This is a genomic window from Indiicoccus explosivorum (genome assembly GCF_002167005.1).
Classification (GTDB): Bacteria; Bacillota; Bacilli; order Bacillales_A; family Planococcaceae; genus Indiicoccus; species Indiicoccus explosivorum.
Genome location: NZ_NHTN01000042.1, coordinates 1 through 56,511 on the forward strand (window position 1 = coordinate 1; position 56,511 = coordinate 56,511).

Sequence of the window (56,511 nt, forward strand, 5' to 3'; positions counted from 1 at the left end):
GTCGACTGGAAATTTGCCAAGCCGAAAGAAAATACGAACATGACGATCAGCAGGACGAAATAAGGCGTGGATGCAGAGCGCCGCATCTGCTGGAAAATGTTTTCCCGTTTTGTCAGTGAATTTTAATGGTCGGACGGACATGGCAAGGCGATGAGCGAGATGACAGGCCGCTATGAGGGCGACGGCCGTGGCGCCAGGATCAAACTCTCCGATAAGAGAGCAAGAGTGACTCTTGCTGGCGCGGCGCGCTCCACGGGGGTGGAACGCCGCCGCTTCCCGGTCACCCAAAAGGGGCCGGGGCCGTTCATTGTTTTCTCAGCGTTTTGCTGTTCAGTTTTCAAGGTTCACTGCTTGAAGCTGCCTCGTAAGGCGACTCCCCTATCTTATCATTGCCTCTGAAGATGAGTCAACCCTCATTTCCATTCAGCCGGCCGATTCGTTTCAGCTTGATTTCTTCCGTTCCGAAGCGACGCTATTTATCATATCGAATTGGCCAGCGAGTGTCAATATAAAAACTAAAAAACTTCCGCCCGGTAAGCGGAAGTTTTCAAATAGCCGGGTTCATTCCTTCGGAGCGGCGAAATAATAACGGTGGCAGATCGCTTCGCTTTTCGTCGGCATATTTTTCGTAGCGATCAGTTTCTTGCTGATCAGGAATTCGATGAACACTTCCAGATCAGAAGAATAATTTCGGAGCTCCTCTTCTTCGTGAAGTTCTTGTATCGTCCACAGTTCCTGCTCAGCCATCACCTCCCGGATATGCATCGCGCCATCCTCCGTACGCGAATGGATTAAATGCTCTCCGGCCAGGAACAAGAGCTCCAGCCGTTTGTCGATCGGCTCTTCGCTAGTGACCATTTCCTCGTATAACTTATAGACTTGCGGCTCCATCTGTTTTACTTGCGCCCAAATGGTCACTTCCGGCGGAAGCCCATTTTTTATGACCGCCATCCGTGCCAGATGATGAAGAGACTCTACGACATGGTGGTAAGCATCCAGGTGATTGCGTTCCTCGAAAAAAACTTTCCCTTCTAAGTATCGACGGATCAGCCGGGCAAACTCGATGCCCATCTTTATTTTCCGGCCGTAAAATGGAAAATCCCGAAGTTCCGTCCGGAGATCCGAGACGTATTCATTGCGATCATATATAATCCGGCCATGCATGAGCCAGTCGACTACTTTCCTGTTCGTGCCGAGCAACAGCCATTTTCTGAGCTGTCTGGCCGTGATGGTATGCAAGACCGCTTTTTTATCCTCATACGTATAGTGCTTTGTGTAAACAGAAGGCACTTGTTCTTTCGTGATAATCAGCAGAACGTTATCGAATGTATCAGTCAGAGGACTGAGTTCATCCTGTTTGCCGATCAGCAGAATCCCCAGTGTGCTTTCCTGGCTGGCACGCTCCTGATATATCGGCCGCAGCACTTGTTCCATACTCCTCACTCCTTCCGTGTAAAAGATTCGACACATCTTTTCCTGATTCCTGCTGAACTGGACATTCCCTCTTTTGAATCTTCTCCTGACTGTAGTATGATGTTTTGAGGGAGGCAGAAACATGAAACCTTACAAAAATAAAATCAACCGGATCCGATCCTTCGCTCTGGCGCTTGTCTTCATCGGTTTTATTGTAATGTACGCCGGAATTTTCTTTAAGGATCATCCGGCTGTCATGCTGATCTTCATGCTGCTGGGTGTACTGGCGATCCTTGGCAGTACAGGGGTGTACGCTTGGATCGGGATGGTTTCGATGAGAGCAGTGCCAGTCATCTGTCCGAACTGCGGAAAGCAGACGAAAGTGCTCGGGCGCGTGGATATGTGCATGCACTGCAATGAACCGCTGACGATGGACCGTTCGTTGGAAGGAAAAGAATTCGACGAGGATTTCAATAAAAATTCCAATGCGTGACAGAAGAGGGCCGAAATGGCTCTTTTTTTATTGTCCGAGGTAGAGGTATATGAAGCATCCGTTACGGCACTCGGCGCGTTTGCGGAAACACTTGGGATCCCGGGAGTCATCATTCTCCCGATTGCGTCAGGTGATACAGCTTCCCGGAGCGCCAGAATGATTATTGCAGATTACTTGAACATCGCACAGCGCAAGATCGGCGCACGCTTATGGATTGCGATTCCGATGTCTATAATCTCCAGTGTTCTGACACAGATCGATTCCAGCTTGCTTTGGTGATATTTTTATTGGGCAGACCAATCACTGCCATGATCGCACTCAGATCGGCGCTATGTACTTGACCATCCAAAGAAAAAATTCCTGGATCGCAGCAGTACCGGCTACCTTCATTACGATAGCTGCGCTCACCTATATCCTGAATGCCCAAATCGGCTTCGGTCTTTCTTTGGACACTGCTTACATCGGCGGCGCCATCATCACCGGATTGGCCATCATTTCTTTCTTTTGGGGCCTCAGTCGAAAATTTTCCGCAGATGAAAATGGGAAAAAACCGATTATTCTCGATGACGGACTCGGTAAGGCACCGGCTCAGCAATAAAACCGGTTCCCGACAGCGATCTGGAATATTCATGAATAGGTAGATTAAAATCCCATTAATGGTATACAAAAAACGAGCGTGATGACACGCTCGTTTTTATTGTGCTTTCGCTCGGTTGCCGCCTGATGAACAGGCTGAACACGTTCCATATACTTCCATCCGGTGGGATTCCACTTCGAAACCGGTGACATGGGAAGCGAGCTGTTCCACTTCATCAAGTCCGGGATAGTGGAAATCAACAATTTTCCCGCAGTCATTACAAATGATATGGTAATGGTCATGGGTAATGAAATCAAAACGGCTGGATGAATCACCGTATGTCAATTCTTTTACAAGCCCCGCTTCCCGGAAGACTCTCAAATTATTATAGACAGTCGCTACGCTCATATTCGGAAAGGTCTTTTCCAATGCGCGGTATATTTCATCGGCTGTCGGATGGGACATGGAATGGATCAAGTATTCCAATATTGCATGCCGCTGCGGTGTAATCCGCACGCCTGATGATTTCAGCGTATTCAGCGCATCCCGCAATTGCGTTTCAGACACCGCTCTGCACCTCACTTCACGAAAAATCTCTAGTTTATAATCGTTATAAACAGTTTAGCTGAGAAAAGCGAGCAGTGTCAAGAAATTAACAGGAAGGCGCTCAAGCATGCAGGCCTTGCTCCGGGTATTTTAGTCGGAGGTTTACAAATCGCGCCGCGACGAAAAGAAAATCAGAAAGACGATTCAAGTACGCGAGGACCTCCGGCTGGACATCTTCCCCGATTGCCGCTGCCGCTCTTTCTGCCCGGCGGACAACCGTCCGGGCAACATGAAGACCGGCACCGGCCGGATGACCTCCAGGAAGGATGAAATTCTTCAGCGGTTCAAGCTTCTCATCGTAAAGATCGATCCACTCCTCCAGCTTCTTCGTATCTTCTGCGGTCAGCTTCCATTTAACCTCTTTTCCTTTCGGAGTGGCAAGTTCAGCACCGACATGGAACAGGGCTGTCTGGATCTCATGGAAAGTCTTCAGAAGTTCGTCCTTTCCCTCGAATGGACTGTCCGTCAGCTGCGCCAATGCAGCCCCGATTACAGAATTCGCTTCATCGCAAGTTCCGTAAGCTTCCACCAGCGGGTCATTCTTTGGAACTCGAGATCCGTATACAAGGGACGTTGTTCCTCTGTCACCGGTTTTCGTATAAATTTTCATGATCAGTAACCCCTTTCAAGGTTAATAAGATTCGTGAAATCGGTTTGACCGTTAAGAAACTTTCGCAGATTCGGAATGAAAATATCGATGGACCGCTCTACATATTTGGATGAATGACTCGATACATGAGGGGAGACGACCACATTCTCCATCGTCCAGAACGCATGGTCCGCAGGCAACGGTTCAGTTTCGAAAACATCGAGGACAGCGGCGCCGATTTCCCCTTCCTTCAGAGCACGCACTAATATTTCATCGGAAACAAGATCTCCGCGGCCGAAATTCATGAAGACAGCCGTCTCTTTCATGGATTGGAAATGGCTGTCCGTCAGCATGTGCCGGGTCTCTTCAGTACTCGGCAAGACTGAAATGACCGCATCCGCCTCTGGAAGTACCGTTTTCAGCTCCGTGAAAGGCACCGTTTCATTCATATACGGTGCCGGGCGGCCGGACCGGTTACAGCCGATTGTTCTCACCCCGAACGCTTGGAGGAGCCGCCCGATTTCACTTCCGATCGCTCCCGGCCCCAGAATGACAGCCGTTGTGCCGGCAAGTTCCGATGACCTGACTTTCCGGTTCCATTCCTTATCACGCTGCTGGCTGTACAGCTGAGGAAGCGACCTCTTCAGCGCGAGAAGGTGCGCCAATACGGATTCACTCATTGGCGTTTTATGGATTCCGCGCACATTCGACACAATGATCCCTCTGCTCAGGATTTCTTGAGCAGGCAGTTTCTCGACACCCGCACTCGCCACCACGATCCACTTGAGCCGGTCTGCTATCCGGATATCCGCCGCTTCGATATCTTCCCCGTATGTAACAATGATATCTGCATCATTTATACGCGTTTTATCATGGTATGTAAAACTGAACGAAACTTCCGGAAACGCTTCTGTCAGCCTGTTCTGCTGCTTTTCTTTCGGCAGAAACGTAAACAGTACATTCACCATTCCGACCCTCTCATCCTGCCTGCACCGTCCGAAGTGTATCCAGCACTTCCCGGATATGATCCTGCACTTTTACTTTTCGCCACACCTTCTGCACTTTTCCTTCTTTATCAATCAAAAATGTGGAGCGTTCGATCCCCATGAATTTTTTGCCGTACATGTTCTTCTCCACCCAGACACCGTATTCCTCAGCCACTTCATGATCCTCGTCCGACAGAAGCGAAAAGGGCAATCCGTACTTTGCAATGAATTTTTGGTGGTCGCCGATTGCATCCGGGCTCACCCCTAAAATGACAGCATCCGACTCAGAGAATTCTGCTGCTGCATCACGGAAATCGCAAGCTTCCGTCGTACAGCCAGGGGTCATATCCTTCGGGTAAAAATAAAGAATGACATACTTTTTTCCAGTGAAATCCGAAAGCGCCACCTGCTCGCCCGATTCATTCTTCAGTGAAAATCCCGGTGCTTTTTGTCCTTCCGTCACCATCTTCCTCCACTCCCTTCTTGATAATCCAATCGTACCGGACTCCTGGAGTTCTTTCAATTTCTTTGGCGTCCTGCCTGCATTTTGTCTAAAATAGGACATGAACGCAAGTTAGGAGGAAAACAGATGGAACACAGCAAGTCCGAGCAACTACATAACAAAGCACTTGAACATATTGTCGGCGGTGTCAACAGCCCTTCCCGCTCTTACAAAGCTGTAGGGGGCGGAACTCCGATTGCGATGAAACGTGCAGAAGGGGCTTATTTCTACGACGTGGATGACAACCGCTATATCGATTACCTGGCGGCTTACGGACCGATCATTACCGGCCATGCCCATCCCCATATCACAAAAGCTATCGCCGAAGCGGCGGCGGACGGTATTCTGTACGGCACCCCCACTCCTTATGAAGTGACCTTCGCAGAAATGCTGAAGGATGCGATTCCGGGCATGGACAAAGTCAGATTCGTCAATAGCGGAACCGAAGCGGTCATGACCACCATCCGTGTCGCCCGCGCGTATACAGGCCGCTCAAAGATCCTCAAATTTGCCGGTTGCTACCATGGCCATTCAGACCTGGTGCTTGTTGCTGCAGGATCAGGCCCCGCTACGCTCGGCACTCCGGACTCCGCGGGTGTACCACCGTCGATTGCTGAAGAAGTGATCACCATACCGTTCAATGATCCTGGCGCATACGAGACTGCCTTGGAAAAATGGGGGGATGAGATCGCTTGTGTGCTCGTTGAACCGATTGTCGGCAACTTCGGTATTGTGGAACCGAAAGAGGGCTTCCTGGAAGCTGTGCATCGTGCGGCAGAAATTCAAGGTGCGCTTGTGATTTATGATGAAGTGATTACGGCTTTCCGCTTCCATTACGGCGGAGCCCAAGATCTGCTCGGCTTCACACCGGACTTGACGGCACTTGGCAAAATTATCGGCGGCGGGCTCCCGATCGGCGCATATGGCGGGAAGCGGGAGATCATGGACACAGTCGCACCTTTAGGCCCTGCCTATCAGGCGGGTACTATGGCGGGAAACCCGGCATCCATCCGTGCAGGCATTGCTTGCCTGGAAGTCCTTAAGCGGGAAGGCGTATATGAAGAAATGGACCGCCTTGGCGGCCTTCTTGAAAAAGGGATCGCTGAAGCGGCTGCTGAAGCCGGCGTGACTATCACCATCAATCGTCTGGGTGGCGCCTTGACCTTATACTTCACCGATGTGAAAGTGGAGAATTATGAACAAGCAGAAGCGACGGACGGCGAACAATTTGCCCGATTCTTCCGGCTTATGCTCAGCGAAGGCATCAATTTGGCCCCTTCAAAGTATGAGGCTTGGTTTTTGACGACCGCCCATACAGAAGAAGACATCCGAACAACCCTTCAGGCTGTAAGGCGATCTTTTCAGCGATTAACCGCGTGAATGATCGAAAGGAGGTATGGGAGCAATGAAATTCGGCGCACGGGTCATTAAAACAGGCATCGCGGTGACGCTTGCTTTATATGTGGCGGACTTACTGAATCTCCCAGCCCCTTTTTTCGCGGGCATCACCGCAATTTTCGCCCTGCAGCCATCCATTTACCGGTCATTCCAGACGGTGATCGAACAAATCTATTCCAATATTATCGGAGCCATCATCGCGGTCATTTTCGCACTCACTTTAGGCATCAACCACTTTACTGTCGGTCTTGCCATTGTGATTACAATCATCGTCATGCTTAAACTCAAAATCGACAAAACGATTCCGCTCGTTCTGGTGACCATCATTGCAGTTACAGGGGCGAGTGAAGATAATTTCCTGCAGCTCGCTTTTCTCCGCCTGATCACGGTGCTGGTCGGAGTTATGTCTTCTTTCATTATCAACCTTATCTTTTTGCCGCCGAAGTATGAAACGCGGCTCTTCAGTTCAATCAATGATGTGAGCCAGGACATCATCCGCTGGGTCCGGACATCCGTTCAGCACACTTCGACTCACACGGCGCTGAAGAAGGATATCGACCGCCTGTCTGATCAGCTGGTCAAAGTGGACCAGTGGTATTCATTCTACAAAGACGAACGGAGCTATACACAAAAACAGCGTTATGCAAAGGCGCGGAAGCTTGTGCTGTATCGGCAGATGATCACGGCCACAAAGAAAAGCCTCGAAATGTTGAAGCGGCTTCACTATTACGAGAATGAACTCATGCAGCTGCCTGAGCATTTCCATCTGATGATTGAAGACCGGCTGGAAAGCCTTGCTTCTTTTGAAGAACGTCTCCATATGAAATATGTAGGGAAAATACGGCCCGAAAGCGGCGATATGTCGGATAAGGACGCTCATTTAAGACGCCAGGAAGTGATGGATGTCTTCGTGAAAGAGATCGGCATCGCCCAGACGGAAGAAGAGCAGTTTTCTTCTTATCACCTGCTGCATGTCCTATCCGCCATCCTGGATTACGAGGAACAGCTTGAACACCTCGACCTGCTTATCGATTCCTATCACAACTACCACAGTGAGGAAATAGAGGACAATTTAGCAGAAACGTTATAAACGAGTAAAAAGCCCGGAAGCTCTCGCTTCCGGGCTTTTGTTGGTTTTAAGATTTCATCCGCGGATCCAATGCATCTCGCAGTCCGTCTCCCATAAGGTTAAACCCGAGGACAGTCAGCATGATTGCCAGACCCGGGAAAATCATCGTCCACGGGGCTGTCGTCAAGTACGTCCTGGCATCCGCGAGCATTTTCCCCCACTCCGGTGCTGGAGCCTGCGCGCCAAGACCCAAAAAGCCGAGCGCAGCCGCTTCAATGATGGCAGTGGCAACAGCTAGCGTCCCTTGCACAATGACCGGTGCCATGGAATTCGGTAGAATATGCGAAAACAGAATCCGCGCATTTTTCATACCGATCGCCCTGGCCGCTGTGATGTACTCATCTTCCTTAATACTGAGGACTTTTGACCGGATAAGCCGGCCGAAGTTCGGTACGTTGATGATCGCAATGGCGATCAAAGCATTCCGGAGAGACGGTCCAAGGACCGCTACTACAGCGATGGCAAGGAGAATGCTCGGGAATGCGAGCATGATATCGAAAATCCGTGAAATGATGGTATCCACCCAGCGGCCATAATAGCCGGCGAGAATGCCCAGTATACTTCCGATGACCGCGGAAGCGATTACAGCTAAAAACCCGACGGTCAATGAAATCCGCGCTCCATAGACAATACGGGATAAGATATCCCGACCGAAGTCATCTGTTCCGAACCAATACTCAGCAGAAGGAGGCAGGAGCCGTTCTCCAAGCTTCTGGTCATTGATGCCTTCCGGTACAAGGAATGGACCGACAATCGCCATGGCGATGAAAAACAGGACGATTCCCATTCCGACCAGCGCGATTTTACTTTTGCGGAATCCCCGCCACGCTTCCACCCATGGGCCAGGAACTTTTTCTGATTGTGCTTTCTTGTTGTCAATTGCTTCAGCCAACGTCTTCCCCTCCTTCTTAATCGTATTTGATCCGCGGGTCGACGAAGCTGTACAGCAAGTCGACGAACAGATTAATCATGACAAATATGAAAGCCACGACAAGTATGCCTGACTGGATGACCGGATAATCCCGGAATCCGATGGCATCATAAATATAGCGTCCGATGCCCGGCCAGCCGAAAATCGTCTCTGTCAGAATCGCTCCGCCCAGGAGCAATCCCATTTGAAGACCGATAATGGTCAGGACCGGAATGATGGCATTTTTAAGCGCATGTTTGTACACGACCAGGAACATTTTCATCCCTTTAGCGCGGGCTGTCCGGATATAGTCAGAACGCATGACTTCCAGCATGCTGGAACGTGTCATCCGGGCAATGATGGCCATCGGAATCGTCGCAAGTGCGGTACCCGGCAGGATCAAGTGCCTGAACACGACAGCGAGCTGATCAAAATTCCCTTGAATAATGGTATCAATCACATAGAAATGCGTAATCGGATCCACTGGATCCCGCACATTCTCACGCCCTGTTGTCGGAAGAACGCCCAGTTCGATTGAAAAAATCCATTGATTCATCAGACCGAGCCAGAAGATCGGCATGGAAACGCCGACAAGAGCCAGCACCATTGCAGTGTAGTCGAACCAGGAATTCTGGAACCAAGCCGAGATGATGCCGGCGTTGACTCCCACAATGATAGCAATGATAATAGCAAAAACAGACAGTTCGATTGTCGCTGCTAAATAAGGCCAGATTTCATCCGCGACCGGCGTGCTAGTCCGAAGCGATTCTCCAAGATCTCCTGTGAATAATCCTGTCAAATATTCAAAGTATTGGATATACCACGGATCATCCAGACCAAGCTGTTCCCGAAGAGCTCTGACCGCGTCCTCCGTCGCCTGCTGCCCTAGAATAACTTGTGCCGGATCACCGGGAATCGCCCGAATGATCAGGAAAACGATAAACGTCATCCCAAGCAGGACTGGAATCAGCTGCAGCAGGCGTCTCCCTGCATAATTCAGCATCGTCTTCACCTCTCAATTTTGTTGCGTTATGTAAATTGAATTCATAAAAAACAGGGGAGAAATCACACTGACTTCTCCCCCGAAAAATCATTCGAATGCTACATTTTCCAGCTTATCAGAGCCAGTTGGGTGCGGTGTGTATCCAGTGATATCCGCATCACCGGCGATAAGCGGTGTCGAGTGTGCAAGCGGGACAAGCGGCACGTCCTCGTGGATGATTTCCTGAGCCCGTTTGTAAAGTTCTGCACGCTTCGCTTCATCTGTTTCAGTCTGTGCTTCAATCAGGATGTCGTGCAGTTCATCATTCGAGTAGCGCGTGTAGTTATTCGAACCGATGTTATCCTTATCAAGAAGGACATACAGGAAGTTGTCAGCGTCTCCGTTATCACCGGTCCAGCCAAGGAGGAATGCGTCCGCTTCTCCATTTTGAGCTTTTTCGAGATACGTCGCCCACTCATAAGAAACGATTTCAGCTTCGACGCCTACATCAGCCAAATTGGCTTGGATCGCTTCAGCCACTTTCTGGCCGTCCGGCATGTATGGACGCGGTACAGGCATTGCCCAAAGCTCCATCTCGAAACCATCCGGGTAGCCGGCCTGTGCCAGCAGTTCACGTGCTTTTTCAGGGTTGTAGCTGTAATCTTCGATTTCATCATTATATCCTGCGATAACCGGTGGCAACGGATTCTTTGCAGTTTCCGCATACCCTTGGAAGAAAGCATCAACGATGGCTTGTTTGTCGATTGCATATGCCAGCGCCCGGCGGACAAGCGGATCATCGAATGGCTCACGTGTTGTGGTGAAGCCGAGGTAACCGACGTTCATGGACGGGCGTTCCCATAGCTGGAGATCCGGGTTGTCGGCAATCGTTTGGGCATCTGCCGGGTTGATACCATCAGCCAGATCGATTTCACCGGACAGCAAGGCATTCAGACGAGCCGAGTTATCCGGAATTGCGCGGAAAATGATGCTTTCCAGGTTCGGCAGTCCTTCCTGCCAATAATCTTCAAAACGTTCGATCGTCACGGTGTCATTGCGCTGCCATTCCACAAACTGGAACGGACCAGTGCCGACCGGATTGCTTCCGAATTCTTCACCGAATTCTTCAAAAGCTGCTGGTGAAGCGATGCCGAACGGGCTCATCGCCAAGTTTTTCAGGAATGGAGCGGATGGCCGCTTCAACTGGAACTCGACCGTGTAATCATCCACAGCGGTTACAGATTCGATGATATGACCTTCCTCATCACCAAATCCGCCGAACATGGACCCGTAATACGGGAATTCATCTGGACCGCCTGCCGCCCATCGTTCGAAGTTTGCAACGACTGCTTCTGCGTTGAATTCGGTTCCATCGTGGAACAATACGCCTTCACGAAGATCGAAGGTATAAGTCAAACCGTCTTCGGAAATTTCCCAAGACTCTGCAAGTCCCATGTTTTCAGGAACGACTTCCGTGTCCTGCTCTCCGAAATTAACCAATGTTTCAAAAATGTTCTTTGTGACTTTGAATGATTCACCGTCCGTCGCACCGATCGGGTCGAGCGTTACTGAATCTCCCCCACGGCCGAAGATCAATGTATCCTGTACTTCTTCTTCGCCGGCTTCGCCTTCCGCTTCACCTTCAGCAGCTTCTTCCGAAGAGCAGGCAGCCAGAACAGTCACCAGCGCGAGCAGCAGCATCAGCGCAAAGGACCACAGCTTCTTCTTACTCAAATTGACCCCTCCTGTTTTCTTCTTTTATTATCATTGCGGCCTGGACTCCTCATAGAGGTGGCAGGCAGCATAATGACCGTCTTCAATTTCCGCGAATTTCGGAATGACCTTTTCACAGATGTCCATCTTGTAAGGGCATCTTGTATGGAAACGGCAGCCCGATGGCGGATTTGCGGGGCTTGGAATATCCCCTTCAATCACGACCTGTTCCCTTTCAAAATCGGGATCAGGTACCGGTACCGCAGACAAAAGAGCCTGCGTATACGGGTGGAGCGGTTTTTCATACAGCTTTTCGCTGTTCGCCAGCTCAGCCATGTTGCCGAGATACATGACCCCAACCCGGTCGCTGATGTGGCGGACCACGCCAAGATCGTGTGCGATGAAAATGTACGTCAATTTCAGCGTCTTCTGGAGTTCCTGCATCAAATTCAGAACTTGCGCCTGAATGGATACATCAAGCGCCGATACCGGCTCATCCGCAATGATGAGCTTCGGATTCGTCATCAGTGCACGGGCGATTCCGATGCGCTGGCGCTGCCCGCCGGAGAACTGATGCGGATAGCGTTTGGCGTGATAACTGCTCAGCCCGACCGTCTCAAGGAGCTCGTACACTTTCTTTTTCCGGTCTTTCGGATCGCCGATGTTGTGGACATTGAGCGGCTCCATCAGGATTTTCTCCACTGTATGGCGCGGATTCAAAGAAGCATACGGATCCTGGAACACCATCTGGATGTCCCGGCGCATCTTCCTCATTTCCTCTTTTGTGATGCCGGTCAGCTCTTTGCCGTTGAAATACACTTTGCCTTCCGTCGGTTCGAGCAGCCGCATAAGCAGACGGCCTGTCGTCGACTTCCCGCAGCCCGATTCACCGACGATCCCAAGCGTTTCGCCCTCATTCACGAAAAAGGAGATATCATCGACCGCTTTAACATGTCCGCTGACCCGGCCGAATACGCCCGAGTGGACCGGGAAATATTTTTTTAACCCTTCAACTTTCAACAGTGGTTCTGTCACGCGAGTCTACCTCCTTCGGATCGTATAGGAAACAGCGAGTTTGGTGATCCGAAGCCGTTTCATACAGTGGCGGTGTTTCTTCCACGCAGCGGTCCCAGGCATGCTCACAGCGCGGCGCAAAAGGACAGCCGGTTTTAATGGAGCCCGGCTTCGGCACGTTGCCCGGAATCGAGTAGAGCGCATCCTTTTTGAAACGCATGTCCGGCACAGAAGCAAGAAGCCCCCGTGTGTATGGATGCTGCGGATCTTTAAAGATCGTATCGACCGGTCCTTCCTCCACGACTTTTCCTGAATACATGACAACAACCCGCTGACACGTTTCTGCTACAACACCCAAGTCGTGTGTAATCAGAATGACAGCGGTACCAAGCCGTTCGTTCAGCTCGCCCATCAGTTTTAAAATTTGCGCCTGTATGGTTACATCAAGCGCGGTTGTCGGCTCGTCAGCAATCAGAAGTTTCGGTTCACACAGAAGCGCCATGGCGATCATCACACGCTGGCGCATACCTCCCGAAAGCTGATGGGGATATTCATTCATCAGTTCTTCCGCCCGCGGAAGGCCGACCAGCTGCATCATTTCGACTGCTCTTGCATGTGCCTGTCTTTTCGACCAGTCTTTTCGGTGGACAAGAATCGCTTCTTTCAGCTGATTCCCGATTTTGAATAGCGGATTCAGCGAAGTCATCGGTTCCTGGAAAATCATCGCGATGTCATTCCCTCTTATATCCCGCATTTCCTTCTCCGAAAACTTCGTCAAGTCCCTATTCTGGAATAAAATCTCCCCCCCGGTAATCTTGCCGGGAGGACTGGGCACCAGCCCCATCACCGATAATGAAGTCACGCTTTTTCCGCAGCCGGATTCACCTACAATCCCGAGAACTTCGCCTTCCCTGACATGGAAATCTACGTTGTTCACCGCGGGAATTTCACCGTCATCCGTGAAAAAGGAAGTTTTAAGTCCTTTTACATCCAGCACTTTCGGCCGTTCTGTCATGCCGCTTCCCCCTTCCACTCTCTCTTCAAACAAAAATTTTATATGTGTCATATTATACAGAGAATTGATATTGTTTCAATAGTTTTCTCGAAATACCCAGAAGGAATGCAAAAACCAGAAAAAAAGACCCCCCGGCAATGGGGAGTCTTACTCATTCCGCGCTCAGCTGCTGCACTTGGAACAAATCGAAATAAGCGCCTTTTTTTGCCATCAGTTCGGCATGTGTCCCCTGTTCGGCGACATGACCGCGGCTGATGACGAATATTTGGTCGGCGTGCGTAATGGTAGACAGTCGGTGGGCGACGATCAGTGTGGTCCGATCACGGGCCAGCCGCTCCAGCGAATCCTGGATAAGGGCTTCGCTCTCGAGGTCGAGTGCCGACGTCGCTTCATCCAAAATCAGGATCGGCGGATTCTTCAGGAAAACGCGCGCAATCGCCACCCGCTGCTTCTGTCCTCCCGAAAGCTTCACTCCGCGCTCTCCGACTTTCGTCTCATAGCCTTCGGGCAGCTCTTCAATGAAATCGTGCGCGTTGGCCGCCTTTGCAGCTGCCATTACTTCTTCGTCGGTCGCATCCGGTTTACCCATCAGAATATTGGACTTGACAGATTCACTGAACAGGATCGAATCCTGGAGCACGATTCCGATCTGATCCCTGAGGGAAGATGTCGTCACGTTACGGATATCCTGTCCATCGAGCAGGATCTCCCCTTCGGTCACATCATAAAAACGGGGGATCAGGGAGATGATGGTCGATTTTCCGCCCCCGCTCATTCCCACGAATGCAATAGTCTGGCCTGGCCTTACTTCAAAATCAAGTTTTTCAAGTACATCCGTACCCTTTTCGTCGTACCGGAAAGAGACATCCCGGAACTGAAGACGCCCTTTTACCGGTCCCAGTGCTTGGGCATCGGGATGGTCTTTCACATCATACGGCTCATCAATCAGCTCGAAAACACGGTCCATTGAAGCAATCGATTGGACAAGAGTGGTAGAGGAATTGACAAGCCGGCGAAGGGGACTGTAAAGCCGCTCGATGTAGGCGACGAACGCCACCATCGTACCGATCGTCAGACCGCCGGTTATGACCTGATAACCGGCATATCCGATGACAAGCAGCGGCGCGACGTCCGTAATGGTATTGACAGCCGCGAAAGCTTTCGCATTCCATTTCGTATGATCGATCGCCCGTTCCAGGAATTTATCGTTCGCGCCGTCAAAAATCCGCTGTTCCGAGTCTTCCAGAGCGAAGCTTTTGATGATACTCATCCCCTGGACCCGTTCGTGCAAGTAGCTCTGAACTCCCGCCAGCGCTTCAGAACGCCGCCGGGTCAGCTCTCGAAGGCGCCCGAAAAAGTACTTTACACTGAAGGCGTAGAACGGGAAAGCCAGCAGTGTCACAATCGTCAGCCCCACATCCAGTGTCAGCATGATCCCTACAGCGATCAGGATCGTGGCCAGATCCAGCCAGACATTCATCAGACCGATCATGACAAAATTTTTCGTCTGTTCCACATCGTTGATGACCCGTGATATCACTTCTCCCGCCCGGGTGTTCGAGTAGTATTTGAGGCTCAGCCGCTGCAGGTGCCCATACATTTCCTGCCGGATATCATAAAGGATTTTATTGCTCACATACTGGGCATAGTACTGACGGAAATACTCGATTGGCGGACGGAACACGAAAAACAGGACGGACGTCCCGCCAAGCCACCAAAAAAGCTGTTCCAATTTTTCCCGATCCGACAGAGCTTCCGCGCCGATGATATCGTCGATGACGATTTTGATCAGCAGCGGGATAAAAAGCGGAATCGCGAATTTCAGGACTCCGATGATGAGTGTCAGGCCGATCTGCCAGTAATACGGTCTGACAAAACGCATATAGCGTTTCATCACATTCATTATTTACTTCTCCTTCCATACAAAACGAAAAACCTGTTGACAGTGCAACAGGTTTTCCGTCACTCACGAATCCGGTACCGCTTATGGAACTGATACCGGTTTGTCCAAACTTCGATAAAATCCGGTGCAAATGGCCCTTTTTTCTGCTGAATCCAGCCGATCAGCTTATCGACATTCCGGTACAGAATCTGATCGATCACTTCCGGATACCCCATCTGCCGCTTATGGTCCTCGAATTCGTCTTCATCAAGGAGCGTATAGGACATGTCCGGGAAAACCTTCACATCCAAATCGTAATCAATGTACTTCAGTACGTTATTGCTGTAGACGAAAGGGGAACTGATATTGCAATAGTAGTAAACACCGTCATCCCGCAGCATGCAGATGATGTTGAACCAGTGTTCTGCGTGGAAATAGACGATCGACGGTTCTCTCGTAAGCCAAGTCCTGCCATCGGACTCGGTCACAAGCGTTCGTTCATTTCCGCCGATGACGATATTCCGTGTCCCTTTCAGTACAGTTGTCTCCTGCCAGACGCGGTGGATTCGACCATTGTGCTTGTAGCTGTGGATTTGTATCGATTCTCCTTCTGAAGGTACTTCGATCATGTGACAGCCCACCTTTTCATCCACACACTATTCATTTGCCTGCTGGTCGTGCAGTTTACAAATATAGTATACGTCATACACAACTTATCATAATTCGTGTATGCCCTGCAACGGCCTCACATCAGCACAGATCGCCCGCCGTCGACAATGATGGTCTGCCCGCGGATCATATCCGCCTTGTCGGACACTAAAAACAGCGCAGCATTCACCATATCGCCGATTTCGACCATCCGGCCGGCCGGCGTTTGCTTCCGTGCATCTTCAAGGAGCTCTTCCCGGTTCGGAAAGTGCTTCAGTGCATCCGTATCCAGTGCTCCGCCGGAAACCGTATTGACAGCGATTCCTTTCGGCGCCAGTTCGACCGCCAAATACCGGGTGATTGATTCCACAGCGGCTTTCGATACGCCGATTGTGGTGTAATTCTCAAGATACCGGATAGAACCGAGCGATGAAATCCCGATGATTTTACCGCCTTTATCCATCAGTTTCGCCGCTTCCTGGGCACCGAACAGCATTGCTTTAGCGTTGATGTTCATTGTCCAGTCCCAATGGGATTCCTCCAGTTCCATGACAGGACGAAGGACGCCCGAAGCGGCATTCGAGATGAACACATCCAGACGCCCGAATTCTTCTCTCACCGTTTCGAACATTCCCCGGAGCTTTTCCACGTCACCGACGTTCGCGCGGACGAGCAGCGCTCTCCGTCCGAGCGCTTCGATCTCCTTCACCGTTTCCTGTGCGGCCGATTTGCTCCGCGCATAATTCACAGCTATATCGTACCCTTCCTCTGCGAGCGCAATGGCCAGCGCTTTTCCAAGCCCGCGGCTGCTCCCGGTCACGAGAGCCACTTTCTGTTCCGTCATTCGAGTACCCCTTTCGCTTTCATCGCTTCGATCATTTTTTTTACCGGATTTGCCATCGGAAGCCGATCCATCTCCTGCGCGCTGAACCAGTCCATGCCGGCTGGCGCCTGAATGGCCCTTCCCTTCATAACGAATCCTTCCACTTCCCATGTTATATGAGAAAAGACATGTTTGAAAGAAATTATACGCTCCGCCTGATCAGGTATCCCTCCTAATCGCTGCATGACTTCAGTTTCGGCATCTGCCGGAAGGATGCTTTTTTCTCTTTCGAACATCGGAAACTGCCACATCCCGCCCAGCAGGCCGCCGTTCGGGCGTTTCTCCAGCAAGAATTTCCCTTGCTGTTCAATCGCCATCATGGCGTACGGAGCAATCCGGTTTTTCTTCGCTTTCGTTTTAACAGGCAATTCATTCTGGACTCCTTCATGAAACCCGGCACAGTGATCCCTGACCGGACAGAGCAGGCACTTTGGTGAAGAAGGGGTGCAAATGATGGCTCCCAGTTCCATCAGTCCCTGATTGAATGAAGAAGGGTCTTCCTCGCTGATCAGCCGGGTCACGGCTTCTTCGAACCGTTTACGCGTCTTTGGCTTCGCGATGTCATCCTTGATTAAAAGAATCCGTGACAGCACCCGCATGACGTTGCCATCGACGGCATGTTCAGGGATTCCGTAAGCGATGCTGAGGACCGCCCCTGCGGTATAAGGACCGACACCTTTCAGCCTTGAAATCTCATTCCGGCTGTCCGGCACACGACCGTCATACTTTTCCGCAACTTCCCGAACCCCCGCCTGGAGGTTGCGCACCCGTGAATAGTAGCCCAGGCCTTCCCAGGCTTTCAGCAATTCCTGTTCTTCCGCTTCAGCCAGCGATTCAAGGGTCGGGAACCGCTCCAAAAAGCGTTCATAAAATGGTATGACCGTGTCGACGCGGGTCTGCTGGAGCATGATTTCCGAGACCCATATCCGGTATGGGTCTGCCGTCCGCCGCCACGGAAGATCCCGTTTCTCTTCTTTGTACCATCCAATCAAATCCTGCTGGAATTTCCGAATATCCATTTTGCTGCTGTTTCCTCCTGTCGGCCGGTTATCCGCTTCGGATTCCGGGTATAGTCTGATATAGTCTTTATTAAGTGAGGGGGCTGATGAATTGGATACAGGGACGCATATCGTCATGGGCATTGCGCTCGGCGGGCTTGCGATGGCTGATCCGGTCGTAGCGGCCCATCCTGCAACTTCGACAGCCGTTATGGCAGGAACGATCATCGGCTCACAAGCCCCTGACATCGATACCGTGCTTAAACTGCGCAACAATGCGATTTACATACGCCATCATCGCGGCGCGACCCATTCCATCCCGGCAGTGCTGGTATGGCCGCTGCTCATTTCTGGCGTCATTTACCTGTTCGCTCCGGAAGTGAATCTGTTTCACTTGTGGCTCTGGACTTTTCTGGCTGTTTTCATCCACGTATTCGTCGATATATTCAATTCGTATGGAACCCAGGCACTCAGGCCGTTTTCCGAGAAGTGGGTGGCGCTGGGCGTCATCAATACATTCGATCCGATTATTTTTGCGTTTCATGTGGTCGCGCTGGCTGTGTGGTTTTTCGGTGCCGATCCGGTCTGGACCATCTCGATTCTCTATATGGTGGTCGCCGCCTATTACATTCTCCGTTTCGCTGTCCAGCGTTCTGTGCGCCATGCAGTGAAAAATACGATACCGGCAGCCAATGAGATCATCATCGCTCCGACGATGCGCTTTTTCCAGTGGCGGGTGGCGGCCGTGTCAAAAGATCATTACTATGTCGCCCGCGCGTATGGACGGTCGATCACGATCTATGATAAGTTCCATAAAAAACCGATTCCGCAGTCACCTCTGGTAGAGGCGGCCATTGAAGACCACAACTTAGCCGCATTCCTCTCCTTCTCTCCGATTTATCGCTGGGAGATCAGGAAATTCGAAGATCAATATGAGGTGCGCCTGATCGACTTACGGTACCGGAGCAAGGATTACTACCCATTTGTCGCTGTGGCGACATTGAATGATGAATACGAAGTGATCAGTTCGTATACAGGCTGGATTTTCAGTGAAGACAAGCTGAAAAAGAAACTGGATCCGCTGACCGACTGATTCTTAAAACATTCCTGTACCGAATTGAATAAGGTTGAATAAGCCAGTGAAAAACGCACACAGGACCGTGTGCGTTTTTCTTATCCCTTTTTAATGCCGATCGTTCAGCAGGTGGGCATATTTCGGATTCGTCGCCGCGAATTCATGGAGCCGGCTGCCGTAGCTGGCAATCCACTGACGGACGATTTTCTCTGCGGCATGGAATCCTCTGTAATCATAACCGGCTTTCGCATAGGAGGATTCGAAATCCGACACGAGCAGCTCAATCCAGATGCGCGCTTTTTCAGGCGGCAAGTCCGGATTGACCGCCATCAGTTCCTTCGTCAGTTCATTGATCTTCGTTTCCACTGCGGATCACTTCCCTTCCTTCAGCGGGCGGAGCATCGAAATCGGCAGCGCTTCAGTGTGCTTTTCACCGCCAAGGCGGTACCCCCACGCAAAACGGCCTTTCAAGTAATCAACTTGGAAATACGTATCCGGATCCCCTTCGATCCGGTACATCTCCCCTTTTTTGATATCTTCCGGATCCACCAGATAAGAGGCAGCCAAGATCGCTTTCCGCTCATACACCGCAAACTCATTCAATATACCGAGCTGTTCAGCTTTTCTTGCTTTTTCCCGAAGCCGCGCAATTTCGCTTTGAAGCTCATATTCGTTCATGTCCCGGTAGTTCTTTTCCTGTTCAGTCATTTTCGTTCTCCTTTTTATCCAAGTACTGGCTGATGACATCACCCGGGAAACCTTTTTGATAAAGCCCTTGCCTCACTTTGAGTTTCAAGTCGCTTCCCGTAAGTTTCCGGCTGTGTTTATCCCATAATTTATCCCCTTGTTTCATCGCAAGTTCCATCCATTCGTCATCTTCTTTCTCGAGGTCAAGTGCTTCGATGACGGGACTGATGATCGAATAGGAAAAACCCTTCCTCAAAAGGGCATCGTTTATTTTCTGCCGGATCTGAGCCGGCGTCTTGCCGGATTCGCGCTTGGCGATTTTTCCCGCGAGAGCCCCTGCCGTCTTCAGCTGTTCTTCCTCTGTGTACTCCCCGAGCACTTCCTGTGTGACCGCTTTGTCGACGCCTTTCTGTCTGAGATCTTGCTGAATGGCTCTCGGACCTTTTTTAGCGGTCCGCACTTGGGTGTTCAAAAGGGCTTCCGAGAATGCTTTATCGTCAAGAAAATTCAGCTTGTACAGCTTTTTAACAGCTTCGTCGACAACTGCATCGCCGTATTCGGCATCCCTCAGTTTTTTCCGGACTTCCCCTTCCGACCGCATCCGGAAGCTTAAGTATGTCAGTGCTTTATTGAAAGCTTTCGAGACTTGATCATCGAACACCATTTCTTCGATCGTCCACTGATCCAGTTCTTTGCCTTTCGTCAGCCCATAGCGGACAAGGATCGCTTCATCGACGCCAAACGCGAATTTTTCATCCAAAAAAATGTTAAACCGTTCTTTATTGTTTTTTTGCTGAGAAATTTTCGTGATGATCGGCACGCCCTGCACCCCGTTTCTTTCATATTATAACACCTTGGTCCGGCAAGCCTGTCCTTTCATGATGCCAGCACGGCTTATACCGCTGCATGTTTCTGCCCGCTATGGGGTATGATAGTCATAATTGGAGGGATGACGATGAAAGTAGCGATTACCGGCGGCACCGGCTTCCTCGGTCAGGAACTCGCACTGCTGCTCCGAGAACGCGGAGATACCGTTTATATTTTAACAAGAAATCCTAAAAACAGATATGATATTGGCTGGCTTCGGCCAGGTGATAATCCCGGGAAACCGCTCGAGGGGGTAGATGCCATCATCAACCTTGCCGGCTCCTCGATCAATGACGGCCGCTGGGGCAAAAAGCAGCAGCGGGAGATCTACAGAAGCCGGATGGAAGCGACCCAGGAAGTGCTCCGGATAATCGGAACGCTCGATAAACCGCCCCGCGTGCTGGTCAATGCGAGTGCGGTCGGCATCTATCCGGCTTCTGAAACCGCAACGTACACAGAAGAATCAACTGAACGGGCCAATGATTTCCTTGCCCGGACCGTCATTGAATGGGAACAGCTTGCCGCCAAAGCCGCATTACATGGCACACGGACGGCGATGGCCCGGTTCGGGGTTATGATCGGAAAAGGGGACGGCGCACTTCCGCTCATGTCTTTACCTTATAAGCTTTTTGTCGGCGGTACAGTCGGAAGCGGAAGACAATGGCTTTCCTGGGTGCATGTCCATGACGCTGCACGGGCCGTCCTTTTTGCAATTGACAGCGAAAAGATCCGGGGACCATTCAATGTCACTGCTCCGCACCCAAGCCGGATGCGCCAATTCGGAAAAGAGCTTGGCAATGCCTTGAACCGGCCGCATTGGCTGCCTGTACCGTCCGCCGCGCTCAAACTGGCTCTCGGGGACAAGAGCAGGCTGGTCCTCGAGGGGCAGCGGGTAGTGCCCGCCCTCCTGCTGCGGGAAGGCTTCGAGTTCCGTTTCCCCGATCTCAGTCTGGCACTCCGGGATATTTACTCCTGAACGGCAGGTCTGTATAATGAAGGGATGCACTTTGAAGGGCGTGACTGAAAACCATGAAAGAAAAACCTGTAATGGAGACCGGACAAAAGTTTCCTTTGACCATCCGGCGGCTCGGCATTAATGGCGAAGGCGTCGGTTTCTTCAAACGCAACGTCGTATTTGTCCAGGGGGCTCTCCCCGGCGAAGAAGTGACGGCCCAAGTGACCGCTGTAAAAAGGAATTTTGCAGAGGCGCGGATCCTGAAAGTCCGGAAGCCTTCACCTCATCGTCAGAATCCCCCTTGCCCGATTTACACAGCATGTGGCGGGTGTCAGCTGCAGCATCTCGCTTATCCTCAGCAGCTGATCGAGAAACGCGACCTTGTCGTCCAGGCACTGGAACGGTATGTAAAAGGCACAGAAATTGAAGTCCGCCAGACGATCGGCATGGACAATCCTTGGCATTACCGCAATAAAAGCCAGTTCCAAGTCCGCGCCAAGGATGGAAAAGTGATGGCCGGCCTGTTCGCAGAAGGCTCCCATCAGCTTCTCGATATCGACCAGTGCATCGTCCAGCATCCGGTGACGACCAAAATCACGAACGCCGCCAAGCAAGTCCTCGAAGACTTGCGGATACCGATCTATGATGGAAAATCGATGAAGGGCCTTATCCGGACGATTGTTGTCCGTGTCGGCCTTGAAACCGGCCAGATCCAGCTCGTCTTAGTGACGACACGCCGGGACCTGCCTAAAAAGCGGCTGCTTCTGGATCGGCTGAAAGCGATTGACCCATCAATCGTATCGATTGTCCAGAACATCAATCCTGAAAAAACTTCCCTCATTTTCGGTGAAAAATCCATTACGTTACACGGGAAGGACACCATCAATGAAAAATTGGACGGCCTTTCTTTCGACTTGTCTGCAAGGGCGTTCTTCCAGCTGAATCCTGAGCAGACGGTCAATCTCTATAATGAAATCAAAAAAGCCGCTTCCCTTACCGGCAAGGAATCCGTGGTGGATGCCTACTGCGGGGTAGGAAGTATCGGCTTATGGCTGGCGGATGGCGCAAAAGAAATCCGCGGTATGGATGTCATTCAGGAAAGCGTGGAAGACGCCCGGCGGAACGCCGCCCACCATGGGTTCAAATCCTTATATGTCACCGGCACTGCCGAAGAGTGGCTGGAAAAATGGCGCAAGGAAGGATACGTCCCTGATGTCCTGACCGTGGATCCGCCTCGGACCGGGCTCGCCGACCCGCTCCTGAAGACCATACTGAAAGTGAAGCCGAAACGGTTCATCTACACTTCATGCAACCCTTCGACATTAGCGAAGGATTTGCAGCAGCTGCTGAAAGTCTACAGAGCGGAATACATCCAGCCGGTCGACATGTTCCCGCAGACAGCCCAAATCGAAGCGGTCGTAAAACTCGTCCGTAAATGAACAAAACGCTTGGATTCCCAAGCGTTTTTTTACTGCGCGGATTTTGTCTCCGCCTGTGGTTTATTCGCCCGGCCGAACAGGACCAGGAAGAACATGGCCGCCAGCATCAGGCCGATCATCAGCAGGAAACTGACGCCCTCAGCGTACTGGATGAACAGACCGCCGAGGAACGGGCCGGACAGGCTGCCGAGACTGAACGCCACACCGCACAGCAAATTACCGGTCGGCAGCAGTTCCTTCGGCGTCAGGTCACTCATATAGGAGATGCCGAGTGAGAACGTGGAGCCGACGAACATTCCCGCTGCGATGAACAGGATGAACAGCAGCCACTCAGACTGTTCCGCGAATCCGGCGGCCATGAAGAAAAATGCGCCGCCGCCAAGCGCCAGCAGCAGGACCGGGCGCCTTCCGATCCGATCGCTTAAAGAACCAAGCGGTATCTGAGTCACAATCGCACCTGCTGAAAAGGCAAACAGTAGAATGGAGACGAACGAAACATCGAGCGATTGCCGGAGTGCGTAGACCGGATAGCTCGCATTCAGGGAAGCTTCCAGGAATCCGTACCCGAGCGGCGGAAGGAAAGCGATCCAGGCGGCAGCGACCGCCTCTTTCGAACGCCGGAAAATACCGAGCACGGTCACTTCACTTGAAGCAGACTCGGGAAAATCATTCTCAAGCCAGAAAACGAGCGACCAGGCGGCGAGGCAAAGCAGACCGGATATGATGAAAGGCAACCCTTCGAAAACATTGACAAGCGGCACGAACAATGGGCCGGCACCGAATCCGACACCGAACGATAAACCATAGATAGCGATGTTCCTACCAAGCCGGTGCTGGGGCGAAAAGCTGGTGATCCACGTCTGCGTCGAGAAATGGAGCATGTTGTCTCCGATACCGATGATCATTCTCAGAAAGAACCAGAACAGCACACTTTTCCAGAGCGGAAATAAAAACAGCGAAGCGATGACCAGTCCGCCGCCCGTGAGAATGACCGGCCGGTATCCGAATTTTCGGATCTGCGGTTCCATAAAAGGAGAAATGATCAGAATTCCTATGTATAACCCGGTCGCTGACAATCCGTTCAAGGAAGAAGAGACGCCGTCCTGTTCAAAAATGACCGCAATGAGGGGCAGCAGCATTCCTTGTGAAAATCCGGAGATTGCGACGATGATGACGAGAACCCAAAAACGCAGTTTCTCTTTTTGTGTAAAATCTGCCATGGCGACCTCCCTATGCGTGTATCTCCAGCACAGCCGCTGAAGATGCCGGCATTCATTTTAGCACAAGAACTGTGCTGACGCCTCATTGGAAGGAAGGCTGGCCGGCCCTCTATTGAGTGAATAAAGTAAGAACACAAAAAACCCAGCCGCATCTGACGATGATTCGCGGCTGAGCCTCTATGTCCTTGATGTCGATCACTTCTTCATACTAGCCTCTTACGGCTCCAAAGGCGCCGAATTGGTCGCATCCCCCCTTCATTCAAGAATTAATGAATGGTTTTGTCAACTCAATCCCCGCCTCCTCTCCTGATTGATTAAACCTACCTTACCATAAGTTCAGAATAGAGTAAATGTTTACAATTAATATTTTTTTATTTTTTAACCTCCCCTTCCGTGTTCCAAACTGCTCCTTTCCGCTTTTTCGCCTGGATTTTGCCTTCTTCATTGAAACGGGTAACAGAATGGGCTACGATAGGAACGGAAAAAGCGAGGTGTACTATTTTGGGAAAATCCATTACTGGACAAGAGCAGCAAGTACAGTACATGAAACAGCGGCTGAATATGTTCTTGAATGTCCTTGATTCAATAGAACCTGAAGAGACAGATCTGGAAGACATTGATCGGCTGATCCGGCTTGTTGATGACATGGATATGAAACTGCAGGAATTCAAAGGGCGAAAATCTCCGGAGGACGGAGAAACTGACTAATATAGAAAGAAGCAGGATGACCCATGATTCGGCCATCCTGCTTCTTTTTTTCGTTGGGTTACTGTGTCTTGTTTTGAGAAGAAGATCCGCTGCCGCCCGAATTCGAAGAGCTGCCGCTGCCTGAGCTTGAAGAACCGCTGTCGGATTTCGTTTCCTGCTCCAGCTTTTGAGGATCTTCGTGGAGAACTTCCACGACATCTTTTTTAGCGTCCTTCACAGCGTCCTTCGTTTCCATGAAGGTCTCTTTCGTTTCCTTCGCCATGTCCTTCACTTCAGGGGTAAGTTCTTTCAATTCGTTCACTTTCTCTGTGACGTTCTGGACATCGTCCTGTACATGCTGATACAGGGCCTGCGCTCTAGTCACCTGCCCCTGTACGGAATTTTTCAGCTCACTCGGATTTGTCGCATAATACGAAGCATTATTTCCGAGCTTTTTCGATTTGTTCATTACATCCTGGCGGGTGCGCTTGTCGAGCAGGGATACTGCCGCCCCCGCAAGAGCTCCGAGCACTACGCCTGTCATCAGTTTGTTTTTTGCCATTCCAAAACCCTCCTAATCTTATCATCAATCTGTCCTTAGTGAATTTTTCCCTGATTCTTTAAAAAGTAAACTTCGGATTTTATTTTTCTCAGATAGGGCTTGACGGGGAACTGAATTTTTGAAATATTTAACTGAAGCACTACATAATATGCATGATAAAAAAGGGGGAAGTAAGATGGTTTGGTTGGAAGATAGCTTAACATGGCTATCGGGCGTCCTATGGGGAGTACCGGCGCTCATACTTATTGTTGGAACGGGGATTTTCCTGACGATCCGGCTCGGCCTCGTCCAGCTCAGGCTTTTACCTGATGCGCTGAAACTCGTGTTCTCACCGTCCAAGCAGGACAAAAGTTCTGAAGGGGATATTTCACATTTTGCTGCGCTCACTACCGCTATGGCAGCTACTGTCGGAACCGGTAACATTGTCGGGGTGGCAGCGGCGATCGCCCTGGGGGGACCGGGCGCACTTTTCTGGATGTGGGTTTCCGCATTCTTCGGGATGGCGACCAAATACGGGGAAGCCGTGCTGGCCGTCAAATACCGTATCACGGATGATAAAGGCGAAATGGCCGGCGGGCCGATGTACTATCTGGAACGCGGCTTGAAACAGAAATGGCTCGGAGTGCTGTTCGCAATTTTCGGCGCTGTTGCCGCCTTCGGTATCGGGAATACCGTTCAGTCGAATGCCGTAGCTACAACGATGGAGAACACGTTCGGCGTATCGCCGTGGATCACTGCAATCGTGCTGACAGTGTTCGCTGCGCTCGTCATCATTGGCGGAATTAAAACTATCGGTAAGGTCACTGCTTATTTCGTACCGATCATGGCTATTTTCTATATCGCTGCAGGACTTATCGTAATGATCATGAACTTCAGCCTGGTTCCGGAAGCATTCGGCATCGTCTTCTCCGCAGCATTCACAGGTGAAGCGGCTGCCGGGGGCGCAATCGGTGCCGCTATCCGCTACGGTGTCGCCCGTGGAGTCTTCTCGAACGAAGCCGGCCTCGGTTCCGCGCCGATCGCAGCGGCTGCCGCGAAAACTGATCTGCCGGGACGTCAGGCACTCGTATCTATGACACAAGTGCTGTTCGATACACTCATCATCTGTTCGATCACCGGACTCACCATCGTCATGTCCGGTTTATACGGAGGGGGCCTCAACGTCGATGACGGCATTTTGACGAACCAGGCATTCGGCTTTTTCCTTGGCGACATCGGACCGATCCTGGTCACTATCGGACTTTTGTTCTTCGCTTCTTCGACGATTGTCGGGTGGGCTTATTACGGCGAAAAATGTTTCCAGTATCTGTTCCGTAGTTCAAGACTTCTGGTCGTTTACCGGATCGTCTATGTGGCATTCGTTTTCGTCGGAGCCGTTGTGCCGCTCGGTATCGTTTGGCTGTTCGCTGACGTCATGAACGCTGCGATGGCTATCCCGAACCTGATCGGTCTTCTGGGGCTTTCAGGAGTCATCGTTGTTGAAACGAAACGCATCACTGATAAAATCAAAGCAGAAAAATCAGGGACCGAGCCCGTTGACAGCGCAGTAGAACAGTGAAATGATAAGTACCAGTAAACTGAAAGGCAGGAACTTATCATGGATTTGTCTAAACCGACCGATGAAAACATTTCATTCATGATCACTTCGATTAAGGAAAAACTGAGGCTCGTGAATGCGGATGCGATGAAACCAGAGCATTTCGACATAAATCGCTATGATGATCTGCGGGATTTATATGAAATGGTCCAGGCGCGCAAATCATTCAGCCCGAATGAAATGCAGGCCATCGCATCAGAACTTGCTTCTCTTCGGAAGTAAAAAAAGGAGACCTGCCGGTTGGCGGGTCTCCTTTTTCATACTTCCTGGAATTCCTTCCGGAACTGCGCCATATACCAGCTGCCTTCTTTAATGACTGTCTGAAACCCGAGGAATTCAAAGCCGGCTTCCACTCCCCATTCTTTCAGCTCCTGCTCCGATGGCAGTCTGTACAGATTATCGAATGATGAGAAAAAACTATTGAATGCGTGCGCAAAAGGCGGGCTGTCGATCTGGCCGGCGATGGGGGTCACGATTGATAAAAGACCATTCTCAGGCAGCCAGCCTGCCAATTGCCTGAACAGTTCCGCGCGTTTTTCGAGACCGATATAGTGCAGTACATTGTTCAGTAAAATAACATCCGGCTGTTTTTCAGGCTGGAAAGTCCAGAGGTCGCTATTAACGATCGTCACATTCCTGCACTCCGCTGTCACTTCACGTGCTGTGCGGGCAACCGAACCGCTCACTTCGACGCCGATAAATTCCACATTCGGAAATCGCCTGGCAAGCATTTTAATATAGCCGCCTTCCCCGCATCCAAGGTCCAGCACAGTGCCTCCATGCATCGTCTTCAGCTGCTTCGCCACTTTCCCGATAGCCGCCGCTTCCAGCAGGCGGCTTGTTTCCGCCACCATGTCTGCATGCCGCAGTTCATCAAAATGATTGCGCTCGCCGCCTCTCATGATTTCCGGATAGCTTAAAAGAGCCGGGATGTGGAGTTCCATCATTTCTTTTAAAATGATGCCTGATGAATTCTCTCCTTTCCTTCTCGGGAGTTTCCATTTATTGCGGGTGCGGAACCGGTCACGGCCGGCCCGCTTTAAGTGTCCGACCGATACCCCGACCTTCACCCACTGATCCAGCAGCGCTTCATCGATTCCACGGGCGTCCGCTACATCATTGATTGTAAACGGCCGGTCGAAGACCGTGAAGAGGTCAAGTTCGTAGCCGACGTACGCATGCCAGCTCGCTAAGAACGGCTCATTCCGTTTCATGTAGGTCCTGGCTCTCACCATTTTCATTAGATCCATCATAAATTCCACTCTGCTTTCCATGGATAATCATCTGCTTTCCTGAATAGTTTTTGCTTTTTCAGTTCTTCCGGTAAAGTCGGGCGCCTTCTCGGGAGGAGTCCGCTCTGGACGAGCCGGTCCCTAGTGTTTTCTTTCCAAATTCCCATTCCCGATGTATTCAGCATTTGTTTAAAATGGAGAATCTGATCTTCTTCCATTCGTTCGAATGTCCGCCGCCGGATATAGCTGACTGGTCTGTACGGAAACGAATAAGCCAGTGCCGACAAATGACTCAAACGGAGCGTGTAGCTGGCCCTGCCATACCGGACCCGCTCGTACCACTGAAGATTGACGGGATCTTTCTCCCCCGATTCCAGCATGTCCGCCGTAAGCTCTCCGAGGATATCTGCATCCTGGATCGCCATGTTCATGCCTTCCCCCGCCATCGGATGGACAGCGTGTGCCGCATCTCCTAAAATCGCCTTATTTCCCGCTATGTACTTAGGCGAATGATAAGAGATGGGAATCATCAGCTGGATCTTTTTCCAGTCGGTAATGTGCTGCACATACCCATCGACAGATGGCGCCAAATCCGTATACATCTTATGGAAATACTGTACCGGCTGTTCTTTCAGTTCCTTATAGGCACCGGGAGAAATCAAGTAAACGCTACGCACTTCATTACCGGGCAATGGAAACAGGCCAAGAAAACGGTTATAAGTCGAGATGATCCTTCCTTCTGTAAAATCGGGCCGCCTAGGGAACGTGACCGTCAGGAAGTGATGATTGTACTCAGTCGGTTTGACCGTAATCCCCATCGCTTTCCTCGTAACAGAAGCTCTCCCTTCCGCTCCGAAAAAATAATCGGCTTCGACAGTCAGCTTTTCTTTGCCGCGCTGCAGGACCGCTTTTGTTTCTGTCAGTTCCTTACAGGGCATACCGCTGAAATAGCGGAAGTTCGGATGTGCCATCGCCGCCTCGCGGATGATGGACTTCAATTTCTCGTGCCTGACCATATAAGCACTGTTGTAGCGGCCGGGCAGTATGCTGTAATCCATATAGGAGCGCTTCTCTACTTGCAGGGAATCTGAGAGCTCGAGCAGATCGAGAATCCGGATGCTATTTGCATGGGATCGGATTTCCTCGCCGATTCCGAGCCGGTCGAAAATTTGCATACTCTTGGGCTGAAGCAGTTCCCCTTTGTAGACGGGTGTTTCTCCTGTCAGTTTCTCGGCAAGGATGACATCTATTCCGCGGTTGACCAATTTTAACGCCAATGTCAGACCGCCGACACCGCCGCCGCTTATGAATACTTCCGTTCTCATTCGCTTCACCCCTTCCTGTTCTCTACCCGAAGGAGAGCGGAGCAGAAACCTATCCCGCCGCTCTGCACGTCCATTCTTGATCACCAGATGGAAAAAAGGCTGGATTTAAATAAAAAAATGGCCGGTTCATATATGAACCGACCATTCTCTGACAAGGTATTACAGCTCAGCTTCTCCGTTTTCTTTACTCAGCAGCAGAATTTTTCTGGATTTCCGCATACCGCACGGCCAGTGCCGCCCCGACTGCGGCGTTATGCTTGACCAGTGCAATATTGGCTTCCAAGCTCTTGCCCTCTGTCATTTCTTTTATTTTCCCTAACAGGAACGGAGTGGTGTCTTTCCCTCGGATTCCATTTTTCTCCGCCTCTTTCAGTGCTTCAGCGATCACTGAATCGATGAAAGACTTGCTCATTGCTTCATCTTCAGGGATCGGATTAGCGATCACCGCACCGCCATCGAGGCCGAGAGACCATTTTATATGGAGTGAAGAAGCGATTTCCGACAAATCATCCGACCGGTATGTCACATCGAATTCGCTTGAGCGGGTGTAAAATGCCGGCAGCTTGTCTGTCTGATAACCGATGACAGGGACGCCTTTTGTTTCCAGGTACTCCATTGTCAGGCCGAGATCAAGGATCGATTTGGCTCCGGCACAGACAACAGCCACATTCGTCTGACCGAGTTCTTCCAAGTCCGCAGAAATATCCATTGTCGTTTCCGCCCCTCTGTGGACACCGCCGATTCCGCCGGTCGCAAAGATCCGGATGCCGGCAAGATCTGCGCAGATCATTGTGGCAGCTACGGTTGTGGCCCCTGTCTGCTTCGTCGCAAGCAAGTAACCGATATCCCGGCGTGATGCCTTCGCTGCATCACTGCTGTTTCCGAGCATCTCCAGTTCTTCATCCGTCAGGCCGATCTTTATTTTCCCGTCCATCAAGGCGATGGTCGCCGGGACCGCCCCGGCTTCCCGGATGATTTTTTCCAGTTCGCGGGCGGTTTCGACATTTTGCGGATACGGCATGCCGTGTGAAATGATGGTGGATTCCAAAGCGACGACCGCTTTTCCCGTGTCCAGAGCTTCCTTTACTTCGCTTGTATACGTCAATGCAGTTTTCATTCTTTCTCCTCCATCTCTTCTTTCAGTCTTGATGCAGTAAGTTCCTGCCGGACCGTCAGCGGTGAATGAAGCGTCTTCGCCGCATTCGTCAGACCCGCTTTCACGATATCCTCGAACTCGAATCCGTTCAGATAGCCATGGAGCAGTGCTGATGTGAACGCATCCCCTGCTCCGGTGACATCCCGCATGACTTTCGCGGGTTTTACGCTGTAATGGCGGATGTTTTGGATATTCCCTGCCATGACTCCATTTTCGCCCCAAGTGATCGCCACATTCCGTGCACCGAGATCGATGAATTCCCATGCCGTACGCCGCCACTGTTCTTCCGTCTCGATCGTTTCACCCGTGTAAGCTTCCGCTTCATCTTTATTGCAGATGAACCACGTGATTCCCCGGAGCGTTTCACCGAGGCGATCGATCTTAGGAGATGAAACTGCAATGACAGCCAGCGGTATTTCCCGTGATTCGGCCAACTGCTGGACGTAGCTCACTGATTCTGCAGGGCAGTTCAAGTCCATGACAATAAGGGATGCCGCAAGAAGCTGCCCCTCGTAGCGGCTCAAATGCTCAGGATCCAAGTAATCACAGATTTCCATGTCGGCCATGGCGAACAGCATGTTGCCGTCCGTATCCAGTACGGCCGTATAGGAGCCTGTCGGCAAATCACGCTGCGTTTCCGTCAACTCAAGGCTCATGAACGGCTTGGAGCTTTCTTCGATTGTCTGCCAGTCGTTGTCACGCCCGACGATGGACATCAGTTTCACTTCGTGTCCCAGACGGCCCAGATTCTCCGCTACGTTCCTTGCGACTCCGCCTGCGCTTTTAGCTGCGCTCACCGGATTGGACGTCCCCATTTGAAGCGGTTCTGAAAGCTGGAATTTCCGGTCGACGTTCGCTCCGCCGATGCAGACAACCGTCCCTCCTGCCGGAAGCATATAGGCTCTTCCCAGCACTTTACCTTCCCGGATCAGCCCGGAAATCATGTTGGCAAGAGATGGCCTGGACATCCCGAGCCTTTCAGCCATTTCCTGCTGTGACATATATGGATTCAGCCGGATCAGTTCCAGCACTTCTTCCTCTTTTCGGTTCATTTCGCACCTCCGTCTTAAACATTTGTTTTAATCATAAACTTTTATAAAATTATATGCAAGAACTTTGGCCAGAAAATTAAAAATTAAACTATGCCTCTGCAATTCATGCCTCTTTGTGCTAGACGCGTCTGTCCTGTGAACAAGTGGATACCTTTTCTGCGGACTGTGCTTGTCCGGCGGGACTCCAGTAAACAGGAAAATCCGCCGGAACCAGTCCTCCGGCGGATGCTCTCTTCTATTCGGCTGCTTCCGAAACCTTCTCCTTTTCGAGCGGTTCGACCAAGATTTCGACACGGCGATTCTGAGCGCGTCCGGCTGCTGTGTCGTTCGGCGCTATCGGACTGTATTCTCCGTATCCTCTCGCGCTGAACCAGTGAGGGTCCAGCTTGTCGTTCTCAGTGACAAGCTGGAGGAAATTGACTGCCCGCATGACACTGAGATCCCAGTTGGACTTGAATTCAGCGGTATTCATCGGCACATTATCAGTATGGCCATTGATGGTGACGGCACGCGGGGGATCGAATTCAAGCAGACGGGAGACGTCCATCGCCACTTGCCGATGTTCCGGCTTGATCTCCGCTTTTCCCGGGTCGAACAGCACGCTGTCCTGGATGGTTATCAGTAAGCCTTTCGGTGTTAAAGCGGTTTCGAATTTCCCTTCCAGCTGTCCTTCCCGGATGTAGGCATCGACCGTTTTTTGATTTCCTGAAGCGATTCCTGATCCTCTGACAATTCCATGGATTGAGCGGATGTCTCCGACAGCGGCATCTCAGCCGGAACGGGCGTATTGAATTCCATGGCACCGTCCGATCCCTCGAAAATTTCATTGAACGCCTGGCTCATCTGCTGCAATTTTTGGGCATCGATTGTGCTTGATGCGAACAGGACAATGAAAAGTGCCAGCAGCAATGTCAGCAGATCGGCATAGGGAATGAGCCAGGATTCATCGATATGGTCGTCATGATGTCGCTTTCTGTGTCTCTTGGCCAACGAAACCCGCCTCTCTCTCTTCTAAGATCTTCTGGCGCTCGCTGGCCGGCAGATAGGATGCAAGCTTCTGCTCGATGACGCGCGGTGCTTCCCCTTCAAGAATGGACAGCACTCCTTCGACAACCATCATCTTCTGCCTGGCTTCCTGTTTCGATTTTCTCTTTAATTTATTGGCGAACGGATGCCAAAGTACATAACCTGTGAAGATCCCGAGCATGGTGGCGATAAACGCACCGGAAATCGCGTGTCCGAGCTTTTCAATGTCGTTCATGTCCGAAAGTGCCGCAATCAGGCCGACGACCGCCCCCAGGACGCCGAGCGTCGGTGCATAAGTACCGGCTTGCGCAAAAATCAGCGCTCCGCCGGCATGACGCTCTTCCATCGCTTCGATTTCTTCGGTCAGCACGTCCCGGATGTACTCGGCGCTCTGACCATCCACCGCAAGCGAGAGCCCGTTTTTGAGGAACGGGTCATCCACTTCCGATGCCTGTCCTTCAAGTGAAAGCAGCCCTTCCCTTCTCGCCGTGTCTGCCAGTTGCGAGAACAGCCGGATCACCTCGCCATCCGACTGGTTCTCTTTTTCTTTGAATAAAATGCCGAACAGTTTCGGTATCCGCTTAAGTTCGCTGACCGGGAAAGCGATCATGACCGCCCCTGCCGTTCCGAACAGGATGATCAGAATCGCAGCCGGGTTCAAAAGGGCGTCAGGAGTGACCCCCTTAAATATCATACCTGCCAATACCGCCACCATTCCGACGACTACACCGATTACTGTTGCAAAATCCATTCCAGTACCCCCAAATCCTCTTTCTTTCCTTTATTACGGCAGATTCCCGAGATTTTTAACGCCCGCCGGAAACTTTCTTCCTTGTTCACTCCGCTGAAGTTGCAGTGTTTGACAAAAAGTTGCTACTATTAGAAGGAAAAGGGGGAGATTGTCTTGACAACGTTTGAACAAAAGCTGGACCGGTATGCGGAATTAGCCGTTAAAGTCGGCGTCAACATCCAGCCCGACCAGCAGCTCTACATATCCGCATCCATCCAGGCAGCGCCCTTCGTGCGGCTCGTTACAAGAAAAGCTTACGAAGCCGGCGCCCGGACGGTCCATGTCGATTGGAATGATGATGAAATCACCCGCGCCCGCTATGAATTGGCACCGGAAAATTCCTTTACAGAATTTCCGGATTGGCTCGTCCAGCAGCGAGAGCAGCTTGCCGATCAAGGCGCCGCATTCATGTCCATCGCCTCACAAAGCCCGGATTTATTGAAGGGCATCGATTCTAAACGGATTTCGACGTTCCAGAAAACAGCCGGAAAAGCACTGGATAAATATCGGCAGTATGTCCAATCCGATAAAATCAGCTGGACTGTCATTGCCGCTCCATCCGCCGCTTGGGCATCGAAAGTGTTTCCGCAGCTCCCCGAGGACGAGCAGGTCCCGGCGCTTTGGGAAGCGATCTTCAAAGCGGTGCGCGCTGATCAGGATTCACCGGTCGACGCCTGGAAACAGCATGACGCGGCACTCCACGAGAAAGTCGAGTACTTGAACGGACGGAAGTACGCAAAGCTGCATTACCGGGCACCCGGAACGGATCTGACGATCGCACTCCCTAAAGGGCACCTCTGGGTCGGAGCCAGTTCAGTGAATGAAAAAGGGGATACTTTCATGGCGAATATGCCGACGGAAGAAGTGTTCACTGTTCCGGAAAAGACAGGAGTCAATGGCTATGTCACAAGCACGAAGCCGCTCAGTTACGGAGGCAATATCATAGACGGATTCAAGCTGACTTTCAAAGACGGACGCATCACGGATGTCACAGCCGATGAAGGCGAAGAAGTGCTGAAAGAACTGGTCGCAACGGATGAAGGCTCCCATTATCTCGGGGAAGTCGCGCTCGTCCCGCATCAGTCCCCTATTTCAGATACGGGCACGTTGTTCTTTAACACGCTGTTCGATGAAAATGCGTCCAACCACCTGGCGATCGGTTCCGCCTACGCGTTCTGCATCGAAGGCGGAAAATCGATGACGCCGGCAGAACTCCAGCAGCACGGGCTCAACCAGAGCATCACGCATGTCGACTTCATGATCGGCAGTGCCGATATGGATATCGATGGCATCCGGGAAGACGGAACAAAAGAGCCGGTTTACCGGAACGGCAACTGGGCGTTCTGATTTCCCATTTTCGCCACTTAACCTCCTGCTGAAAATCGGGTATAATGGACAGTAAGCAAACTTTTCAGTGAGAGGAGCTGACGTTGATGCTTTTATATTTGACGACCGTCATCGGTTTCATGGCGCTGATCACAGTGGTTATTTTTGCGAACATGTTCTTCATTTCACGTGTAGTGGTTGGACATGATGCAGAAAAAGTGGATCCGAAACCGGCTGAAAAATACTGAATGCGGAAACCGGGCCTGCTTATATAGGTCCGGTTTCTTGGTTTATTCCCTGCCGGACAGACCCGGCCGAAGAAAGGATGAAAGAAATGACGAGACTTGAGGAAATGCTGGAATTCAACGAACGGTTCGTAGCGGACAAGAAGTACGAAGAATTTGTGACCGACAAGTTCCCCAATAAAAAAGTGGTCGTCCTTACGTGCATGGACACACGGCTGGTGGAGCTGCTCCCAAAAGCGCTTAACCTCAAAAACGGCGATGTGAAAATGCTGAAAAGCGCTGGAGCGATCGTCAATCATCCATTCGGTTCCATCATGCGGAGCCTTCTTGTGGCAGTGTACGAGCTGAATGCGGATGAAGTGCTGATTGTCGGCCACCATGACTGTGGGATGTCCGCACTCAAGCCGGAACCGATGCTCGCGAAAATGCGGGAACGGGGAATTACAGACGAGACGCTGGACATTGTCCGCGCTTCCGGTATTGACGTCGACCAGTGGCTCGAAGGGTTCAGCAATGTGCAGGACAGCGTGCGCCACAGCGTCCAGATGGTCCGGCAGCATCCATTTATGGACAAGGCGGTTCCCGTCCATGGACTGGTCATCGACCCGGGCACCGGAAAACTGGACCTTGTCATTAACGGATATGAAGAAAACCGCTGAGCCCGAGCTCAGCGGTTTTTCAGGCTGTTGAAAAAGAGTTGGGACAGCCGCCGGCCAATTGTTTCGCTCCGGATCTGCTCGCTTGCTCCTGCGCTGCTCGTCGCAAACAGTCGTGGCGATGCCTTTGCCGCAGTTGCTTGCAGGCGTCTCGCAGAATCCGTTCCTTCGCATCGGCCGGCGGTTTTGCGGCAATCTGCCGATGCAACAGCACTAGCAGGATGTCTCACGGAAACTGTCCCGGTCTGACGTCACTTTTGCTGTTCAGCAGCTTTCCGTCAACATGGAACAGGAGATGCCATACAATCATCGCTATTCTCTTCAGGAAAAGGTGCGGGAAAGAAAAGGGAGGAATCTCGGCCACTCCGGCAGAATAACGGATGGAAGAGACCCCGGAGCGCGTGTCAGCGCGTGAGGAGGCTCGACCGTCCGTCTGCGGAAAGGGCCGGGTTCCCCCTTTTCTGAACCGGCAAGTTCTCTTGGAAACAGTGCAGAACGTAGTAGATAAAACGGTTATTGTTTCTTTCTCGACAATCGCGGTTTTTTTATTCAGTCTGTAAAAAAGCGCCTGATTTCTTTCCGCCAGATGCGCCAGGCGGCCTTACCCTTTCAAAAATCCCTTTCCAGCATGGCGTAATGGTAATGATCGCGCCATTTCCCGTTGATGAAGAGGAATTCGCGCAATAGGCCTTCACGCTGCATCCCTGTCTTTTCAAGAACCCGGATGGAACCCAGATTGTCCGGTGAAACGTATGCTTCGATCCTGTGCAGGTTCAGCTGCTCAAAGCCGAAATCAAGCAGGAGCTGAAGGGCTTCGGTCGCAATGCCTTTTCCGGCAACACGTTCATCGACCGAATAACCGGCCAGTGCATTCAGGAACGGGAGCCGTTTAATGCTGTATAGCGAGATATGGCCAATCAGCCGATCTGTCCCATGCTCATAGATACCGAAGCTGTATTCCCGGTTTTCCCGCATCTGGTACTGGGCTTCTCTTATTTTCTGCCGCTGGACGGCGACAGTGAAGTAACTGTCCTGATGACGCGGCTCGTAAATGGACCAGTAATCCCGGTTCCGTAAGAGAAGCTCGACCATCTCCTCTGCATCTTCAGGCGCCATGACCCGTATGTAGCACTTTTGGCCGCTAAGCAGCAATTTCATAACTATCCCCTCACAGATGCCAATTCAAGAAACGCTTCCACATCCTCCACGCAAAGAGAGATGCCTTTCTCCCAAAACGTTTCTTGCGTAATGTCTTCCCCAAGATGCTTCAGTGCGAGTTCTTCCGTCGTCATGACCGCCGTATCCCGAAGCAGGGAAATGTACTTTTGTTCGAACTCTTCACCTTCCTCAAGCGCTTTCGCGTAGACACTGAGTGAGAACAGATATCCGAAAGTGTACGGGAAATTGTAGAAAGGGATATCTGTAATATAAAAGTGGAGTTTCGATGCCCAGAAGTGCGGATGGACGGAAGACAATCCGTCTGCAAACGCTTCCTGTTGGGCTTGTTCCATCAGAACATTCAGCCTTTCCGCCGGTACGAAGCCCGACTTCCGTTCCTCGTAGAAACGGGTCTCAAAAAGGAATCGGGCATGGATGTTCATGAAAAATGCGACACTGCGCTGCACTTTATCTTCGAGCAGGGCCAGTCTTTCATCTTCTGTCGCCGCTTCTCTGACCGCCGCATCCGCCACGATCATCTCTGCAAAAGTCGAAGCCGTTTCGGCGACGTTCATTGCATATTGCCGGTTCAAGTAATGGACCGGCTGAAGGGCGAAGGAATGAAAAGCATGACCGAGTTCATGCGCAAGAGTCGACACACCCGACATCGACCCGCTGTATGTCATGAATATCCTCGACTGTCCGGACTGGGGGAAACCCGTACAGAATCCGCCCGGCATTTTTCCCGGCCGGTCTTCCGCTTCGATCCATCCGCCTTCAAACGCTTTCCGGCTGAAATCCGCTAACTCGGAACCAAAGCTCCCGAAATGTTTCAGAATAAATTCCGCAGCTTCCTGGTAAGGCAGTTTCCCCGCACTTTTTGCTGTGGGGGCATCAAGGTCGAACCAGTCCAGTTTCGTTTTGCCGAGAAGTCTCGCTTTTTTATCCAAATATCTCCTGAATGGCGCCTTATGACGGCTAATGGCATTCCACATGGCATCCAGCGTACCGCGGCTCATCCTGTTGAGGTGAAGGGGTTCCTGAAGCACATCGTCCCAGCCTCTCCGGCGATAGACGGACAGCCGGAATCCTGCGATGTGATTCAATGTCTCCGCGAAGTAATTTTCTTTGCGGCTCCATTCTTCTTCCAGTTTTTCAAATGCTTCCTTGCGGACGGATTCATCACTATGGGAACTTAAATTTTCCGCCTGACCGACGGAGAGCTTTTTCTTTTCACCTTCTGCTTCGAGTTCCACATGAATATCACTGACAAGCATATCGTAAAGCCGGCTCCAGCCGTGATAGCCGTCTGTGCTGAGCGCGCTGATCAGCTGTTCCTCCTGTTCAGAGAGCTGCAGTTTCGCCTGCTCCCGCCATTCGTTCAAAATAAACCGGAATTCCGATAATTCCTTTCGTCCGGTCAGCTCTTCCCAGACTGGATCAGACGTCCGGACCAATAGCTGTTCCAGCCGCTTCATGGCCGACTCGAACTGTGCGCTCAACTGTGTCAGTTCACTCTGGAGCAGTCCGGCCGTTCTGTCCGCTGTATCCTGGGCCTGAAGGCAGCCGATGAAAGACGCAGCCTGACTGAGCGGCAGCGCGGCCTGCTTTACGAGCGCCAAAAGTTTCACCGCTTCCGGTGCCGATTCGCCTGACTGAAATTCAGCCGTCCGTCCGATCTCCAAGTCGAGTGCGCCAATTCTTCCGGCAGTGTCTTTCAAGTGTTCCCGTAATTGCGCGGATTGACTTCCGCCTTGGAAAATCGAATCCAAGTCCCATTTTTCTTCATACCTCATGGGCACTATTCCGCTCCTTCCAACTTGCTCGTATCTTCTGAAAACAATACAAGTATAGCACGGTTAATTCCTTGTGGCACTCAGATGGGGTGCAGTCATCCGGGACTCTGTCCGCTTTGTCCGCCCTTTCCGCCTTCACTTCAAAAAATCAGCCATTATTGACGCCCTTCAGATCGTGCCTGTTCCTTGAGACTTCCTCTTCCTTGACTTTTTTACCTGAAAAGTTCGGTTTCTTGTCAATTGTTGTCCTACCCAGTGGCGGTTATACTTAAATGAAACAAAGGAGTGATTGTTTTGGTCCGTGTGCTGCTCTTGACACTGGCGCTCGCCGGAATGATCGCCATGAGCCTGGCTTCTTTTTTTATGCCGCTCAACGGCCGGACGACCGGCGAAATCGCAGAACGCCTGCCTGTCCTCTTTATGCCCGCAGGCTATGCACTTTTAATCTGGATCGTGATTTATTTACTGCTGGTGCGCTGGGCTGCTTTTTATTGGAAAAACGCATCCGGAAAAGGGCGGCCGTCCCGGCGTGTATCCTTTCTATTTATCGCCAGCGGATTTTTCCATATCAGCTGGCTGGCCGCCTGGCACTACGGTCATTTCTTGCTGGCACTTGTGCTGGCGGCAGGCTACCTCCTTGCGCTGGCCTGCCTCTATTTTCAATACGGACCAGGCAGCCGCCAGCGGGTTCCCATATCGGTCATCTTTGGCTGGGTGACAGCTATATTCATATCGAATACCGCCTATGTGCTGACGTATTACAGCTGGAGCGGATGGGGAATCAGTGATGCTCTTTGGACAGTCATCATGATGACGATTGCCGCCGCGGCCGCACTCCACGTCCGTTTCCACTATGCAGACATCGCTTATCCTGTTGTCTTCATCTGGCTTTTCATCGGCATTGCCGTCAAGAACGGCTTCAATGAAATGCTCGTCTCAGTGGCTTCTTTATTCCTGAGCGGTGTATTGCTCGTCGGTATTTTCTTCATAAAAAAAAGACCTGCATAGCGCAGGTCTTTTTTATTCGGCCAATTCCGTCAGCAGGAGCGGCCCGTTTTTAGTCACGAGGACAGTATGTTCAATCTGCGCCACGAGCGACTGATCCGGCGTGATGAATGTCCAGCCGTCCCCTGATTCGATGATGTGTTCCGCTTTTTGGGAGATGAAAGGTTCGACAGCAAGGACCATCCCCTCTTTCAACAGAACCTTTTCCCAGGCATCATAGTAATTGAGTATGTGCTGGGGCTCTTCGTGGAGGGATTTTCCAATGCCGTGGCCTGTCAGGTTTTTAATGACGAACAGGCCGCGGTCCTTCGCTTCCCGTTCCACGGCTTTTCCGATCTGGTTCAATTTGGAGCCTGGCTTCACTTTTGTCATGGCCCGTTCAAATGCGTGGGCCGCCGCATCGATCAGCGCCTGCTTCTCTTCGTGTCCTTCCCCGACCACGAAGGAGATCCCAGTATCCGCGAAATATCCGTCCATCGATCCGGAGACATCGATGTTGACCAAGTCCCCTTCCTGGATGACGCGTTTGCCCGGAATTCCATGAGCGACTTCCTCATTGACACTGATGCACGTGAAACCCGGAAAATCATACTGGTCTTTCGGCCCTGAAACCCCGCCGAGTTCCTCAAAGAGCCGGCCGCCCAGTTCATCCAGCTCTTTTGTCGTGATGCCGGGCTTGGCTGCCGCTTTCATTTCTTCACGGATTTTCGCAACCATTTGTCCAGCCTTTTTCAGTGCTTCGATTTCCTGTTCAGTCTTTGCGATCATGCAATACCCTTCTTTCAGCCGATTTCTCTCATTAACTATATCATAAGGATCCGGCGCGTTCAGTTCTCAGGGTCGGTCAGCCGGGGAGCCGCAGTGAACAATCCCCAGCAGACAAGGGCTGTCAGCAGGAAAATCGGAACCATATAAGTTGCGTTGTAAGTGACGGAATAGATGAGGACATTCCCTTCAGCAAAGCTTGAAAAGAACCATACACCGACGGCCGTATGGATAAGATACCGCAGGAACGATGCAACGAAGACCCCTGCCGCCACGAGCAGCCCTGCCGCGAAAAATTTCCGGTCATGGAGCTTTTTCAAGTAAGGGCTCCGTGTGATGCCGGCAAGACCGACAACGGCAAACGCCGCGATGTACTCCAGAAAAAGCTGGAGGACGACAAAACCGAAAGACAAGGGTGCTGCGTAGTATCTTCCCAAAATCAGCTGCAGAAGTCCGAACAGCGCCCCCGTTCCGATTCCGGCCCACACTCCCCGCCGGAACGCCATTAGCACGACTGGAATCATCGCAAGGCTTACAGATCCACCCTGCGGCATGCTGAAAGCGATAAAATCGAGCACGAAAGCGAGCGCAGCGAAAATCGCGATTTCCAAAAGCACAAGCACTCGTTTATTCCCCATTACAATTTCCTCCTTTTGCACCGACAAAAGGCCGCCGGAAAAGAGCGATGCGCGGCCGGCGCGACCTTTCACGGCAGCCGCTTTCCGGCATGCGCTGAAAGGCCGGAAGCTGAAGCCGGCATAGAAAAACGGCATCAGGACAGAGCCTGACACCGTATGGTCTCATTTCCGTCCACATCCCTGCGCAAGCATTAACTTACAGGTTCAAAGGGTCAGAACAAATAGTTCACTCTCAGCGAAACGCTCCCCTTGTGGTGCATTCATATTAAGTTACAATGGATATTGTACACAAAATCCGCCTGGAGTGCAATGCCGTTTCGTGCAGGCCGCTCCGGGTAAATGAAGGAATAGGAACTTATCGGAAAGGAGACGTTTTGTGTGATTGAATTGCTTAAAGAACTGATCAAGATCAAAAGCGATACAAAAGAAGGAGCGAATGAAGCGCTCCGCTATTGCGCGGAATGGCTGGAATCCCATGGTCAGGAAGTGCAGGTACATGATAATCTCGGCTACCTGATGCTGACTGCGACGAAAGGGGAAAACAATGAAGGCGATACAATCGTCTGGAATGGCCACGTAGACGTTGTACCCGGCCACAAAGAGCAATTCTCGCCCCTGGTGGAGGGAGACCGTCTCTATGGCCGCGGCGCGGCGGACATGAAAGCCGGGGTCGCCGCTATGATGCAGGCATTCGTGGACCTGGATGAAGAAAAACTGAGCCGGACCGTTCAGCTGCACATCGTCACAGACGAAGAAATCGGCGGACATAATACGTCGGAATGGCTGGTTCAGCAAGGATATACCGGTGATTTCATCATTGCCGGCGAACCGACACGCCTGAAAGTCGGGCTGCAGTCCAAAGGGATTCTTCACATGGATCTGACATTCAAAGGAAAACCGGCGCACGGCAGCCGCCCGTGGGAAGGGATCAATGCCATCGAGGCCGCGATGAAGTTTCATGAGGCGCTGAAAGATCTGCCATTCACGAAGGAATCATCCGAGTATTATGAACAGCCTTCGGTCAACTTGGCAAAGATCAATGCCGGAGACCGGTACAATGTCGTCCCGGAAATCTGCCACATGTCATACGACATCCGGTTCCTGCCGGAACAGGATCCGAAAGAAATCGAACGGCAGATGGCGGAACTCGGAGAACAGCTGAACCTGAATATGGATTATACCGCCAGCGGATCAACGCCGGCGCTCACCACCTCGGAGACCAATCCGTACATCAAGCACCTCCAGGCGGTTATCCGGGAAGAGACCGACAAAGAACCGGTCCTCTTCGGTCAGCATGGTGCCGCGGATACCCGGTACTATGCCGCTGTGAATGAAGGCGGAGAAGGAGCGATCGAATTCGGTCCTGCTGGCGATGACTGGCATGGCAACGCCGAATATGTCTCCATCTCGAGCGTGGAGACTTATCGGAACATCCTGGTCGCCCACGCTCTGCTCGAAGTGTGATGTTTGCCATTCCCCGCAGACGGGAATTGAAAAACTAACACACCCAACGAAACGGAGCGATTCATTTATGAAATTCGGCAAAATCATGAAAACAGCGATGAAATATGGACCCATTGTCTATCCGGTCGTAAAGAAAGCACTCGATAAACGGAAGCGTGCAAGCAAGTCGCGCGGCCGGACACGGACAGTCAGCTCCCGCCGGAGATAATCGGCGAACACAAAACCCGCCTCCGGGATTTTACCGGAGGCGGGTTTTGTCATGTATAGTGCCTTAATTTGGAAACCGTGATGTACTCCATTTCACTGATCGGATTCGCTGGAGCCGTTTCAGCAGCTGCAACTTCCCCTTCACTCGCCCGTTTTTCCATCAGTTCTTCAAACGAGACGGGCCGGGGATCCGGAAGTTCACGATCCGTCACGCCAAGAGCCGGCTCATAAACATCCAGGAAGGCATTCGCCATCTCTTGGTAACCTTGGATCGTCGGATGGACATCTCCGGGAAGGGGAATCTTCGCGGTCGCGTCCATGCCGAATTCGTCTGCGACCGGCACGTAAACAGCCCCGGCCTTCTCAGCCTCTTGTTTCAGGATGGCATTCAGTGTGAGGAGCTGCCTGGCGAGCCCCGGCTTTTGAAGGTCGTTGGCATGAGGGTACGGAAAGTAGTAGCCCATAACATATACTTCCGCTTCCGGCGCCCTTGAAGAGAGTTCCGCGAGCAGTTCCCGGATGTTCTTTCGGGCATTGTTCATCGCCCGGTCCGCTGCCAGCTGGCTGAAGGTGATCGAGCCGCTCGCCGGTTCAGTCCGGACCAAACTTAGCAGGTCATTAGCGCCTGCCGATACCGTAATCAGTGTCGCTTTACCCAGCAGTTCCTGTGCTTCCGGTGATTTCACCCGTTCGAGCACGCCTGCCGATGTGAGACCGGGAAACGCAAAGTCCTTCGTGAAAAAGCCGAGCGACCCTTCCCGTGCCAGTTCCTGCGCAATCAGGTCCGCATAACCGCTGTCGATCGCCCGGTCCGGCGTCTGGCCGGCCGCCAGCGAATCGCCGAACGCCGCAAATACTTCAGGTGTTTCCGTCTCCGCAGAAACGCCGGCGGCTCCGCTGAATGCCAGCAGCCCGGCCAGAGCCGCTGCCGCTAATTTTTTCAAAACGATCCTCTCCTCAAAAAGCCCAGTTCCCGTTTCTGAATACCGGTTCTGCTGTGCCATTTTCCAGAATACCGTCAATATCCATTTCCGCACTGCCGATCATGAAATCCTCATGGACAATCGACACGTTCAGTCCGACGCCCTCCAGCTGACTCCGTTCCAAGTCCCGTCCTCCTTCTAGGCAGGTCGGATAAGAATCGCCGATCGCTAAATGGTTCGAGGCATTTTCATCGAAGAGCGTATTATAAAATAAAATTCCTGAATCCGAAATCGGGGAGCGGTGCGGTACGAGGGCCACTTCCCCGAGAGAAGCGGAACCTTCATCCGTCTGAAGCATTTCATCCAGCAGTTCCTGCCCCTGTTCCGCTTCCGCTTCGATGATTTTTCCGTTCTCGAATGTCAGTTTGAAACCATCAATGATGTTCCCCTGGTAAACAAGCGGTTTCGTATTGCTTACATACCCGTTTACACCTGTTTTCAGCGGCACTGTGTATACTTCTTCCGTCGGCATATTCGCGATGAACGGCGTGCCCCCAGCTGTTTTGGCAGCGCCTGTCGCCCAAATATGTGCGCCAGGCAGTTCGATCGTGAGGTCTGTCCCCGGCGCCCGGTAATGCAGCTTTTTGTATCGCCTGCTGTTCAGGACCGCCGCTTTCGTTTCCAGATCTGCGATGTGCTTCCGCCATTTTTCCACGGCATCGCCTTCGCCGATCCGCACTGTCTTGAAAATCGCTTCCCATAACGCTTCAACGGCTTCCCGATTCTCCAGGGTGCCGAACACTTTCTCTGCCCATTTATCCGATGGCACTGCCACGATGGACCATGCCACTTTATCCGACACAATGGCCTGGCGATAGCGTTCGAGCGCTTTGCCTGAAGATTTCTGCGCGTCCGACAGCCGCTTAGGCGGAATGCCGGTCAGCAGGTCCGGGTCTTCCGCATCAATCCACAGAAATGCTCCGTCCGTATCGATCACTTCATCCCGTTGGGCCACAGACCACTCGGGGTATTCCCGGAACGCCTCGTCCGGCGCCATTTCGAAATGCATGCGGGTCTGGAGCGGATCTGTGTAATTGACCTGGACCCTTTTCGCTCCCGCTTCATAGGCTTTTTTGACGACGAGTCTGGTGAATTCCTGCGTGTCGGTCGTAGCGTTTATCAGCAAGATCTGACCTTTCCGTACATTCAGTCCGACTTTGACCGTCAATTCGGCATATTGTTCAAGCTTTTCCTGAAATGTCATTTCCGCTTCCCCTTTTCGGCAATGGTTTTGGATGATCCTTCCATCAGTCTGCCCCGGTGCCATATTTTCTGGACCGGCTTGGACTGGAGTTCCTTCGCAATCCGCTTGTACTGCCGTTCATCCGCATACGAAAGCAGTGTCAGCGCCTCTCCATCCGCACCGGCACGACCGGTTCTCCCTGAGCGGTGCAAGTATTGCTCATACGTTTTCGGGACATCGACATGGATGACGTGAGTGACGCCTTCCACATCCAGCCCGCGCGCCGCAACATCGGTCGCCAGAAGGATCGGCACTTCACCCGAGCGGAACGCATCCAGCGCTCTCTTCCGCTCTTCTTTCTTCATTTCGGCATGGAGTGTCACGACGCCGGCATCGCGGTATGACAGTTTGCTTTCTTTCATCAGAAGCTGATCCAGGCTGTTAATAAAAGCGAGTCCTTTCATGCCCTCGACGTGCGACAGCCTGCGGAGCATATCCGTCTTATCCCGTTCCTCGATTTTGATGAACGAATGAAGGACGTCTCCGAATTCCGGCAAATCCTCTGCGGTAATGGTGATCCGGGCCGGCTTGTCCATCAGCCGGTCCGCTACCAGCTCAATTTCTTCTGTCACAGTGGCCGATACCAGCACCAGCTGTCTGCCGTGCTGCGTGCGCTCAATCAGATCCCGTATCGCTCCGCGGTGTTCCCTGCTCAGCAGCTGATCCCCTTCATCCAGTACGATCGTGCTGATTTCATGGACCTTCAACTTTTTATTTTTCACGAGTTCATTCAGCCGGCCCGGGGTACCGACTACAATAGCCGGCTTTTTCTTCAGCTTCTCGATTTGCCGCTGCACATTGGCGCCCCCGATCAGCTGTGCAACGCTGATGCCGGTGCCGGCTGTCCAGTCCCGAAGCACATTGACGATCTGCATCGCAAGCTCTTGGGAAGGGGCGACGATCATCGCCTGCACCTGCTGTTTTGAAGGATCCGTTTTTTCAAGGACCGGCAGCAGATAAGCCAGCGTCTTTCCTGAGCCTGTCGGCGACTGGGCAACCACATCATTCCCTGCAAGCATTTCCGGAATCATTTCCGCCTGCACCGGCAGCGGCGCACCGAATCCGGCTTTATTCCACTTCTCCTGCCAAGCAGGACTTAACTTCTCAATTGCGTTCATGATCCATTCCACCTTCTCTTCAATAGCTCCAGTTTATCATATCGGTGGCTAAAGAAGAAAAAAACGCCCTGCAGCAGAGCCGCGGGCGTTCTTCCTTATTGAATTTCAGCTGCCGGTTCCTTGGCCGGCTCGGCGGTGAATGCCCGATGCTCTTCCTCGGCTGCCGGTCTCGCACGTCTGACGAATGACGTCAAAACCAGCGCGACAATCGCAATGAATGTAGAGACGAGGAACGTGAAATTGATTCCTTCGAGCAGTGCCCGATTGACGATGGTTTCCGGTGCGGTTCCCGCCGACAGCAATTGCTCGCCGGCTGCTTCTGCGCGGGAGTTCATGACGGTGATCAGCAGCGCAGAACCGATCGCTCCGGACACTTGCTGAAGCGTATTGTTCATGGCGGCTCCGTGCGGATTCAAAACCGGCGTCAGCTGGTTCAGTCCGTTCGTCATGACCGGCATCATGACCATCGAAATGCCGAACATCCGGATGGTATACATCCCCATGATCTGAAGATAGGTCGTCTCCAGACTCAGCTGACTGAAGAAATACGTGGAAAGGACGACGATCGACAGGCCGATCATGGCAAGGGCCCTTGCGCCGAATTTATCGAACAGCCGCCCGGTGACCGGAGACATGAGACCCATGATCAGGGCTCCCGGAAGCATAAGGAGACCGGAATCCATCGGCGATATCCCTTTGATGGTCTGGACGTATATGGGCATCAGGATCATGGCCGAAAACATCGAAATGGACAGGACAATGGAAATAGCTGATGACAGCGCGAACATCGGGTACTTGTAGACCCTGAAATCGAGCATCGGCACTTCCAGCTTCAGTTGGCGGCTGATGAATAAAATCAGACCAGCCGCCCCTGCTGCAATCGTCCCGTAGACAAGCGGATCCGACCATCCATAGTCGGCGGCAGAACTGAACCCATAGAGCAAACCGCCGAATCCGATACTGGAAAACACGAGAGACAGGCTGTCGATCTTCAGCTCTCTATTCTGGACCATAATGTTTTTCATTTTAAAAATCCCGAGTGCCAGCGGAACGAGTGCAAGGGGCAGCACAATGAAGAATAACGTGCGCCATGAGGAATGCTCGATAATATAGCCCGACAATGTCGGTCCGACTGCCGGCGCAACGATCATGACGAGACCGAAAAGTCCCATTGCCGATCCCCTCCGTTCGACCGGGAACGCGGCCAGCATCACATTCATCAGGAGCGGCATCATCAGCGCCGCCCCTGCCGCCTGGATCATTCGCGCTATAAGGAGCACACCGAAAACCGGTGCCACGGCAGCCAGCAGCGTGCCGGCCGCGAACAGCGACATTGCCGTGATGAAAATGGAGCGGTTCGTATAGCGCTGGATGAAAAACGCACTGGCCGGAATCAGAATTCCGTTGATCAGCATGAAGCCAGTCACCAGCCACTGTACGGTCGATGCATCCACTTCAAAGTCTACCATGATGGACGGAAGCGCGACGTTCAGCAGTGTCTGATTGAAAATCGCCACGAAAGCTCCTGTGAAAAGTATGGCGATCATGCCGTATGGCGGTTTTTTTTGTTCAGTCATTCATTGATTCCTCCATTTTATACTTACTGTTCACTTTCTATACTAACTGTACATTCAATCATTCTATACCGGCTGTCCAGGAAAAGCAATTGTTTGAACCGCATTAGTTTCCTGCATTGATACGGCAAGCTTTTATCTGTAAACTGAAAATAGACTACGAGTACAAAAGGTGAAAATATGAACACGAGAAAAAAGCAGATCATCGATGCGGCTTACCTTCTTTTCGTCGATAAAGGCTATGCTGCCACATCCATACAGGACATTTTGGATAAAGCGAAGATTTCGAAAGGGACTTTTTACAATCACTTTACTTCAAAGGCGGAATGCCTTCGGGCCATTCTTGAATACATTTCAGAAGAAATCGGAGAAAAACGCCGTGAGGCAGCGGAAGGCCGGAGTATAGCCGATCCGGGCGTCCTCGCCGACCAGATTTCCATCCGCATGCAGATGAGCAGGGAACGGAATTTATTCGCCTTATACGAGAGTGTTTTCTACTCTGAAGACACGGAGCTGAAAGCTTTTGCCAAAGAGCAGCATATCCGGGATTTGACCTGGCTGGCCGGGCGTCTGCCTGAAGTCTACGGCAGCGCTGCGGAGCCGTATGCACTCGAGAACGCTTCCCTGGTGCTTGGCACCATCCAGCATTTACTGCATCTTTACCAATATGGAACAAGCACCGAATTGCCGTCCGATCGACTGACGGCTTTCGTTCTGCGGCGAATGGAAGCTGCGCTGGGAGATCAGATCGAGAAACAGGACAAATTCCTTCCGTTCGCTCTCGGTGATCTGAAGAAGCATGCACCGGACAACGCACCTACGCTCCAAAATCGTCTCCGTGCTGTCGCGGATGCCAGTGAGGGCCGGGCAGCTGAACTTGCCGATTTTATTGCAGACGAACTGGAAGAACGGGCACCGCGCCGCCATTTGATCGGCATGGCTCTCAGCGGTCTGGAAGCCGAAACCTTACCGGACGGCTCTCTGGCACACGATATCCGCACATTCCTGGCAGCAGAATAAGCGGCCGCGAAGCGAAGCAATGCTGCCTCATGCGGCACCGCAAAGGAAAACCGGACCTGGATTTCTCCAGGTCCGGTTTTCCTCATGCTTTCTTCAGTTCATAGCCGCTCGCTTTTACTGCGCTTTCCGCCAGTACTGCCGAAGAGTCGACGTAGAAATCGGATAATCCAAGCTCTTTGCGGACAACCGATAACTCGGTGCAGCCGAGAAGCACTTTATCGCACCCGAGCTCCTTCATCTGGGCATCGATTTTTTCCCAGTCGGAAGCACTGACGGGTTCGCCCGCTTTCACACAATCATAAATGACTGACATTACAAGCCGCTGGACCTCATCCGAAGGGATGACCGGCTCCAGTCCAGCTTTTTCGCACGCCTGCTGGTAGACCCGGGTCTTCAGAGTCCCATCCGTGGCCAGAATACCCGTCCGGACAGCCCTTTGCCGCTTCGCTTCGGCTGCTGTTTCATCAATCATATGGATAAGCGGAACAGGAAGCGCTTCCTGCAGTTCCTGATAGAAACTGTGTGCGGTGTTGCACGGCATGGCAAGCACTTCGGCCCCCATTTCCACCAGTTTCCGGCCATCCGCAATCATGACCGGCACCGGGCTTTCGGAAGATTCTCCGAGAATGAACGCTGTCCTGTCCGGAATGCGCGGGTTGTTGGATATCAGCATCGGCACATGATCCTGGTCCCTGTCAGCAGCAGTCCGGCGGACGATCATTTCCCCGAGAAACATCGTCGCCAGTGGCCCCACACCGCCTATTATGCCGAGCGTCTTTTTCATGATAGCCCTTTTTTGTTGAAATATTTTTTGTATTTGCGGTAGTAATTCAAGTTATTCAGAGTCAGATTCAGCCAGCGCTTCGGATTAAAGTCTTCCCGATAAAACAATGAATTGGTCACTTTTCCTTCATTGATGAGCCGGCGGGCTTTCCGTTTGAGCTCCTGATTCTCCGCGTACTTGTACAGCACGCCATTCGGAATGATCGTCCACAGGTGTTCATTCTGCGCATACGTCAGTTCCTGCGGGATATTGAAAATGTGATCGTCCGCCGCATATTTCATCAAGTTGTGTCCGGCAGCCGTTACATAGTAACTGCTCCGGCCGTTCCGGAGATTGATTTCGAACAGCTTGTATTCGCCGTCCCGTTCGTCGAATTTCATATCGAAATTCGCGAATCCCGTATAACCGATGTCTTCCAGGAAAAACCGGACCCGGTCCATCAGTTCCTTATCATAAGTCGTAATGATCGCCGCGTAACTCCCGATCCCTTCAGGTGTATGTTCCTCCAGTATCGGGTTGCCGAGCGACATAAGTTTTACGTTTCCATCTTTTCCGACATAAGCATTCAGCACACGCATATAGGAATCATCCCCGGGAATAAATTCCTGGATGATCAGGTTATCCTGATAGCTCGACGAATAAATGGCCTCGAATATTGCATTCCGCTCCTCTTCGTCCTCCGCAACAAAAACCTTCTTTTTTCCCGGAAAACTGCAGTTCCAGTAAGCCACTGAATTAGAGGCCTTAATGATAATGGGATAGTCGAACCCGAGCTGAAGATCCCGGTAGTTTTCCGGTGTCGCCATATCGGTTTTCGGGTAGCTGAATCCATATTTGTCACACATTTTGTAGAAGTTTTCTTTCAGGACGATTTCATTCATCAGTTCCTCGCCGATGTAAGGCACTTCGAAATCCTCCGTGAGGAGCGGTTTATGGCGGATGATCAGCTTCGCATAATCGTCGCCGCAGGCAAGGAGAAGTTTCGGGATTTCAGGGAATTCTTCAGCCAGGCCATCCATGGTCCGGATAAACACATCGTCTTCGTTCAGACCTTCCACCGAGCGGAAGGAAAGGATTTTACTGTTCTGCGTCACGGTCAGCGCCGACCTTCCTATGACAAGCGGCTTAACACCATAGGCTTCATAGAAAGAGCGGGCCATTCCGTATGCGTTCATATCCGATCCTAACAGGATCGGCAAAAAATCAGTTCCGGCTGCTGCCATACGTATATCATCTCACTTTAATTATTTGAATTGGACAGTACTCAGTTTATCATATCCCCCACTGCTTGGAAATCAAGGCTTCCGCCGTGCCCGTACAAATTGTTCGAAGGCGAAGGCATATTCGATGAGCTGGGGCTCGGCGAAGCTCTGGCCGGTGAATGTGATTCCGAACGGTTCTCCCTCTTCTGTGAACGCGGCCGGAACGGTAATTGAAGGGAACCCCGCAGCCGCTCCGATATTGCAGCCGAAGTCTTGCGGCAACAGGATGACATCGACTCCTGCGTCTTCCATGTTCTTCCGCAGCCCCCGTTCGGCGGCCAGGAACCTGTTCCGTTCCAGCGCCTCCTCGTATTCCCGTTCCGTCAATTCACCGGTGAGCGTGCTGGCCTTCTCCAAGAGGTTCTGGCCGAATTTCAGCATCTTTCCCGCATTTTCGCTGTTATAGCTCATCACATCCCGCATCGAACGGATGGGATTCAGCGGGTTGGATTTCCCTAAATAGTAGTCCAGGTCTGCTTTGAATTCGTGCAAAAGCACCGCGAATCCAAGATCTTCCTGGACGACTTCCAAGTCGATCGGATCTTTCACTTCCGCCCCGCAAGCCTCCAGCTTTCGGATGGCATCGCTGAAAAGTGCCCGCATTTCCCTGCTTATGTCCTGTTCAAATAAATTACGTGGGATACCGATCCTGACGCCTTCCAGTCCGGTACTTTTAAAATGCAGGCTCCAGTCATAGTTCTCGAACGGCTCTGCCATCACTGTGATGGGATCTTTAGGGTCATGGCCGGCCATCGCTCCTAAGATGATCACTGCGTCTTCCACTGTCCGTCCGAAAGTGCCGGGCGTATCTTGCGTGTGGGAAAGCGGAATGATCCCCCGTCTGCTGGCAAGTCCTACCGTAGGTTTGATTCCGACGAGACTGTTCTGAGCCGCCGGATTGATGACAGAGCCGGATGTTTCTGTGCCGACCGCGCCAGCCGCCAGATTGGCGGCAGTCCCTGCAGCCGACCCGGAACTCGATCCGCCGACATCAAAATCCCCGTATGGGTTTTTGACTTGCCCGCCACGTGAACTGTAGCCATTGGGCATATCCTGCGACATGAAATTCGCCCACTCCGTCATATTCGACTTTCCGAGGATGACAGCCCCTGCCTCCCGGAGACGCCGCACGGTGTCCGCATCTTCCGTGGCATAGTGATTTTCCAGCGCGAGTGATCCCGCGGTCGTGTGCATTTTATCCGCCGTACCGAAATTATCTTTTACGAGCAGTGGAATGCCGTGCAATTTCGAGCGTGCACCTTTCGTTTTCCGTTCAAAATCCAGCGCCTGCGCGATTTGAAGCGCATCCGGATTCAGTTCCAAAACCGCATTGACATCTTTTCTGAGCGAAATGTTCTCCCTGTACATCAGGACGAGCTCTTCTGCTGTAAGTTCTCCTTCTTCCATCAGTTCCTGCATGCCGCTGATGGTCATCTCATCGAGCCGCTCTGTCCGGAATTTTTCCAGCTTCTCACTATGCATCGGCTTCATCCTCCATTTTAAAATGCCTGTCCTTTCCCTCTCCTTGCGAGGATTTATTTAATAAAAAAAGCCGAAATCTATTCGGCTTCCGGTTCTTCTGTATATGTTTTCATCAGTTCATACAGCGTCAGTTCATACAGCTGCCGCCCATCTACTTTAAAAACGTTCATTCCTACAAGATCTTCGATAATCCGTTCCCGCTTCATTTCAAACGGGGATTCAGGAAACTGTTCCAACACGATGTTCCTCTCCTTGCTGTTATGGTTCCGGTTCTTCTATACCCGTTCCTGAACCGGCGTAAAACCTGATTGTCTTTTCTGAACCGGGTATAGGGTATAGTAAGGGGAAGAAAGGAGCTGGCGGAATGAGATTAGGATACGCTTGTATGAATACCGAATTGAAAAGTGTTTTCCGGACATGCCGTGCATCGACAGCGGCGGCGGAAGGCACTTCTATCATAAAAAAACTGACATTGGAGAACTTGGAGACGACCTTTAAGATTCTCCATTGGAACCAGCGGCATGATATCGCTTTTTACCGGGCATCAAGTTCGATCGTCCCTCTTTCCACCCACCCGGTGAATGACTGGACCTGGTGGGAAGATAAAGACGTGCTCCACGCTGCGCGTCAAATTTCCGACTATGCAGCCGTCCATCGCATGCGTTTGTCTATGCATCCCGGTCAGTATACGGTTTTGAATTCCCCGAAACCTGAAGTGGTCAAAAAAGCGATCGAAGATCTTGAATACCACGACAGACTCATCACGCTTTTAGGCGGATCGGACTTGATCCTGCATACAGGCGGTGCATACGGTGATAAGGAAAGCGCCAAAAAACGGTTTGCGGACAATTACAGGGACCTTTCAGAAAGCATCCGGCGCAAATTGCGGCTGGAGAATGATGACAAGGTGTTCACGGTGCAGGACGTGCTGGAGATCAGCTGGATGTGCGGCATCCCTGTCTGTTTTGACATCCATCATCATAATTGCCATAACGATGGCACGCCTGTCGATATCGCTGCGATTCTCGATACTTGGGAAGGCTTCGGCATTCCGAAGATCCATATCAGCACCGGCAAAGAATCCCGGACGGACCGCAGGCACCATGATTTCGTTTCTGAAGAGGATGTACGGGAGCTGATCGCACTCTTGGACGGAGCGGATGCAGATATCATGTTCGAAGCAAAATTGAAGGAACAATCGATTTTGCCTTTTTTGGATGAATTGAACAGACAATAAATGAAAAAGTGTCCAAACAAGCCGGCGTACTTCCGGCTGATTTGGACACATGGTTCTACCCGATTTGAAATCGGAATTTCACCGTCAATTATTAATACGGTAGAGGAAAACGGCCAGTTGTCCTCTCGTGACGTCCCGGTCTGTGCCGAAATGTGTTGCCGATATGCCATTTGTCACACCGTTCGCCACAAGCGCATCGACAGCCGCTTCATATCGCACGGATACGTCAGCGAATGAAGATGCGGAACTGCTGCCAGCAAGGTCATATGCCCGCTGCAAAACGAGCGCGGTTTCACCACGGGTAAGATAGCCGGATGAATCGAACCTGGCGGACGTTTTCCCGTTCATGATCCCTTCCTCTTTCAAAGCGTTCACAGCACCTGCCGCTCGTGCCGGTACGTCAGTGAAACCGGAAGGGGGAGCGGAAACAGTATCCAGCTTTAGAATCTTTGCCATCCAAACCGCCGCATCCACCCGTTTTATCGGCTGATAAGTTCCGAATGCCGTTGAAGATATCCCATTTGAGACGCCATTTTTGACTAAGTAGTTTACAGCCGGCGCATAGAACGCAGATACATCCTGGAAACCCGACTGTCCAGGGATGATCAGGACCTGGCCGACCCGGATCAGGCTGGGATCCGTGATGCCATTGGCAGCAGCCAGCTGCTCCACAGTTACATTAAACCGGAGAGCGATACTGTAAAGCGTGTCGCCAGCTTGGACAGTATAGGTCTTGACCGTGGACGGCGGCGTTCCGGTCGGCAAGTTCAGCATTTCAGAGACCGTCACAAATTTATAGCCCTGCGCTTTGAGTTTCGAAATCATCACCGGAAGTGCGCCCGGTGTTCCTGACGCGCCTGCCCCTGTATGCATCAGGATGATGGAACCCGGCTTCACGTTACTCATCACTTTTGTGACAATCTGATCAGCTGAAACTCCCCGCCAGTCGACTGTATCGATATCCCACTGGATTGTATGGGTATAACCCGCATCACCGATCGCGCGGAGAGCAGCCGAATTCACTGCCCCGAACGGTGCCCGGAAAATCGGTTTCGTCGATCTGCCTGTCAGGTTCCGGATAACAGATTCTGTCCGGTCCAGTTCGCTTTTGATCTGGGAAGCGGTCAGTTTTGTGAAATCCGGATGCGAGTAAGAATGGTTGCCGAGCTGATGTCCTTTCGACGCGATATTCCGGATGGACTGAGGGTGATCCATGGCTCCTGACCCCGTCAAAAAGAAGGTCGCCCGCACATTGTGATCCGACAGAATCTGCAGAAGCTTCCCGATATTTGTGCCATCAGAACCGTCATCGAACGTCAGCGCGACGACTTTGCTTGAAGTACTTCCTTTCGTTATGAATTGGGAACTGGCGGCAGCGGCGGAACCCACAAAGGAAAATAGCATCAGGATCGCCAGGGAACAGACAGCAAACACTCTCATCAGCCGGCCTTTCATTTTAGTCACCCCTTTTTATTTTAGCGCCTTTTACAAAAAGGCACTTTAACCCATAAAGTGAATAAAAAGGATAATTAAACTGAAAATTTAGACTTTTTGTTTTTATTATACTCCTTTTTTGACTGACTGTAATCCCTGAATCGAAAGAAGCTGCATGATTTCAAGTGTTTTCCTGCACTGGCTGGCTTCATGCGTCCGCTTTCCTTGAAGCGGTTTCCGTAAAAAAACCCATGGATGGACTATCCATGGGTTTTGACTGAGCAGGTCATTCCATCTCCCTGCGGCTGGCTGCTCAAACTGCAAGATCTGTTGTGAGAATTGAATCGACCGCCAGTTTGGCAATCGTCCCGTTCGATAAAATGAATTTATCGATGTTGATATGAGAGAAATTCGGGATGTGTTCTTCCCTCTCCACCTCGACTGTTGTATGTACGTCCGATGCAATCCGCTCGACAGCAGTAGCTACCATGAGCGACTTGCCGTCCGTAAGAATCTGATCTTCGATCCGGTCATCCGCAAAGATCAGGACTGCCTTGGCCAGCCCGATATTCGCCTTTTTCAGCACTGCGCCATCCGTCGCATTCCCTTTAACATAATGGATCCGCTCATGGATTTCTTTCGCTTTTTCAAGCCGGTCGATTACGACCACTTCAATTTTCGGATCTCTCTTGAGAATTTCGCGGATGGCATTTTCCGCCTTGTGTGACCAATCGATAATGACTACATGGTTTTTCCCCTGATACATCAGCTCACCGCCCTCTTTCTTTCTTTTGTACACAGTAAGGCTTTCTATCGCTTTCCCGATAAATGACGCAAACAGCCCGATGCCTGCTATGTAAAGGAACAGGATGGTGAAGAGACGCCCCGCAGCCGTCACCGGATAAAAATCCCCATAGCCCACCGTCAGCATGGTCGTCATGGTGAACCAGAACGAATCACCATACGTATTGAATGTTTCCGGTTCAATCCATGGCATGGCAAGTGTGCTGAGGGCAATCAGGATCACGGTGAAAACAGTCAGCATGACCCAGGAAAGATTCGTCGCAGTCAAGTAAAGCCTTCGCAGCACTATCAACAATGATCACCTCGCTTTTGATTCAAGTATACACGTGACAAATCCCCGTTTTTAAAAATAATTAAAAAAAAGTGAAGTCCCCTCAGGAACTTCACGCTGCATTTTTCTTCTTTGATTCGACCAAATCCGCCACTAATACGTACCGTTTAGGCGCATCTCCGATAAAATCGAACGGATAGCATGTCGTCAGCGTCAAGGTGGCATCCTCTTTCTGCACAATTACTGTTTTGTCCAGATCATCCACGATCCGTACCGTATGGACCTTGTACGTGAATTCACCGGCTCCTGTCCGGACGACGAGAAGATCGCCCTCGCCGACTTGACCGAGGTCGCGGAACACCGTATCCCGGTGGCCGGAAAGCACACTGTTATTACTCATACCCGGAAGAACACTTTCAGCGAAATGGCCGACGCCTTTTGCCAGCTCATCCGGATCTGAACCATGGAATACCGGGATTGCCGCATCCAGTTTAGGGATGATCAATTTCCCGAACTCTTCCCCTTCTTCCGGATAGTCGGAATAAAGCGGATCCAGTTCCTGATCAGCAACCGGCGCAGCCGCCACTGCGTCTCCCGATGGTACTGTAAATTCCGAGCCGTCGGTTTCCAG

The 56,511-nt window shown here is 51.6% G+C and carries 58 protein-coding genes, 1 pseudogene and 1 riboswitch (1 of these 60 only partly in view); of the genes and pseudogenes, 19 read left to right on the top strand and 40 right to left on the bottom strand.

Translation table 11 applies throughout. The annotated features are described in order from the left end of the window. Positions 1-561: 561 nt before the first annotated feature. Positions 562-1,434, bottom strand: coding sequence for a nucleotidyltransferase-like protein (locus CCE92_RS11865; protein WP_088008149.1), 873 nt, complete (start codon positions 1,432-1,434; stop codon positions 562-564). A 121-nt stretch (positions 1,435-1,555) separates the two neighbouring features. Between CCE92_RS11865 and CCE92_RS11870 the strand changes: the two genes are divergently transcribed. The 3 genes from CCE92_RS11870 to CCE92_RS11880 are packed head-to-tail and all read left to right on the top strand — an operon-like array spanning position 1,556 to position 2,504. Beyond that, positions 1,556-1,906: a YgzB family protein gene (locus tag CCE92_RS11870; RefSeq protein ID WP_088008151.1), complete on the top strand. Its 351-nt coding sequence runs from the start codon at positions 1,556-1,558 to the stop codon at positions 1,904-1,906. Between the two features lie 15 nt (positions 1,907-1,921). Continuing rightward, on the top strand, positions 1,922-2,185 hold the full coding sequence (locus CCE92_RS11875) for a hypothetical protein (RefSeq protein ID WP_088008152.1): 264 nt from the start codon (positions 1,922-1,924) through the stop codon (positions 2,183-2,185). A gap of 58 nt (positions 2,186-2,243) precedes the next feature. Continuing rightward, entirely contained in the window at positions 2,244-2,504 is a 261-nt protein-coding gene (locus CCE92_RS11880) for a hypothetical protein (protein WP_088008154.1), read from the top strand. A gap of 96 nt (positions 2,505-2,600) precedes the next feature. On the opposite strand, the gene perR is transcribed toward CCE92_RS11880, so the two are convergent. From perR to bcp, 4 genes are all read right to left on the bottom strand, one after another. Beyond that, entirely contained in the window at positions 2,601-3,050 is a 450-nt protein-coding gene (gene perR / locus CCE92_RS11885; protein ID WP_088008156.1) for a peroxide-responsive transcriptional repressor PerR, read from the bottom strand. A 100-nt stretch (positions 3,051-3,150) separates the two neighbouring features. After that, entirely contained in the window at positions 3,151-3,699 is a 549-nt protein-coding gene (locus tag CCE92_RS11890; RefSeq protein ID WP_088008158.1) for a cob(I)yrinic acid a,c-diamide adenosyltransferase, read from the bottom strand. A gap of 2 nt (positions 3,700-3,701) precedes the next feature. Continuing rightward, complete coding sequence (locus CCE92_RS11895; RefSeq protein ID WP_088008247.1) at positions 3,702-4,643, bottom strand: D-2-hydroxyacid dehydrogenase; 942 nt, start codon at positions 4,641-4,643, stop codon at positions 3,702-3,704. A 13-nt stretch (positions 4,644-4,656) separates the two neighbouring features. Further along, a complete protein-coding gene (bcp, locus tag CCE92_RS11900) occupies positions 4,657-5,130 on the bottom strand; it encodes a thioredoxin-dependent thiol peroxidase (protein ID WP_088008160.1) in 474 nt (157 codons plus the stop codon). 123 nt (positions 5,131-5,253) lie between these two features. On the opposite strand from bcp, the gene CCE92_RS11905 reads away from it, so the two are divergent. Together CCE92_RS11905 and CCE92_RS11910 are read left to right on the top strand one after the other, a co-directional pair. Continuing rightward, positions 5,254-6,546 (top strand): glutamate-1-semialdehyde 2,1-aminomutase, encoded by a 1,293-nt coding sequence (locus CCE92_RS11905; RefSeq protein WP_088008162.1) that lies wholly within the window; start codon positions 5,254-5,256, stop codon positions 6,544-6,546. 25 nt (positions 6,547-6,571) lie between these two features. After that, entirely contained in the window at positions 6,572-7,654 is a 1,083-nt protein-coding gene (locus CCE92_RS11910) for an FUSC family protein (protein ID WP_088008164.1), read from the top strand. A gap of 46 nt (positions 7,655-7,700) precedes the next feature. Here CCE92_RS11910 and nikC read toward each other — a convergent pair whose 3' ends face one another. The 9 genes from nikC to mutY form a co-directional block, all read right to left on the bottom strand. Next, the gene (gene nikC / locus CCE92_RS11915) at positions 7,701-8,585 is read right to left on the bottom strand and encodes a nickel transporter permease (RefSeq protein ID WP_088008166.1); all 885 of its coding nucleotides are present in this window, start codon (positions 8,583-8,585) and stop codon (positions 7,701-7,703) included. 16 nt (positions 8,586-8,601) lie between these two features. Beyond that, positions 8,602-9,606: an ABC transporter permease gene (locus CCE92_RS11920; protein WP_088008169.1), complete on the bottom strand. Its 1,005-nt coding sequence runs from the start codon at positions 9,604-9,606 to the stop codon at positions 8,602-8,604. Positions 9,607-9,693: 87 nt separating this feature from the next. Then, positions 9,694-11,319 (bottom strand): ABC transporter substrate-binding protein, encoded by a 1,626-nt coding sequence (locus CCE92_RS11925; protein ID WP_088008171.1) that lies wholly within the window; start codon positions 11,317-11,319, stop codon positions 9,694-9,696. A gap of 30 nt (positions 11,320-11,349) precedes the next feature. Then, positions 11,350-12,333 carry an ABC transporter ATP-binding protein gene (locus CCE92_RS11930; protein WP_088008173.1) on the bottom strand — a complete coding sequence of 328 codons (984 nt, stop codon included), beginning with the start codon at positions 12,331-12,333 and terminating at the stop codon, positions 11,350-11,352. Further along, entirely contained in the window at positions 12,308-13,327 is a 1,020-nt protein-coding gene (locus CCE92_RS11935) for an ABC transporter ATP-binding protein (protein ID WP_088008175.1), read from the bottom strand. Before CCE92_RS11935 ends, CCE92_RS11930 begins: the two co-directional genes overlap by 26 nt. Before the next feature lie 151 nt (positions 13,328-13,478). Continuing rightward, on the bottom strand, positions 13,479-15,230 hold the full coding sequence (locus CCE92_RS11940) for an ABC transporter ATP-binding protein (protein ID WP_088008177.1): 1,752 nt from the start codon (positions 15,228-15,230) through the stop codon (positions 13,479-13,481). Positions 15,231-15,289: 59 nt separating this feature from the next. Beyond that, positions 15,290-15,835, bottom strand: a complete 546-nt coding sequence (gene ntdP / locus CCE92_RS11945) for a nucleoside tri-diphosphate phosphatase (protein ID WP_088008248.1) — start codon at positions 15,833-15,835, stop codon at positions 15,290-15,292. 119 nt (positions 15,836-15,954) lie between these two features. After that, a complete protein-coding gene (gene fabL, locus CCE92_RS11950) occupies positions 15,955-16,701 on the bottom strand; it encodes an enoyl-[acyl-carrier-protein] reductase FabL (protein WP_088008179.1) in 747 nt (248 codons plus the stop codon). Continuing rightward, entirely contained in the window at positions 16,698-17,759 is a 1,062-nt protein-coding gene (gene mutY / locus CCE92_RS11955) for an A/G-specific adenine glycosylase (RefSeq protein ID WP_088008181.1), read from the bottom strand. Before mutY ends, fabL begins: the two co-directional genes overlap by 4 nt. Positions 17,760-17,850: 91 nt before the next feature. Between mutY and CCE92_RS11960 the strand changes: the two genes are divergently transcribed. After that, on the top strand, positions 17,851-18,831 hold the full coding sequence (locus CCE92_RS11960; protein ID WP_088008183.1) for a metal-dependent hydrolase: 981 nt from the start codon (positions 17,851-17,853) through the stop codon (positions 18,829-18,831). Between the two features lie 90 nt (positions 18,832-18,921). Here CCE92_RS11960 and CCE92_RS11965 read toward each other — a convergent pair whose 3' ends face one another. Genes CCE92_RS11965 through recX form a run of 3 tightly spaced genes read right to left on the bottom strand, consistent with a single transcriptional unit; the run spans position 18,922 to position 20,320 of the window. Next, entirely contained in the window at positions 18,922-19,179 is a 258-nt protein-coding gene (locus CCE92_RS11965) for a YfhJ family protein (protein WP_088008185.1), read from the bottom strand. A gap of 6 nt (positions 19,180-19,185) precedes the next feature. Continuing rightward, positions 19,186-19,521, bottom strand: coding sequence for a YfhH family protein (locus tag CCE92_RS11970; protein WP_088008187.1), 336 nt, complete (start codon positions 19,519-19,521; stop codon positions 19,186-19,188). Then, complete coding sequence (gene recX, locus CCE92_RS11975) at positions 19,514-20,320, bottom strand: recombination regulator RecX (protein ID WP_088008249.1); 807 nt, start codon at positions 20,318-20,320, stop codon at positions 19,514-19,516. The genes CCE92_RS11970 and recX overlap by 8 nt, the downstream gene beginning before the upstream one ends. A gap of 135 nt (positions 20,321-20,455) precedes the next feature. On the opposite strand from recX, the gene CCE92_RS11980 reads away from it, so the two are divergent. Next, on the top strand, positions 20,456-21,343 hold the full coding sequence (locus tag CCE92_RS11980) for a TIGR01777 family oxidoreductase (RefSeq protein WP_088008189.1): 888 nt from the start codon (positions 20,456-20,458) through the stop codon (positions 21,341-21,343). A 53-nt stretch (positions 21,344-21,396) separates the two neighbouring features. Continuing rightward, positions 21,397-22,761, top strand: coding sequence for a 23S rRNA (uracil(1939)-C(5))-methyltransferase RlmD (rlmD, locus tag CCE92_RS11985; protein WP_088008191.1), 1,365 nt, complete (start codon positions 21,397-21,399; stop codon positions 22,759-22,761). A 29-nt stretch (positions 22,762-22,790) separates the two neighbouring features. Here rlmD and CCE92_RS11990 read toward each other — a convergent pair whose 3' ends face one another. Continuing rightward, complete coding sequence (locus CCE92_RS11990; RefSeq protein WP_088008193.1) at positions 22,791-23,981, bottom strand: MFS transporter; 1,191 nt, start codon at positions 23,979-23,981, stop codon at positions 22,791-22,793. 501 nt (positions 23,982-24,482) lie between these two features. On the opposite strand from CCE92_RS11990, the gene CCE92_RS11995 reads away from it, so the two are divergent. Next, positions 24,483-24,689: an SE1561 family protein gene (locus CCE92_RS11995; RefSeq protein ID WP_088008195.1), complete on the top strand. Its 207-nt coding sequence runs from the start codon at positions 24,483-24,485 to the stop codon at positions 24,687-24,689. A 58-nt stretch (positions 24,690-24,747) separates the two neighbouring features. Here the strand turns inward: CCE92_RS11995 and CCE92_RS12000 are convergent, their stop codons facing one another. Beyond that, positions 24,748-25,230 carry a YtxH domain-containing protein gene (locus CCE92_RS12000; protein ID WP_088008197.1) on the bottom strand — a complete coding sequence of 161 codons (483 nt, stop codon included), beginning with the start codon at positions 25,228-25,230 and terminating at the stop codon, positions 24,748-24,750. A 175-nt stretch (positions 25,231-25,405) separates the two neighbouring features. Between CCE92_RS12000 and CCE92_RS12005 the strand changes: the two genes are divergently transcribed. Both CCE92_RS12005 and CCE92_RS12010 read left to right on the top strand, forming a co-directional pair. Beyond that, on the top strand, positions 25,406-26,788 hold the full coding sequence (locus tag CCE92_RS12005; protein ID WP_088008199.1) for an alanine/glycine:cation symporter family protein: 1,383 nt from the start codon (positions 25,406-25,408) through the stop codon (positions 26,786-26,788). Between the two features lie 39 nt (positions 26,789-26,827). Then, positions 26,828-27,049 carry a DUF1128 domain-containing protein gene (locus CCE92_RS12010; protein ID WP_088008201.1) on the top strand — a complete coding sequence of 74 codons (222 nt, stop codon included), beginning with the start codon at positions 26,828-26,830 and terminating at the stop codon, positions 27,047-27,049. A gap of 35 nt (positions 27,050-27,084) precedes the next feature. Here the strand turns inward: CCE92_RS12010 and CCE92_RS12015 are convergent, their stop codons facing one another. The 6 genes and pseudogenes from CCE92_RS12015 to motA all read right to left on the bottom strand — a co-directional run bounded on the left by CCE92_RS12015 (position 27,085) and on the right by motA (position 33,369). Then, positions 27,085-28,077: a class I SAM-dependent methyltransferase gene (locus CCE92_RS12015; RefSeq protein WP_241536020.1), complete on the bottom strand. Its 993-nt coding sequence runs from the start codon at positions 28,075-28,077 to the stop codon at positions 27,085-27,087. After that, positions 28,077-29,384, bottom strand: a complete 1,308-nt coding sequence (locus tag CCE92_RS12020; RefSeq protein ID WP_088008203.1) for an FAD-dependent oxidoreductase — start codon at positions 29,382-29,384, stop codon at positions 28,077-28,079. The genes CCE92_RS12015 and CCE92_RS12020 overlap by 1 nt, the downstream gene beginning before the upstream one ends. A gap of 184 nt (positions 29,385-29,568) precedes the next feature. After that, the gene (locus tag CCE92_RS12025) at positions 29,569-30,501 is read right to left on the bottom strand and encodes a pseudouridine-5'-phosphate glycosidase (protein ID WP_088008205.1); all 933 of its coding nucleotides are present in this window, start codon (positions 30,499-30,501) and stop codon (positions 29,569-29,571) included. Continuing rightward, positions 30,498-31,592: a carbohydrate kinase gene (locus tag CCE92_RS12030; RefSeq protein WP_088008207.1), complete on the bottom strand. Its 1,095-nt coding sequence runs from the start codon at positions 31,590-31,592 to the stop codon at positions 30,498-30,500. Before CCE92_RS12030 ends, CCE92_RS12025 begins: the two co-directional genes overlap by 4 nt. A gap of 235 nt (positions 31,593-31,827) precedes the next feature. Next, a pseudogene (gene motB, locus CCE92_RS12035) lies at positions 31,828-32,582 on the bottom strand (flagellar motor protein MotB). Then, positions 32,551-33,369: a flagellar motor stator protein MotA gene (gene motA, locus CCE92_RS12040; RefSeq protein WP_088008208.1), complete on the bottom strand. Its 819-nt coding sequence runs from the start codon at positions 33,367-33,369 to the stop codon at positions 32,551-32,553. The pseudogene motB and the gene motA overlap by 32 nt, the downstream one beginning before the upstream one ends. A 153-nt stretch (positions 33,370-33,522) precedes the next feature. Here motA and CCE92_RS12045 point away from each other — a divergent pair, with 153 nt between their 5' ends. The 3 genes from CCE92_RS12045 to CCE92_RS12050 all read left to right on the top strand — a co-directional run bounded on the left by CCE92_RS12045 (position 33,523) and on the right by CCE92_RS12050 (position 35,638). Next, positions 33,523-34,755, top strand: a complete 1,233-nt coding sequence (locus CCE92_RS12045; RefSeq protein WP_088008210.1) for an aminopeptidase — start codon at positions 33,523-33,525, stop codon at positions 34,753-34,755. Positions 34,756-34,841: 86 nt separating this feature from the next. Then, positions 34,842-34,982 carry a hypothetical protein gene (locus CCE92_RS16055; RefSeq protein WP_164474950.1) on the top strand — a complete coding sequence of 47 codons (141 nt, stop codon included), beginning with the start codon at positions 34,842-34,844 and terminating at the stop codon, positions 34,980-34,982. 86 nt (positions 34,983-35,068) lie between these two features. Next, positions 35,069-35,638: a beta-class carbonic anhydrase gene (locus CCE92_RS12050; RefSeq protein WP_088008211.1), complete on the top strand. Its 570-nt coding sequence runs from the start codon at positions 35,069-35,071 to the stop codon at positions 35,636-35,638. A 606-nt stretch (positions 35,639-36,244) separates the two neighbouring features. Here CCE92_RS12050 and CCE92_RS12055 read toward each other — a convergent pair. Next, complete coding sequence (locus CCE92_RS12055) at positions 36,245-36,793, bottom strand: GNAT family N-acetyltransferase (protein ID WP_088008213.1); 549 nt, start codon at positions 36,791-36,793, stop codon at positions 36,245-36,247. Between the two features lie 2 nt (positions 36,794-36,795). Continuing rightward, entirely contained in the window at positions 36,796-38,589 is a 1,794-nt protein-coding gene (locus CCE92_RS12060) for a M3 family oligoendopeptidase (protein ID WP_088008215.1), read from the bottom strand. A gap of 303 nt (positions 38,590-38,892) precedes the next feature. Here CCE92_RS12060 and CCE92_RS12065 point away from each other — a divergent pair, with 303 nt between their 5' ends. Then, positions 38,893-39,597, top strand: coding sequence for a TspO-related membrane protein (locus CCE92_RS12065; RefSeq protein WP_338152472.1), 705 nt, complete (start codon positions 38,893-38,895; stop codon positions 39,595-39,597). Between the two features lie 12 nt (positions 39,598-39,609). Here the strand turns inward: CCE92_RS12065 and map are convergent, their stop codons facing one another. Both map and thiT read right to left on the bottom strand, forming a co-directional pair. Then, positions 39,610-40,362 carry a type I methionyl aminopeptidase gene (gene map, locus CCE92_RS12070; RefSeq protein WP_088008219.1) on the bottom strand — a complete coding sequence of 251 codons (753 nt, stop codon included), beginning with the start codon at positions 40,360-40,362 and terminating at the stop codon, positions 39,610-39,612. 59 nt (positions 40,363-40,421) lie between these two features. Then, positions 40,422-40,997, bottom strand: coding sequence for an energy-coupled thiamine transporter ThiT (gene thiT, locus CCE92_RS12075; RefSeq protein WP_088008253.1), 576 nt, complete (start codon positions 40,995-40,997; stop codon positions 40,422-40,424). Positions 40,998-41,157: 160 nt separating this feature from the next. Continuing rightward, positions 41,158-41,257, bottom strand: a riboswitch (TPP riboswitch). A gap of 118 nt (positions 41,258-41,375) precedes the next feature. Here thiT and CCE92_RS12080 point away from each other — a divergent pair. Both CCE92_RS12080 and yxzF read left to right on the top strand, forming a co-directional pair. After that, the gene (locus CCE92_RS12080) at positions 41,376-42,461 is read left to right on the top strand and encodes a M20 family metallopeptidase (protein ID WP_088008221.1); all 1,086 of its coding nucleotides are present in this window, start codon (positions 41,376-41,378) and stop codon (positions 42,459-42,461) included. 67 nt (positions 42,462-42,528) lie between these two features. After that, complete coding sequence (gene yxzF / locus CCE92_RS16060) at positions 42,529-42,669, top strand: small protein YxzF (protein ID WP_164474951.1); 141 nt, start codon at positions 42,529-42,531, stop codon at positions 42,667-42,669. A gap of 49 nt (positions 42,670-42,718) precedes the next feature. Here yxzF and CCE92_RS12085 read toward each other — a convergent pair whose 3' ends face one another. The 4 genes from CCE92_RS12085 to CCE92_RS12100 all read right to left on the bottom strand — a co-directional run bounded on the left by CCE92_RS12085 (position 42,719) and on the right by CCE92_RS12100 (position 47,589). Continuing rightward, on the bottom strand, positions 42,719-43,612 hold the full coding sequence (locus CCE92_RS12085; protein WP_088008223.1) for an SGNH/GDSL hydrolase family protein: 894 nt from the start codon (positions 43,610-43,612) through the stop codon (positions 42,719-42,721). Positions 43,613-43,625: 13 nt separating this feature from the next. Next, a complete protein-coding gene (locus tag CCE92_RS12090; RefSeq protein ID WP_088008225.1) occupies positions 43,626-44,855 on the bottom strand; it encodes an aminopeptidase in 1,230 nt (409 codons plus the stop codon). After that, positions 44,852-46,012 (bottom strand): DEAD/DEAH box helicase, encoded by a 1,161-nt coding sequence (locus CCE92_RS12095; protein WP_088008228.1) that lies wholly within the window; start codon positions 46,010-46,012, stop codon positions 44,852-44,854. The genes CCE92_RS12090 and CCE92_RS12095 overlap by 4 nt, the downstream gene beginning before the upstream one ends. 95 nt (positions 46,013-46,107) lie before the next feature. Further along, positions 46,108-47,589, bottom strand: a complete 1,482-nt coding sequence (locus tag CCE92_RS12100; protein ID WP_088008230.1) for a DHA2 family efflux MFS transporter permease subunit — start codon at positions 47,587-47,589, stop codon at positions 46,108-46,110. A gap of 177 nt (positions 47,590-47,766) precedes the next feature. Between CCE92_RS12100 and CCE92_RS12105 the strand changes: the two genes are divergently transcribed. Beyond that, positions 47,767-48,606: a TetR/AcrR family transcriptional regulator gene (locus CCE92_RS12105; RefSeq protein ID WP_088008232.1), complete on the top strand. Its 840-nt coding sequence runs from the start codon at positions 47,767-47,769 to the stop codon at positions 48,604-48,606. An 82-nt stretch (positions 48,607-48,688) separates the two neighbouring features. Here the strand turns inward: CCE92_RS12105 and cuyB are convergent, their stop codons facing one another. From cuyB to CCE92_RS12125, 4 genes are all read right to left on the bottom strand, one after another. Then, entirely contained in the window at positions 48,689-49,390 is a 702-nt protein-coding gene (gene cuyB / locus CCE92_RS12110) for a cysteate racemase (RefSeq protein WP_338152471.1), read from the bottom strand. Continuing rightward, positions 49,387-50,613 carry a carboxylate--amine ligase gene (locus CCE92_RS12115; RefSeq protein WP_088008236.1) on the bottom strand — a complete coding sequence of 409 codons (1,227 nt, stop codon included), beginning with the start codon at positions 50,611-50,613 and terminating at the stop codon, positions 49,387-49,389. The genes cuyB and CCE92_RS12115 overlap by 4 nt, the downstream gene beginning before the upstream one ends. Positions 50,614-50,685: 72 nt before the next feature. Then, the gene (locus CCE92_RS12120) at positions 50,686-52,134 is read right to left on the bottom strand and encodes an amidase family protein (protein ID WP_088008238.1); all 1,449 of its coding nucleotides are present in this window, start codon (positions 52,132-52,134) and stop codon (positions 50,686-50,688) included. 77 nt (positions 52,135-52,211) lie between these two features. Continuing rightward, positions 52,212-52,373 (bottom strand): Fur-regulated basic protein FbpA, encoded by a 162-nt coding sequence (locus tag CCE92_RS12125; protein WP_241536022.1) that lies wholly within the window; start codon positions 52,371-52,373, stop codon positions 52,212-52,214. A gap of 125 nt (positions 52,374-52,498) precedes the next feature. On the opposite strand from CCE92_RS12125, the gene uvsE reads away from it, so the two are divergent. Continuing rightward, on the top strand, positions 52,499-53,371 hold the full coding sequence (uvsE, locus tag CCE92_RS12130; RefSeq protein ID WP_088008242.1) for a UV DNA damage repair endonuclease UvsE: 873 nt from the start codon (positions 52,499-52,501) through the stop codon (positions 53,369-53,371). Between the two features lie 84 nt (positions 53,372-53,455). On the opposite strand, the gene CCE92_RS12135 is transcribed toward uvsE, so the two are convergent. From CCE92_RS12135 to srtD, 3 genes are all read right to left on the bottom strand, one after another. Next, positions 53,456-54,826, bottom strand: coding sequence for a polysaccharide deacetylase family protein (locus CCE92_RS12135; protein ID WP_088008243.1), 1,371 nt, complete (start codon positions 54,824-54,826; stop codon positions 53,456-53,458). Positions 54,827-55,118: 292 nt separating this feature from the next. Beyond that, the gene (locus tag CCE92_RS12140; protein WP_088008244.1) at positions 55,119-55,877 is read right to left on the bottom strand and encodes an ion channel; all 759 of its coding nucleotides are present in this window, start codon (positions 55,875-55,877) and stop codon (positions 55,119-55,121) included. Between the two features lie 115 nt (positions 55,878-55,992). Further along, positions 55,993-56,511, bottom strand: the 3' portion of a protein-coding gene (gene srtD, locus CCE92_RS12145) for a class D sortase, LPxTATN-specific (protein ID WP_088008245.1). It continues 144 nt past the right edge of the window; 519 of the gene's 663 nt are visible here — the last part of the coding sequence; its start codon lies beyond the right edge, outside the window; the stop codon is at positions 55,993-55,995.

What these genes read in the sequence shown, in the direction of transcription:
- mutY (WP_088008181.1), bottom strand. Translation starts at nt 17,759, where the DNA reads ATGGATATTCGGAAATTCCAGCAGGATTTGATTGGATGGTACAAAGAA.
- CCE92_RS12100 (WP_088008230.1), bottom strand. Translation starts at nt 47,589, where the DNA reads ATGACTGAACAAAAAAAACCGCCATACGGCATGATCGCCATACTTTTC.
- yxzF (WP_164474951.1), top strand. Translation starts at nt 42,529, where the DNA reads ATGAAATTCGGCAAAATCATGAAAACAGCGATGAAATATGGACCCATT.
- CCE92_RS12055 (WP_088008213.1), bottom strand. Translation starts at nt 36,793, where the DNA reads ATGAAATTGCTGCTTAGCGGCCAAAAGTGCTACATACGGGTCATGGCG.
- CCE92_RS11910 (WP_088008164.1), top strand. Translation starts at nt 6,572, where the DNA reads ATGAAATTCGGCGCACGGGTCATTAAAACAGGCATCGCGGTGACGCTT.
- CCE92_RS11990 (WP_088008193.1), bottom strand. Translation starts at nt 23,981, where the DNA reads ATGGCAGATTTTACACAAAAAGAGAAACTGCGTTTTTGGGTTCTCGTC.
- CCE92_RS12115 (WP_088008236.1), bottom strand. Translation starts at nt 50,613, where the DNA reads ATGGCAGCAGCCGGAACTGATTTTTTGCCGATCCTGTTAGGATCGGAT.
- CCE92_RS12015 (WP_241536020.1), bottom strand. Translation starts at nt 28,077, where the DNA reads ATGGATCTAATGAAAATGGTGAGAGCCAGGACCTACATGAAACGGAAT.
- CCE92_RS16055 (WP_164474950.1), top strand. Translation starts at nt 34,842, where the DNA reads ATGCTTTTATATTTGACGACCGTCATCGGTTTCATGGCGCTGATCACA.
- CCE92_RS12060 (WP_088008215.1), bottom strand. Translation starts at nt 38,589, where the DNA reads ATGAGGTATGAAGAAAAATGGGACTTGGATTCGATTTTCCAAGGCGGA.
- CCE92_RS12010 (WP_088008201.1), top strand. Translation starts at nt 26,828, where the DNA reads ATGGATTTGTCTAAACCGACCGATGAAAACATTTCATTCATGATCACT.
- CCE92_RS11865 (WP_088008149.1), bottom strand. Translation starts at nt 1,434, where the DNA reads ATGGAACAAGTGCTGCGGCCGATATATCAGGAGCGTGCCAGCCAGGAA.
- fabL (WP_088008179.1), bottom strand. Translation starts at nt 16,701, where the DNA reads ATGACGGAACAGAAAGTGGCTCTCGTGACCGGGAGCAGCCGCGGGCTT.
- cuyB (WP_338152471.1), bottom strand. Translation starts at nt 49,390, where the DNA reads ATGAAAAAGACGCTCGGCATAATAGGCGGTGTGGGGCCACTGGCGACG.
- CCE92_RS12030 (WP_088008207.1), bottom strand. Translation starts at nt 31,592, where the DNA reads ATGAACCGAAAAGAGGAAGAAGTGCTGGAACTGATCCGGCTGAATCCA.
- CCE92_RS11935 (WP_088008175.1), bottom strand. Translation starts at nt 13,327, where the DNA reads ATGACAGAACGGCCGAAAGTGCTGGATGTAAAAGGACTTAAAACTTCC.
- CCE92_RS12135 (WP_088008243.1), bottom strand. Translation starts at nt 54,826, where the DNA reads ATGAAAGGCCGGCTGATGAGAGTGTTTGCTGTCTGTTCCCTGGCGATC.
- CCE92_RS11980 (WP_088008189.1), top strand. Translation starts at nt 20,456, where the DNA reads ATGAAAGTAGCGATTACCGGCGGCACCGGCTTCCTCGGTCAGGAACTC.
- CCE92_RS11875 (WP_088008152.1), top strand. Translation starts at nt 1,922, where the DNA reads ATGGCTCTTTTTTTATTGTCCGAGGTAGAGGTATATGAAGCATCCGTT.
- CCE92_RS11920 (WP_088008169.1), bottom strand. Translation starts at nt 9,606, where the DNA reads ATGCTGAATTATGCAGGGAGACGCCTGCTGCAGCTGATTCCAGTCCTG.
- motA (WP_088008208.1), bottom strand. Translation starts at nt 33,369, where the DNA reads ATGGATTTTGCAACAGTAATCGGTGTAGTCGTCGGAATGGTGGCGGTA.
- CCE92_RS12105 (WP_088008232.1), top strand. Translation starts at nt 47,767, where the DNA reads ATGAACACGAGAAAAAAGCAGATCATCGATGCGGCTTACCTTCTTTTC.
- CCE92_RS11940 (WP_088008177.1), bottom strand. Translation starts at nt 15,230, where the DNA reads ATGAATGTGATGAAACGCTATATGCGTTTTGTCAGACCGTATTACTGG.
- CCE92_RS12000 (WP_088008197.1), bottom strand. Translation starts at nt 25,230, where the DNA reads ATGGCAAAAAACAAACTGATGACAGGCGTAGTGCTCGGAGCTCTTGCG.
- CCE92_RS11890 (WP_088008158.1), bottom strand. Translation starts at nt 3,699, where the DNA reads ATGAAAATTTATACGAAAACCGGTGACAGAGGAACAACGTCCCTTGTA.
- CCE92_RS11970 (WP_088008187.1), bottom strand. Translation starts at nt 19,521, where the DNA reads ATGACTGAACAGGAAAAGAACTACCGGGACATGAACGAATATGAGCTT.
- CCE92_RS11870 (WP_088008151.1), top strand. Translation starts at nt 1,556, where the DNA reads ATGAAACCTTACAAAAATAAAATCAACCGGATCCGATCCTTCGCTCTG.
- thiT (WP_088008253.1), bottom strand. Translation starts at nt 40,997, where the DNA reads ATGGGGAATAAACGAGTGCTTGTGCTTTTGGAAATCGCGATTTTCGCT.
- CCE92_RS12005 (WP_088008199.1), top strand. Translation starts at nt 25,406, where the DNA reads ATGGTTTGGTTGGAAGATAGCTTAACATGGCTATCGGGCGTCCTATGG.
- CCE92_RS12025 (WP_088008205.1), bottom strand. Translation starts at nt 30,501, where the DNA reads ATGAAAACTGCATTGACGTATACAAGCGAAGTAAAGGAAGCTCTGGAC.
- uvsE (WP_088008242.1), top strand. Translation starts at nt 52,499, where the DNA reads ATGAGATTAGGATACGCTTGTATGAATACCGAATTGAAAAGTGTTTTC.
- CCE92_RS11905 (WP_088008162.1), top strand. Translation starts at nt 5,254, where the DNA reads ATGGAACACAGCAAGTCCGAGCAACTACATAACAAAGCACTTGAACAT.
- CCE92_RS12020 (WP_088008203.1), bottom strand. Translation starts at nt 29,384, where the DNA reads ATGAGAACGGAAGTATTCATAAGCGGCGGCGGTGTCGGCGGTCTGACA.
- CCE92_RS12090 (WP_088008225.1), bottom strand. Translation starts at nt 44,855, where the DNA reads ATGACATTTCAGGAAAAGCTTGAACAATATGCCGAATTGACGGTCAAA.
- CCE92_RS12050 (WP_088008211.1), top strand. Translation starts at nt 35,069, where the DNA reads ATGACGAGACTTGAGGAAATGCTGGAATTCAACGAACGGTTCGTAGCG.
- CCE92_RS12120 (WP_088008238.1), bottom strand. Translation starts at nt 52,134, where the DNA reads ATGCATAGTGAGAAGCTGGAAAAATTCCGGACAGAGCGGCTCGATGAG.
- CCE92_RS12095 (WP_088008228.1), bottom strand. Translation starts at nt 46,012, where the DNA reads ATGAACGCAATTGAGAAGTTAAGTCCTGCTTGGCAGGAGAAGTGGAAT.
- map (WP_088008219.1), bottom strand. Translation starts at nt 40,362, where the DNA reads ATGATCGCAAAGACTGAACAGGAAATCGAAGCACTGAAAAAGGCTGGA.
- rlmD (WP_088008191.1), top strand. Translation starts at nt 21,397, where the DNA reads ATGAAAGAAAAACCTGTAATGGAGACCGGACAAAAGTTTCCTTTGACC.
- bcp (WP_088008160.1), bottom strand. Translation starts at nt 5,130, where the DNA reads ATGGTGACGGAAGGACAAAAAGCACCGGGATTTTCACTGAAGAATGAA.